Source organism: Ralstonia sp. GX3-BWBA (assembly GCF_003290055.1).
GTDB lineage: Bacteria > Pseudomonadota > Gammaproteobacteria > Burkholderiales > Burkholderiaceae > Ralstonia > Ralstonia holmesii.
Map to the genome: position 1 here is coordinate 111,396 of NZ_QMKS01000028.1, position 47,724 is coordinate 159,119.

General features: G+C 57.3%; 52 protein-coding genes and 2 pseudogenes (1 of these 54 cut by a window edge). 11 read left to right on the top strand and 43 right to left on the bottom strand.

All coding sequences use genetic code 11. The annotated features are described in order from the left end of the window. Positions 1 to 137, bottom strand: the beginning of a protein-coding gene (locus DOD19_RS26290) for a hypothetical protein (RefSeq protein ID WP_024979469.1). It extends 214 nt beyond the left edge of the window; the window shows 137 of its 351 coding nt (coding positions 1-137); the start codon lies at positions 135 to 137; the stop codon falls past the left edge of the window. Between the two features lie 307 nt (positions 138 to 444). On the opposite strand from DOD19_RS26290, the gene DOD19_RS26295 reads away from it, so the two are divergent. From DOD19_RS26295 to DOD19_RS26325, 5 genes are all read left to right on the top strand, one after another. Beyond that, positions 445 to 648: a hypothetical protein gene (locus tag DOD19_RS26295; RefSeq protein ID WP_024979468.1), complete on the top strand. Its 204-nt coding sequence runs from the start codon at positions 445 to 447 to the stop codon at positions 646 to 648. Positions 649 to 672: 24 nt separating this feature from the next. After that, positions 673 to 1,062: a hypothetical protein gene (locus tag DOD19_RS26300; protein ID WP_024979467.1), complete on the top strand. Its 390-nt coding sequence runs from the start codon at positions 673 to 675 to the stop codon at positions 1,060 to 1,062. 260 nt (positions 1,063 to 1,322) lie between these two features. Further along, positions 1,323 to 1,775, top strand: coding sequence for a DUF6283 family protein (locus DOD19_RS26310; RefSeq protein WP_231973527.1), 453 nt, complete (start codon positions 1,323 to 1,325; stop codon positions 1,773 to 1,775). A gap of 543 nt (positions 1,776 to 2,318) precedes the next feature. Then, positions 2,319 to 2,699: a helix-turn-helix transcriptional regulator gene (locus DOD19_RS26320; protein ID WP_024979464.1), complete on the top strand. Its 381-nt coding sequence runs from the start codon at positions 2,319 to 2,321 to the stop codon at positions 2,697 to 2,699. Further along, positions 2,699 to 4,060 (top strand): type II toxin-antitoxin system HipA family toxin, encoded by a 1,362-nt coding sequence (locus DOD19_RS26325; protein WP_024979463.1) that lies wholly within the window; start codon positions 2,699 to 2,701, stop codon positions 4,058 to 4,060. The genes DOD19_RS26320 and DOD19_RS26325 overlap by 1 nt, the downstream gene beginning before the upstream one ends. A 69-nt stretch (positions 4,061 to 4,129) precedes the next feature. Here DOD19_RS26325 and DOD19_RS26330 read toward each other — a convergent pair whose 3' ends face one another. The 14 genes from DOD19_RS26330 to DOD19_RS26400 form a co-directional block, all read right to left on the bottom strand. Further along, the gene (locus tag DOD19_RS26330; protein ID WP_024979462.1) at positions 4,130 to 5,023 is read right to left on the bottom strand and encodes a hypothetical protein; all 894 of its coding nucleotides are present in this window, start codon (positions 5,021 to 5,023) and stop codon (positions 4,130 to 4,132) included. 495 nt (positions 5,024 to 5,518) lie between these two features. Beyond that, a complete protein-coding gene (locus DOD19_RS26340; RefSeq protein ID WP_024979460.1) occupies positions 5,519 to 5,743 on the bottom strand; it encodes a hypothetical protein in 225 nt (74 codons plus the stop codon). A gap of 212 nt (positions 5,744 to 5,955) precedes the next feature. After that, entirely contained in the window at positions 5,956 to 6,213 is a 258-nt protein-coding gene (locus tag DOD19_RS26345; RefSeq protein WP_024979459.1) for a hypothetical protein, read from the bottom strand. 41 nt (positions 6,214 to 6,254) lie between these two features. Continuing rightward, positions 6,255 to 6,641 carry a hypothetical protein gene (locus DOD19_RS26350; protein WP_024979458.1) on the bottom strand — a complete coding sequence of 129 codons (387 nt, stop codon included), beginning with the start codon at positions 6,639 to 6,641 and terminating at the stop codon, positions 6,255 to 6,257. A gap of 16 nt (positions 6,642 to 6,657) precedes the next feature. After that, positions 6,658 to 7,089, bottom strand: coding sequence for a hypothetical protein (locus DOD19_RS26355; RefSeq protein ID WP_024979457.1), 432 nt, complete (start codon positions 7,087 to 7,089; stop codon positions 6,658 to 6,660). Between the two features lie 64 nt (positions 7,090 to 7,153). Continuing rightward, positions 7,154 to 7,501 (bottom strand): hypothetical protein, encoded by a 348-nt coding sequence (locus DOD19_RS26360; protein WP_024979456.1) that lies wholly within the window; start codon positions 7,499 to 7,501, stop codon positions 7,154 to 7,156. 18 nt (positions 7,502 to 7,519) lie between these two features. Beyond that, positions 7,520 to 7,771 carry a hypothetical protein gene (locus tag DOD19_RS26365; protein ID WP_024979455.1) on the bottom strand — a complete coding sequence of 84 codons (252 nt, stop codon included), beginning with the start codon at positions 7,769 to 7,771 and terminating at the stop codon, positions 7,520 to 7,522. A gap of 14 nt (positions 7,772 to 7,785) precedes the next feature. Beyond that, positions 7,786 to 8,205 carry a hypothetical protein gene (locus DOD19_RS26370; protein WP_024979454.1) on the bottom strand — a complete coding sequence of 140 codons (420 nt, stop codon included), beginning with the start codon at positions 8,203 to 8,205 and terminating at the stop codon, positions 7,786 to 7,788. A 348-nt stretch (positions 8,206 to 8,553) separates the two neighbouring features. Then, entirely contained in the window at positions 8,554 to 8,784 is a 231-nt protein-coding gene (locus DOD19_RS26380; RefSeq protein ID WP_024979453.1) for a hypothetical protein, read from the bottom strand. Between the two features lie 107 nt (positions 8,785 to 8,891). Continuing rightward, entirely contained in the window at positions 8,892 to 9,386 is a 495-nt protein-coding gene (locus DOD19_RS26385) for a hypothetical protein (protein WP_024979452.1), read from the bottom strand. A 27-nt stretch (positions 9,387 to 9,413) separates the two neighbouring features. Then, positions 9,414 to 9,755 carry a hypothetical protein gene (locus tag DOD19_RS26390; RefSeq protein ID WP_231973550.1) on the bottom strand — a complete coding sequence of 114 codons (342 nt, stop codon included), beginning with the start codon at positions 9,753 to 9,755 and terminating at the stop codon, positions 9,414 to 9,416. Positions 9,756 to 9,887: 132 nt separating this feature from the next. Next, the gene (locus tag DOD19_RS26395) at positions 9,888 to 10,133 is read right to left on the bottom strand and encodes a hypothetical protein (RefSeq protein ID WP_231973551.1); all 246 of its coding nucleotides are present in this window, start codon (positions 10,131 to 10,133) and stop codon (positions 9,888 to 9,890) included. Between the two features lie 18 nt (positions 10,134 to 10,151). Then, positions 10,152 to 10,310 (bottom strand): hypothetical protein, encoded by a 159-nt coding sequence (locus DOD19_RS27800; RefSeq protein ID WP_197495080.1) that lies wholly within the window; start codon positions 10,308 to 10,310, stop codon positions 10,152 to 10,154. Positions 10,311 to 10,320: 10 nt separating this feature from the next. After that, entirely contained in the window at positions 10,321 to 10,689 is a 369-nt protein-coding gene (locus DOD19_RS26400) for a hypothetical protein (protein ID WP_231973553.1), read from the bottom strand. Here DOD19_RS26400 and DOD19_RS27635 point away from each other — a divergent pair. Continuing rightward, on the top strand, positions 10,688 to 10,930 hold the full coding sequence (locus tag DOD19_RS27635) for a hypothetical protein (RefSeq protein WP_152959368.1): 243 nt from the start codon (positions 10,688 to 10,690) through the stop codon (positions 10,928 to 10,930). The two genes, DOD19_RS26400 and DOD19_RS27635, sit on opposite strands and share 2 nt — an antisense overlap. Before the next feature lie 364 nt (positions 10,931 to 11,294). Here the strand turns inward: DOD19_RS27635 and DOD19_RS26410 are convergent, their stop codons facing one another. The 8 genes from DOD19_RS26410 to DOD19_RS26450 form a co-directional block, all read right to left on the bottom strand. After that, entirely contained in the window at positions 11,295 to 11,681 is a 387-nt protein-coding gene (locus DOD19_RS26410) for a hypothetical protein (RefSeq protein WP_024979447.1), read from the bottom strand. 10 nt (positions 11,682 to 11,691) lie between these two features. Then, positions 11,692 to 12,084 carry a hypothetical protein gene (locus DOD19_RS26415; RefSeq protein ID WP_024979446.1) on the bottom strand — a complete coding sequence of 131 codons (393 nt, stop codon included), beginning with the start codon at positions 12,082 to 12,084 and terminating at the stop codon, positions 11,692 to 11,694. 547 nt (positions 12,085 to 12,631) lie between these two features. After that, complete coding sequence (locus tag DOD19_RS26425) at positions 12,632 to 12,904, bottom strand: hypothetical protein (RefSeq protein WP_024979445.1); 273 nt, start codon at positions 12,902 to 12,904, stop codon at positions 12,632 to 12,634. Between the two features lie 84 nt (positions 12,905 to 12,988). Next, positions 12,989 to 13,201, bottom strand: a complete 213-nt coding sequence (locus DOD19_RS26430) for a hypothetical protein (RefSeq protein ID WP_024979444.1) — start codon at positions 13,199 to 13,201, stop codon at positions 12,989 to 12,991. 81 nt (positions 13,202 to 13,282) lie between these two features. Then, positions 13,283 to 13,903: a hypothetical protein gene (locus DOD19_RS26435; RefSeq protein WP_152959367.1), complete on the bottom strand. Its 621-nt coding sequence runs from the start codon at positions 13,901 to 13,903 to the stop codon at positions 13,283 to 13,285. Then, positions 13,884 to 14,420, bottom strand: a complete 537-nt coding sequence (locus DOD19_RS26440) for a hypothetical protein (protein ID WP_024979442.1) — start codon at positions 14,418 to 14,420, stop codon at positions 13,884 to 13,886. Before DOD19_RS26440 ends, DOD19_RS26435 begins: the two co-directional genes overlap by 20 nt. A 272-nt stretch (positions 14,421 to 14,692) precedes the next feature. Beyond that, positions 14,693 to 16,195 (bottom strand): LPD1 domain-containing protein, encoded by a 1,503-nt coding sequence (locus tag DOD19_RS26445; RefSeq protein WP_024979441.1) that lies wholly within the window; start codon positions 16,193 to 16,195, stop codon positions 14,693 to 14,695. A 310-nt stretch (positions 16,196 to 16,505) separates the two neighbouring features. Then, positions 16,506 to 17,909, bottom strand: coding sequence for a phage integrase N-terminal domain-containing protein (locus DOD19_RS26450; RefSeq protein WP_231973555.1), 1,404 nt, complete (start codon positions 17,907 to 17,909; stop codon positions 16,506 to 16,508). A gap of 1,644 nt (positions 17,910 to 19,553) precedes the next feature. On the opposite strand from DOD19_RS26450, the gene DOD19_RS26455 reads away from it, so the two are divergent. After that, positions 19,554 to 20,234 (top strand): hypothetical protein, encoded by a 681-nt coding sequence (locus DOD19_RS26455; RefSeq protein ID WP_239498110.1) that lies wholly within the window; start codon positions 19,554 to 19,556, stop codon positions 20,232 to 20,234. Here DOD19_RS26455 and DOD19_RS26460 read toward each other — a convergent pair. The 4 genes from DOD19_RS26460 to DOD19_RS26475 form a co-directional block, all read right to left on the bottom strand. Further along, entirely contained in the window at positions 20,205 to 21,002 is a 798-nt protein-coding gene (locus DOD19_RS26460) for a TraI domain-containing protein (RefSeq protein WP_239498111.1), read from the bottom strand. The two genes, DOD19_RS26455 and DOD19_RS26460, sit on opposite strands and share 30 nt — an antisense overlap. Before the next feature lie 159 nt (positions 21,003 to 21,161). Then, on the bottom strand, positions 21,162 to 22,034 hold the full coding sequence (locus DOD19_RS26465) for a hypothetical protein (protein WP_024979418.1): 873 nt from the start codon (positions 22,032 to 22,034) through the stop codon (positions 21,162 to 21,164). An 80-nt stretch (positions 22,035 to 22,114) separates the two neighbouring features. Beyond that, positions 22,115 to 22,672, bottom strand: coding sequence for a FlhC family transcriptional regulator (locus tag DOD19_RS26470; protein ID WP_024979417.1), 558 nt, complete (start codon positions 22,670 to 22,672; stop codon positions 22,115 to 22,117). Positions 22,673 to 22,674: 2 nt separating this feature from the next. Next, complete coding sequence (locus DOD19_RS26475; protein WP_024979416.1) at positions 22,675 to 22,869, bottom strand: hypothetical protein; 195 nt, start codon at positions 22,867 to 22,869, stop codon at positions 22,675 to 22,677. 480 nt (positions 22,870 to 23,349) lie between these two features. Here DOD19_RS26475 and DOD19_RS26480 point away from each other — a divergent pair, with 480 nt between their 5' ends. After that, a complete protein-coding gene (locus DOD19_RS26480) occupies positions 23,350 to 24,030 on the top strand; it encodes a helix-turn-helix transcriptional regulator (protein ID WP_024979415.1) in 681 nt (226 codons plus the stop codon). Here the strand turns inward: DOD19_RS26480 and DOD19_RS26485 are convergent. The 8 genes from DOD19_RS26485 to DOD19_RS26520 all read right to left on the bottom strand — a co-directional run bounded on the left by DOD19_RS26485 (position 23,978) and on the right by DOD19_RS26520 (position 37,102). Beyond that, positions 23,978 to 24,682 (bottom strand): hypothetical protein, encoded by a 705-nt coding sequence (locus DOD19_RS26485; protein WP_024979414.1) that lies wholly within the window; start codon positions 24,680 to 24,682, stop codon positions 23,978 to 23,980. The two genes, DOD19_RS26480 and DOD19_RS26485, sit on opposite strands and share 53 nt — an antisense overlap. Before the next feature lie 140 nt (positions 24,683 to 24,822). Continuing rightward, positions 24,823 to 25,899: a primase-helicase zinc-binding domain-containing protein gene (locus DOD19_RS26490; protein ID WP_239498112.1), complete on the bottom strand. Its 1,077-nt coding sequence runs from the start codon at positions 25,897 to 25,899 to the stop codon at positions 24,823 to 24,825. Between the two features lie 47 nt (positions 25,900 to 25,946). Further along, complete coding sequence (locus tag DOD19_RS26495; RefSeq protein ID WP_024979412.1) at positions 25,947 to 27,995, bottom strand: hypothetical protein; 2,049 nt, start codon at positions 27,993 to 27,995, stop codon at positions 25,947 to 25,949. Between the two features lie 56 nt (positions 27,996 to 28,051). Beyond that, positions 28,052 to 29,155, bottom strand: coding sequence for a DUF3150 domain-containing protein (locus tag DOD19_RS26500; protein WP_024979411.1), 1,104 nt, complete (start codon positions 29,153 to 29,155; stop codon positions 28,052 to 28,054). A 218-nt stretch (positions 29,156 to 29,373) separates the two neighbouring features. Continuing rightward, positions 29,374 to 30,702 carry a hypothetical protein gene (locus DOD19_RS26505; RefSeq protein WP_024979410.1) on the bottom strand — a complete coding sequence of 443 codons (1,329 nt, stop codon included), beginning with the start codon at positions 30,700 to 30,702 and terminating at the stop codon, positions 29,374 to 29,376. 1,376 nt (positions 30,703 to 32,078) lie between these two features. Further along, the gene (locus tag DOD19_RS26510; RefSeq protein WP_112188995.1) at positions 32,079 to 33,464 is read right to left on the bottom strand and encodes a hypothetical protein; all 1,386 of its coding nucleotides are present in this window, start codon (positions 33,462 to 33,464) and stop codon (positions 32,079 to 32,081) included. Positions 33,465 to 33,524: 60 nt separating this feature from the next. Beyond that, positions 33,525 to 36,065: a S8 family peptidase gene (locus DOD19_RS26515; protein ID WP_112188997.1), complete on the bottom strand. Its 2,541-nt coding sequence runs from the start codon at positions 36,063 to 36,065 to the stop codon at positions 33,525 to 33,527. 56 nt (positions 36,066 to 36,121) lie between these two features. Then, entirely contained in the window at positions 36,122 to 37,102 is a 981-nt protein-coding gene (locus tag DOD19_RS26520; protein WP_112188999.1) for an AAA family ATPase, read from the bottom strand. A gap of 136 nt (positions 37,103 to 37,238) precedes the next feature. Between DOD19_RS26520 and DOD19_RS28080 the strand changes: the two genes are divergently transcribed. Further along, the gene (locus tag DOD19_RS28080) at positions 37,239 to 37,466 is read left to right on the top strand and encodes a transcriptional regulator (RefSeq protein ID WP_239498113.1); all 228 of its coding nucleotides are present in this window, start codon (positions 37,239 to 37,241) and stop codon (positions 37,464 to 37,466) included. 456 nt (positions 37,467 to 37,922) lie between these two features. On the opposite strand, the gene DOD19_RS26525 is transcribed toward DOD19_RS28080, so the two are convergent. From DOD19_RS26525 to DOD19_RS26540, 5 genes and pseudogenes are all read right to left on the bottom strand, one after another. Next, a complete protein-coding gene (locus DOD19_RS26525; protein WP_239498116.1) occupies positions 37,923 to 39,455 on the bottom strand; it encodes a hypothetical protein in 1,533 nt (510 codons plus the stop codon). 141 nt (positions 39,456 to 39,596) lie between these two features. Continuing rightward, a pseudogene (locus DOD19_RS28085) lies at positions 39,597 to 40,001 on the bottom strand (TniQ family protein); the annotation flags it as partial. A 3-nt stretch (positions 40,002 to 40,004) separates the two neighbouring features. Further along, positions 40,005 to 40,988, bottom strand: coding sequence for a TniB family NTP-binding protein (locus DOD19_RS26530; protein WP_112189003.1), 984 nt, complete (start codon positions 40,986 to 40,988; stop codon positions 40,005 to 40,007). Positions 40,989 to 40,999: 11 nt separating this feature from the next. Beyond that, a complete protein-coding gene (locus tag DOD19_RS26535; RefSeq protein ID WP_239498114.1) occupies positions 41,000 to 43,006 on the bottom strand; it encodes a transposase in 2,007 nt (668 codons plus the stop codon). Between the two features lie 168 nt (positions 43,007 to 43,174). Then, complete coding sequence (locus tag DOD19_RS26540; RefSeq protein WP_239498115.1) at positions 43,175 to 43,981, bottom strand: hypothetical protein; 807 nt, start codon at positions 43,979 to 43,981, stop codon at positions 43,175 to 43,177. 1,200 nt (positions 43,982 to 45,181) lie between these two features. Between DOD19_RS26540 and DOD19_RS26545 the strand changes: the two genes are divergently transcribed. Beyond that, entirely contained in the window at positions 45,182 to 45,526 is a 345-nt protein-coding gene (locus tag DOD19_RS26545; protein WP_112189005.1) for a hypothetical protein, read from the top strand. A gap of 73 nt (positions 45,527 to 45,599) precedes the next feature. On the opposite strand, the gene DOD19_RS26550 is transcribed toward DOD19_RS26545, so the two are convergent. The 3 genes from DOD19_RS26550 to DOD19_RS26560 form a co-directional block, all read right to left on the bottom strand. Continuing rightward, complete coding sequence (locus DOD19_RS26550; protein ID WP_112189007.1) at positions 45,600 to 45,884, bottom strand: H-NS histone family protein; 285 nt, start codon at positions 45,882 to 45,884, stop codon at positions 45,600 to 45,602. Between the two features lie 44 nt (positions 45,885 to 45,928). After that, on the bottom strand, positions 45,929 to 46,522 hold the full coding sequence (locus DOD19_RS26555) for a hypothetical protein (protein WP_112189009.1): 594 nt from the start codon (positions 46,520 to 46,522) through the stop codon (positions 45,929 to 45,931). Between the two features lie 61 nt (positions 46,523 to 46,583). Then, positions 46,584 to 47,294, bottom strand: coding sequence for a hypothetical protein (locus DOD19_RS26560; RefSeq protein WP_112189011.1), 711 nt, complete (start codon positions 47,292 to 47,294; stop codon positions 46,584 to 46,586). Positions 47,295 to 47,423: 129 nt separating this feature from the next. Here DOD19_RS26560 and DOD19_RS26565 point away from each other — a divergent pair. Beyond that, positions 47,424 to 47,724 (top strand): annotated as a pseudogene (locus tag DOD19_RS26565) (transposase); the annotation flags it as partial.

Genomic DNA, 47,724 nt, shown 5'->3' on the forward strand with positions numbered 1-47,724 from the left:
GGCAGCGGCAGCTCGAGGAGGTGAGCCATGACCGCTTCGGACTGGTACAGCACTGCAGCGTTGCGAATCACCAGCACCAGCGACAGAAGGCCTCCAGTTACCTGGACATCATGCGGGTGAAGCTTATTGATCGACATTTCCTGCTCCGAAAAGGAATCAGCGAAGCAGGCGCCCCATGGGGTCACTAGCCCCGCATGGGTTGAAGAGATCCACCTGGCGGTGAATAGAACCGCAGCCGGTTGGCAGCGGCAGGCTGGCATTCGGCCCAGCTACCGTTGGAATTCGTTGGAAGGATAGCACGACAATTCCCAACAGGAATCTGTTTGTTTCTCCACCTTCAAACCGTTCTTGGGCAGGCTTGAACGCCGAACATTGTTCGGTATCGTTTGATCTGTGATCGGCGCCACGGCGCAATGCCCGCGCAAACCATCTTGAGAGTGAAGAATGCGTACCGAACAGGAAGTGATTGACCAAACCAATGCCCTTGCGCGAAAGCTCTACGAGATCCGCGGGTACACGGCACCCGAGGGCTACCGATTCGATCGTGCGACCCATCCGCACGAAGCGGAGGCATGGCAAGGGGCCTGCGCCGCACAGGTCATGTTGACCGACACCGACCCCGAAGACGCTTTGTCCAATCTCGAATAACGAAGTGAGAGCCAGAAGACGAACATGGCAAACCCCACTATTGACCGCATTCTCGAAACGAAGGGCATCAATGAGGCCTACAGTGCTGCGTGCCAGCTCATTCGCGACCAGCAGGCCGAAATGAACGCCTTGTATGCCTCTCGATTTTTCGAGGTGCGCGTGCTCGACGACGGTAAGAAGAAGCTGTGGCCAACCACAGAAGCTGCGATCAGCCGGGCATTCGACCTGCAGGACTGCTTTGACGGGCCGCTCCCGGACTTTTTCTACTGCGATCAGGATGGTCAGTTGCATGCAGTGTCAGTGGGCGCACAGAGGCCCATGAATACGGATGAAGAGTGCCCGTTTCACTATGCTTCGTCGGCCCTGCTGGCCAACGGCCAGGTCGTCGGCCACGTCATCTACACGGATCACTGATGCCGTTTCGCACTGAACGCCGGCAGGACGCACCCCGCCCTCCCGGCAATCCTCCGCCGGCCGATATCAAAGCTGCCCGGTTACGCGCTGGCATTTCCCAGGCTGCAGCTGCGCGGCTCATCTACAAGACGACTCGTGCATGGGAATTGTGGGAAGGCGGCGCACGACGCATGGACCCTGCATTCTGGGAACTGTTTCTCATCCGGATTTCGGGTAATGCTGCGTAATGGGCATTGCTCGACGCTCGTCACGATCGCACCATGATCTGGGTTACCAAAGAGGGAATGTCGATGTCTCGATCAGCACCAGAAATCACGCGCACACGACCAGCGGGCCCTGATCACCAGGTGGTGACATCCGAGGGCGGGAAAGGAAGCTATCGACGTCGCCCGTGCGACAAGTGCCCATGGCGCGTCGACGCCGTTGGGGAGTTTCCGGCCGAGGCGTTTCGTCATTCGGCGGAGACGGCGTACGACATGAGTTCCCATACTTTTGCCTGCCACGATTCCGGCACGAGCAATCCTGCGATGTGCGCCGGCTTCCTACTTCGGGGTGCGGCACACAACCTCGCGGTCCGACTCAAGATGGTTAGAGGCGACAGTTTCAGCGACGTGGTCGATGGCGGCCACGAGCTTCACGAGAACTATCGTGCGATGGCGATCGCAAATGGCGTGGCGCCGGACGATCCAGTTTTGGGTGCCTGCCGGGACTGATTTCGACCACGGGACTCAACAACACTGGCTATGCCAGCTGCAACCACTGCGGCGCAGAGTTTCGGTTGTTCACCATTTTCAACCGCGACATGCAGGGGCTATGCAAGGTGTGGAAGCGCCGCCACGAGCGCGTCTGCTCGAAGAGAACACCGAAGGAGCGTCGTCAGTGGGCACGACCTTACACCGGCACAGACCGATTTGAGAGCGCAATTACCGTCGATCTATCCCACGTTGGTTTCATCGACGCGCCGCCGTGCAAACCACGAGTGGAGTGAGGGTAGACGTCGGCACTCACGCTTGGGAAGACCCCGTCTGGAGCGCACCATAGCGCCTGGTGACGCACATGGGCGAGCACCCGGCTCCGCTCAGGTACTAAAGTATCATTTGCTTGTGAAATTGCACTTTGGTGCAAGTCAGAAGTGATACTAAAGTATCATCCTCGCGCCGGTTGATACTTTACTACTACTTCTACACACCCCTTGGAAAGTTTGGAAGATGGTACTAAAGTATAATTTCGATCAGCAATGACACTTTAGTACCACCATGATCACTTTGGGCGAAGTTTCGAAGGCGCTCGCCGAGCGCGCGAGCAAGCGTCGGTACGGCAAGATGCAGCTCGCCGCCGACGCAGGAGTCACATACAGGACACTCAGCCACGTGCTGAGCGGCGACCAAGACTTCAAAGTGTCCACGCTCATGGCGGTGGCCGACCGGCTTGGCTTGGAGTTGGTGTTGGTACCCAAAGAGGCGCGTGCAATGTTTCCGTCCGGGAATAGTGCCCGTTCGACCGTTGAGCGCCCACAACTCCGCATTGATGGTCTGAAGGCCTCACTCCGAGGTAGCGAATCCGGAAAGGAACGGACTTCGGGAATCCAAAGCAAAGTCCAAGCGCGACTGGCACGTGTGCGCAAGGGAGGCGCGTGATGCTGTTTCGCGCCCTGGCAATCAACATCGGCACGCTGCGTGTCGGCACCCTGTTCAAGTACGGGACGGATGACCCGATCATTCGCTTCGTCGCGAGCGACGACTACATCGACCTGCCGCAACCGCCGACGCTCTCCCTCTCTATGCAGGCGGCAGACCCTGCTCAGCAGCGCGCGTTCTGGGCAGATGTCACCCAGCCGGTATTCAACGGCAGCTACTCGGCCAAAAAGGACGCCTTCCTCCTCCCGGCATTCTTTCAGGGATTGCTGCCGGAGGGCGTGTTCCGCGACCACATCGCAGCGGAACGCAAGTGCGAACCGGATGATCACTTTGAAATGCTCGCTGCCACGGGGCGAGACCTGCCTGGTAACGTCTCCGCGCGTCCCGTTGAGCTCGACTTCCAGGAGGTCGCTCACCTGGTCACACAGGACGCTGATTCGCTCGAAATGAGCGTAGTCGCTGAGCCGATGGAGGACGGCATGTCGGTATCAGGCATGCAAGCCAAGCTGGGCGTCTTGAAGGAAGGCGACCGCTACGTGGCGCGTACCAAATTGCAGGACACGCACATCATCGCCAAGCTGCCGGTGGTTGGTTACGCCCTCCTCCCGGAACTTGAAGACCTTTCCCTGCGCCTTGCAGCCGCAGCCGGCGTCACGGTATGCGAGGTCACGCTCGAGCCGTTGGAAAAGCTCGCCGTTGAGCACAATTACGACTTGGGGGATGAAACGACCGGCAAGACAAACTTTCTGGCCGTCACGCGATTTGATCGGTCCCCTGGTGGCCGTATCCACGCGGAAGACTTCGGGCAGATTCTGGAGATTCAGCCCGAGAACAAATACCGCTCGAGCTACTTCGACATTGCCGCCGTCATGTTGGACGAACCCACACTTGGCGAACCGGCGATCCATGAGTTGCTGCGCCGGATCACCGTGAACGAGTTGCTGGGAAACCCCGACATGCACATCAAGAACATCGGTGTGCTCTACCTGGACGGTGTAAGCCCAACGCTTTCGCCAGCGTACGATATCGTGGCCTACAGCGCCTACAACAACCGCCAAGGGCACGGGCTCTACATCATCCCGCCAGAACTCTTGCCGCCGCCGCCAAAGGATAAGCCTGCACCGAAGCAGCGCTTGAGTCCGACAATCCTACGCAGATTCAGCGAGAACCTAGGCTTGCCCGAGAAACCTTTGGCCACAGTCGTTATGCAAACCGTGCAAAACGCGGTCAAGGCGTGGCCGCAGATGATTGAAGAGTCGAAACTCACTGCCCGGCAGAAGGAAAACTTGTTGGCCTTCTTCAACAGCCAACCCATGGTGGCGTCCGCCCGTGCACGTCTGGAGCGCCACGCAGCAGCATAGCTCACGGCCAACCGAGAATAGCGGCAGTCGGCCGCCGACGCGAGCACATGCCCTCGGCGGAGCCGCTGCCTACCTGAAGGCCATGATCGCCAACGCGATCGCAATGCAAGGGCCTACCCACTTCACGATGCCGTGAATTTTGTCCAGGCTCGCGATGAGATGATCGATGGCCGTCGCCACAGGATCATTCCCCGCGCCGGCGGCCGGGGCAACGTCCTCATTCAAAAGGCTGTCATCTGCGCTCTGCAGCGCGGCCGTGGGGCCCGCTTCTGCCTGATTCGCATCGGCCTTACGCAGATCTCTGCTAGACGATGCAAAGTGAATCGATTGCACTGAGCCGGTGGCCAGCTCCGGGAGATCAATCGTGTTATCCCGCTTGTTGGGTCGGATGAACAGATGGCCTCGCGACGACACCGGCGCCATGGTGTGCTCGGTTGTATAGAGCCCACGCAATGAGAGACTCAACTGCATATCGTGGATCTCGCCGTTACGGACTTCCGCGACAAGGTTCTCAATGAATGGCTTCGGCAAGTAGCATTCGACCCACCATTCGTCGCTGTTCCCGATCTCCCAATCGCCTCTGTTAAAGCCCAGCATCGCGCGACCCAACTGGCCAAACTCGAACCCGTCGGGCCCGGGTTCGGGCGCCTCACGAGTTGCGCGCGGTTCCTCGGCTCCAAGAACAATGGACAGTTTTCGGACTTTCGAGGTGGGGTCGCCGACCACCGAGATCGAATAGTCCTCGAGCACCGCGGTACCTCGGACGCGCGTTACCAGCTGCGGCAGATCACCCTGTTCCTGAGGCTCCCTCAGGAAAGTCAGCAGTTCGAGCGTCTGCGCTTCCAACCAGATGCGGCGGTTCGGATAGTAAGTGTGCGACTTCCCTTCCGTGTCGGTGTACTGAAGCTCACCACCGCCGATGTCCTTCACGTCCACAACGACTTTCGGTTGCCCACGTGCCATGCCGCCTCCCCAAGGTTGAACCCGATTCTTCTATGCCAAATGATACAGCCGCGATTGATGGCCTGACGCGCGGTCCGTGGCGCCGTTTCCCCCTCTAGCAATGTGGTAAGTCACCAGGTCTATGCGCATGGCAAACCCGATCGCATGGGGCGCGCAGGCTTTGCCGGCAAAGGTGGCTTTGAAGGACATGTTGGCCGGATATTCGCCAGCGTTCGGCGGACCCGATCGCGCGCGGAAGCACGCTTCAAGATGGACGGGCGTGTCCATTTCGGGCGTGCCCGGAACGGAATGGAATCACTGCGCTGATCCGGATCGCGCGCAGGCCGCTCCCAGGAGATGGCCGCTGCTCGGTTAGCGGCTTTGCCTCAGTGGTCGGATGAATTCCTCGCGTTCCCCAGCAGCTGAATGCCCCAAGGGGTGACAGCGTGATCTTCCGCGCGCTTCACGCTTCTTTCCAGGCGGGCCTGCCGGCGACGGCTTGCCCGCAGATCCGTCCTAATGGTGTGGATAGCGAGATCGCAGAATGGTCATGGCTAGCCGCGATAGCACTACATACAGAGCGCCAACAAAACAGTACAGGAACGATGGGAAAAGGAAGAAGCCGAGCATCTCATCTTGGCCGAAAAAGACCAACCAGCCAGTGATGACCGCACTGAGAAAGATGAGGACTTCAGCAGCGTTTGCCGCACGCTCGAGGATTCGGCGTTTACGCTCGTTCATGGCCATGCCCCCTACGGCGATGCCAAAACAACACTCGGCGCGCAAGAAACCAAATCGCGGGCACAGTCAAAGCGCCCAGGGCCGACCATGGACCAATCGCCGCCCTGCCCACCGTCACGTACACGAAGTGCATGGCCATCAGCCAGATCGCAAGCGACGCGCAGGCAAACAGCCAAGTTCTGCAGCCGATTACTTTTTCCATAGTGGATTCCTTAGCGGCTCTCGCCGTGGATTTGGTGACCAAAGGATCCATCTACCGCACCGTCGGCTTTGTCGCTATTGGCATCTTTCGTGCCGACAAAGACGCTTCCAAGGAAGGTGCAGAAGTTCATCATGAAGAGATACGCGACGACGCCAGCTGCCGCCTGCATGGCCACGGCCGTCAATCCATTACCTGGGATCTTCAGCGTACACAAGACAAGAATCACCAGGAGCCCGAAGGTGAGTGCCGCATTTTTCTTAGCTGCCATGTTGTGTTCCTAAGAGGTTGTTCGTTTGGCGTTCCGCAGGCCTATGCCGAGCCGACCAGGTTCCAGGCTAGAACGAAGATTGCGACGAGGACCTGGCCGCCTACGTACCCGCCGAAAATGCCCAGCGCTATTGCGCTTGCTTGCGATCGTCGCGTTTCGCCATTCATCCGCGAGGTGAGCGACAAGTAAACGGCGCACGGAAGCGCAACCCCGAGTGGACTCGCGAACGTGACGATGCTCCTGCTATAGCCGAGGTAAAGCACCACGTAGAAGCACGCGAGCATGAACAGCACGCCGGCCGTAACGGCAAATGCGACCACACGCGAATCCCGATCGAACTTGGCGCCCGCCATCGGCTGCGAAGGCACTGGCGTTGTGGCATCGGTCGAAGATTCAAAGACAGATTTGATCGGGAAGCGTGTACTCATGGACTTTTCCGAGGCGTCACATCTGTGCATTGCGAACGCGTACCCAAGCGCCAACGCTCGGGTTCTCGATGTACTGGGCCGCCTTCCCCTCGAAGTTGGTCTTGGCGTTGCAATCGATTGCCATCATGTACAGCCGGTCACCTTTCTCGCTCACGAGGTCGAAACTCCGAACACCGTTCTTGCCGTCGCCATCGAATTTCACGGTCGCATGCTCTTCCGTCAGTAGGCGAAGATCCTTGTCGGAAACGCTTGCCAAGCGATGGCTCGCTTCAAATGTACGCAGCACAGCCTTATCGTTCTTGATGCTGATGTGTTCCTGCTTGACCTCGTTATCAAGGTAGCGCGCGAAATCCCCCTCCGGGCTGCACGTTGACGCGGCATGAGCAGCACCTGCCAACGCGACCAAAACGGCTAACACAAGACTCGACTTCAACATTTGTTCTTCCATTTTAGTGTCTGCCGGCGTCCGGCCGGGTGCGGGGCGCAGTTCTCGCCAAGTTGGGTTTTCCTATTTACATGACTTGACGAGGATTCCTGCGCCAGTGCAACCAGCCGTAGGAAATGCTCGCCCCCACACCAATGACTCCTAGCATCATGGCGAGCCAAGACAAAAGTGTTAGCAGCCCAGTCGTCACCAGGTGAAGGGTTGTTCCGGTCTCTGGCAGTACCTGGCTCCACCAGCTCCAGACGATAGCCGGAATTTCGGGCTTCACCATCCCGGCAAAGAGCCATGCAAATAGCATGAGCGTGATACCCCTTTCAGAGGGCTTAGGCGAGCCATAAGCCTGGTCTAGCCAGATATAGGCAGCGCAGCCAATGGCGAAGATGACAAGGACGACGAACGAAAGCAGATGCAACACAGGAATCTCCGATCTTTCCTAGGCCTTCCGGGAGTAGTGGATGCAGCCAAACTGCGGGCCGGTTATCACCATCCCACCGATCACGTAGTCATGCCGCCCAGGATCGGCCGGCTTCGCAATCTCATCCGGAGCCAATTCGTGCGGGCTCAGTTGGAATCGCCCGCAGGCGCCTCGCTCGATGGTGCCCTTCTCTATGTGCTCAAAGGGCTCAAGCCTGCGCCAGCTCGTGCAGTTTTCGCAGGTCTTGGTGCTGCCGTATTCGCCGATCATTGCCAAAACTCTACCTAGTTCTTGGTGACCAAGGACGCATGAAATGCCGCCAGCGATGACACGACGTCAATGCCAACGATATGTAGCACTACACCGGCTACGACCACCATCGCCACCGCAGAAAACAAAGCCTTTCTGAACCACGGCAACCGTTCGTCGAACTCCCGTTGCCGCATTCGCATAAGGTGTGGTCCATAGAGACTATCGTGCAGCCCTTCGTCCACCTCCTTGCGGACGACAACGTTTCGGATGTGAAAAATGCCGATAGCAATCAAAAACCACGCCAAGCTGGCTGAAACAGCAGAGCGGGCAAAGTAGATCGAAAGCACGAGCGCAAAGGTTGGGGCGAAGAGCCACAGCCCGTAGAAGCATCGGTTGGACCAAGTGGCAAGGGGAATCTCGTAGCCACGCACAAAGAGCGATTTCGGGGTCATGCTTTTCCCTTGGAAGAGGTTTCCTTTCGGGATTCTCCAGGCATCACACCTTTCCTTTCTTACCGCACAGTGAGCACACTGCACCGCCTTGAAGCCGCACGCTTCCGTCGCACCTTTCCTTCTCTTGTGTGACGTAGCAACGCTTCTTCTCATTATCAAGATTTCGCTCAAGGCGCCCTTTCAGGAGGCCCTTCTTAAGAGGCTCTGACTCATCCGGTGGGATGGGAGGATTAAGCGGTGGTTTCGACATGGGGTTCCTCGATTGATCGAAGTTTGAGCCAATAAGCTCGGCTCACCTTATGCTCTGGAACGTCCGCGTTTACGCAACATCAGCGGCCGCGGACCCCGTCATTCATCCCGGCGATGCCCGAGAATCAGTGGCGACCAAATCTCGACGAGCAGGGTCACACCGAACGCCGCGACAAACCCGAAGGCTGTCAGCTCGAGTAACAGCACGATTTGCCCCATGGTTGGCACCGCAAACAGCGGTGTACCCCAACCAACGACCAGTCCACTGAGTACGGTCCAGGCGACGAAGAACCACCACCCGATACGTTTCGACTTGCTACGCTGATTCATTTCTCGATTCCTTATGGCCCCGTTCTGACCGCTCTCCCGTGGCATCGACATGGCTTTCGTCGAACTCACAGACGCCGTATAGGCACAGCCCGCAGGCGACCTAACTGTCACCAGCCCATTGGGGCCAGTGCGCAGTGCTTATACGAGCTCATCGTTTCGTACTCGATCACCGTGATTGTCTTTGCCTTCTCGTCAAAGCAGGCAACGAGGTGGGGCATCCGATAGAGCCCCATTTCCACCGACTTGACCAACGTGTTCTGTACCGCGCCCGCGAAATCCCGCGTTCCGTAAAGGACGCCGGCGGCGTTGAATACGTTCGGGTCCACGACGTGGTCGACCTTCGTGTTCCAGACAACCTTATAGGAGCACATGCCGGCATAGTGTTCGACTAGTCCCCGCAGCGTTTTCGCATCGCTCGGCGCCTTGTAGTCGCCATCGACACACGGCGCACCTCGGGACGTCGTTTCCTGCAGGAGCTTGTGATAGTTGGTCGCCACTCCAACCAGACACACCGCGGCCACGATTCCACAAAGAATCCAGCCGAGTTTTCCCCATAGCGTCGAGCGTGCTGTCTGATAAACGGTCACGTTTGCATTGCGCATATTGACTCCTCCCCAGTGTGCAGTTGTCTACTTTTGAATGCGGGCGAGGTCGACGCCGCCAACCTGGTCGATATCGCAGGTGCCTTTCACCCACACCCCGGTCGGCACTTTGTCGAACGGAATGGGGTCTGTCGTCTTGTACTGCGCGAACGAGTAGGCTGTGCCCCCGGGCGTATAGAACCGGCATCCGATGCCCGCGTCACGAAGCGCTTTCGCGTATTCGCTGTGACCGAACTTGTAATACACCTGGCGAACGCCGGTCGCGTCTTTGAGCGTGGTTAGGACAACCGTCGAATCATCCACGGCCTTTCCAGTCAGGAGCGCTTCCTCGCGTTCCCGGATCTTGTTGCTCGACACCCAGTCGGACAAGGCGCTCAGCCTGTCGGCGATACCCCATATGACAAGGCCCAGCACAAGAAGCGATAGCAGAATCGCCCCTGGGGATGTAGCTCGGCTTCGAGCAGTGTTTGCGCTGGAATTGTTCACCGTACCCCCCTTGAATCAGCGCACGCTGCGCTGCTTCAGATTAGCCCAGCCCTTCACCTTTCCCGTCTCGGCGCGATGCACGATTCGTTCCGGTCGCTCAGGAATGGCGAGGTTGTAGTACGTAATGACCTGGCCAAGCTCGTCGTCGCGATGCAACGCGGCTTCGACCACAGTGTCGTCCCACAGCCAGAACAAGTACTGCCCATGATCATCAGGCAGGCCGGCAGTGAAGGTGATGTTCATCGTCGATGACATGGTCATGTGTTCCGCGTCCTCAGCTCATTTGGGGACGCAAGTTGTCTTCAGTACACCGTCTTTCGCAAGCTGCTTTGCCGCTGCCTCGCAGGTGGGCTTGCCGGAAAACTCGGTGGAATGGATTGCTTCGACCTGGCCAGTCATGGAGCTGATGGCGATCATGATGAGAATGTAGGTTTGCATTTGTCAGCAGTCAGTCGAGTAAGCCGTGCTCGCGGAACAGCGTCACATCGTCAGATTCGGCTTTGGTTGGATCACCGCCCGCCGCAAACAGGGTCCGCACCGCCGGCGTAACGCCACCCTCCAGCCGGAGCAGCGCGGCGACGGCACTGAAATATCCCCGCGCCCGCTCGATAGCGGCATCCGGAAGCGTCGTGACAGTCATGCCTTTGCCATTCCCGCGCATTTCGATCCGGACGGAACCGGTTTGGTCGCCTTTGACAACCTGACCGACTTGCCCCTGGATGACAACAACGTTGCCCGCGGCGTCTGTGATGATCCGTGGCATCAACGCGTCACTCCCAAGGCCAATTTGGGCGGGTTTTCCGAGGCGAATCGACATGCAACGTGCCGGGTCCGCCGATACAAACGTAGAAGGTTGCGACGAGCACGAGGAAGACGATGAGATAACGGACCCAGTCTGGAGCCCCGGCGATGTTCACGGCATTTCCGATGGCAAGCACCAATGCGACGGCGCAAATCGTCCAAGCAAGCTTATTCCAGCCCCCCAGGACAAGTCCTGCAAGGACGGTCATAACGGCAAAGAAAGCACTCGTTATCGCAATGATTTTCAGCATATGTGAATCTCTAATATTGGCGCCCTGACGGCACCGCCGCGAAGCAACAGACTCCGCGCCTTCAACAACGCTATATCGGCAAACGTTCTGGATACTTAACCAATGGGGCATTCCAGCCGGTCCAGAGCCCTGGAGACCCACGAATAGCGATACCGCTGGGCTAACTCCCGAGCACGCACCCCTCTTTTACACTTGGGCACGCGGATTTCAAGAGTGGCCTGCGTTTCGGCCTAGACCGGCTTCCGAGACGAGTTCGGATCGAGGTGCGTCCGATTACCGGGTACTCCGGTACCGCGTTCCAATCCGGATTTCCGAATCAGCCGACAGCCGCCGGCGGAAATCAGTTGGGCCGTGCGGGCAGCAAAAGAGGTCAGGGCTTTTCGATGAAACGAGCTCGTTGGCAGCCCCGATTCCCGTTCGGATCCGGCGTATTGCAAAGCGCTCCTAGATCCTTGGATGTCTGCTTTGCGACTACGCCAGGCACGTAGGCGTATCCGATGAGTTTCCTTGGAACCCGATATTCCCAGGTTCCATCTGAGATTTGCTTGAAATAGACGACATCAAGCAAATGCCCCTTCGCCCATTTGTCTGGGACCAGCCCAAGCTGTGCAGCCCGGTACATGAGGAATGAACCGTCTGCGCCTATCTGGAATAGGTAACTCGTACCAAGGAGATACGCAGCTGCAGCAAAAATCACCCCCATCACGATGAGGGCAACATCTTGGCCTTCGACTTTTCGGCGGTTGGGCATCTTCATTCCGTTCGGTTCAGTTCAAGAACCAGTTTAGTGGCGCCGGCGTGCCGCGCGCGGCAGTCGCCTGGACCTGATGTACCTGGTCCGACAGCGCTTTCCCCAATTCGCCAGGAGCGACCTGCTCGATGCATCCCGCCAAGCTGACCGCCGGCCCGGCAAGCTGACACTGCCGAAAGTCCGCAACGGCTTGGGCCTTGTGTGGATCGCCTGAAGCCCACGCGTTTAGCCTTCCCTCCACGAACTCAGAAGACATTGCCGATGCCGCGGTGAACTGCCCTACCACGAACGCGGCCGAGATCGCGATGAGCGTGATGGTGGCATTGCGAGCGATTCGCTCGACGTTGGCCCAGCGCTTGACGTCTTTCATACGGTCCTTCCAGCTCACACCCTGTTCAATTCGATTCATGACCATCTCCTAGATTGGGCACGCTGCCCATACCTAGAAATGGCACCCAGTCGGCAAAACCGGCAACGCAAGTTACACATTTCAACTATTTGGAGAGTCGTGTGGAATCGGGCATGCCGTCGGAACTATCGACTGTGACTGCTCCGCACTCGATTCGGCCGATCTGGATGTCCAGCGGGAAGAGGGTTAGGCCATAGCAAACTGCCTCACTAGTGGCATTGCAGATGTTCCAGGCCTCCTCTGCGGACGTAGCCCCGCACGTGGCGCAACGCCTCGCTTCGGCGCTCGCAATGCTGGGGCTCTGAGGGGTGTTCATGAATGCCTCCACACGTTATTCCGGATCACTCACATTTCCTCTGGATGGGCGGGGATGTCGGGCCGGTACCGGGATCGCCTCCCATCGTCGCTGCGTGTCTCCGGCCAGATCCACCTAACCACTTGGCGACATCCGTGGGCGCCTGCGTGGTGCAGGTCACGACCACTGCCCGGGTAAGGCCCGGTTGATGGAGACTCCGGTTGCCCGCCGCATCCTCACGCCTCAATTTCCTTAACGGATTTCGCAGGAACGCTTGGATCCGCTGCGACTCTTCGCTTGGCGCCGATCCCATTGTGCCGACGCAAAGTTCACGGTGCTCAGGACAAACACCGGAAGCGCGAAGATGAGGAACGCAAAAACGCTCACGGCGAACGCGAGGATATTGCCGTCCAGCAAGAATGTAACGCCCGCGGTGCCGGCGAGGAGCAAGCCAAGGATGCTCGCAAAGAGGAGGAGCGCCGCCGTCCTTTCGGTTCTCCAGAAGAGGCGGATGTCTTCAAGCATTTCGTGCACTTCATTCTCCTTCCGTTCGGGATTGAATCCACAGCGGTTGCTGCGGGACTTCGTTGCTATGGACAGAACCGGTGTTCAGTGAAGCGTGTCGCCATTCAGCACACGCACCGCCTGAACGGCCGCAGCCTCGTCTTCGGCGCTGCCGACGGCGTTGTCCTTGGCATCGTGCAGACGCCACTTGCCGATCGCGCGGCTTGGCACGAACTCGTACGCAAATGGGCCGGTGGCGTACGACAGCTGCTCCTCATTGATCCGGAATCGGCCATTGGTGCTGTGACGGTTTGTCAAAGGTTGCTCCCTGGATAAATGGAATTCGTACGGATGACCGCTGCGGCCACAAACGCCCCGCCATCTGGGGTCGACACGTGGCTACGCGGCCGGATCACTTTGACCGAACACATTGTTGAGCTTGCACCGGCCCAGATTGTCTTTCTCCAACATGCCCGCTCTCAGCATCGCGTCGATGGTCCGCTGGTCGACCTGGGAAGTCTTGCCTATGCTGTGCATCACAAAACGCCCGCTCTTCGAGTCGAAGACCACGGATTCGCCGGCGTTGACCCGATTGATGATCTTTTGCTGCGCGGCGCTCGGCTTTGGCACGGTCGCTTTGCCCCCTTTACTGCAGTAGCTGAGCGGAATGTGGGTACCCAACTTTAGGAGGATGTCCGCATGCGCATGCCGGTTTGCCTCCTCTGGCCGCATGTCGAAGGCCAGGTAGGCCGGCGTTCCACTTGAGATCACCCGCGCCGCCTGCTGGCCGATCAACCCCGATATCTCCGATGTGGCGTCCTTGAGCGCCTGGGCCCGCATCTCCCATGGCAATTCGCCAATCTCACGTGCGGCGCGCGTGTACTCACCGCCCTCGCCAAACGCCTCGTATGGAATGTGCTCGTACTGCATGTTCATCTCCCTTCTCAGGCGCGTGCCCGTATTGCCGCTGATCGGCTTTCGTCCAACGCAGTCGGTCGTGTCAGACGAGATCAGGCTCATCGCGAACCAAGAGCTTCCCTTCCGAGAAGGTGAATTCCTTTTCCTCATAGGAATGGCGCGAGGTCTCAAGCCGCAGGAAGCCCCAGATGGACCCATCCTCCACTAGGCGGGCAGAACTGACGCTGACCACTCGGGCCTGAATCAACCCGCCACGCCGCGTGGCCAGCAACTGTGGCTCACCGGAAATCGAAATCCCTGCCGCACTGAGCATCGCATTCAACTGTGCACCGGCTGCATCGCGTCCTGCCCTCACCCGTTCCTTCATCTTGTCGGTCAAAGCGGACCGTGCCGCCTGATAGTTGTGAATGAGCTCATCGGCGCCGTCGCCCAGAGCCCGCTTGATGTGTTCCAGGCTGCGGCCGGAGACATCTCGTTCGTCAAGCAGCAGATTGAAGATCACGGACGCGCCAAAGCGGTCGTTTGCAGTGTTCACGGCTTCCACGATGGCCGCCGGATCGAAGTGCGCCGCAGGACCGGCATCAGGCTGGGTTGCTGATTCACAGATGGCTTCAGGCATAGATCCTCTCGTTCATGTCAGCCGTACGTGCTCGAGCTACCCAATATATCGACGGCGCGCAGCAGATCCAGTTCCGCTGATGAGTCACAACCATGCGCTCGACGCCCACGGTGCTGCCGCAACCGCCCTGCACTCCCGATAGGAATTTGCCGTTGCGTCTCCGACAGTCGTTCCGCCGTTCCCAGTAAACCTGGTTACCTTGCGCGTCCTGTTCCATAAAGGAATCTGTCAAGCGCTCCGAATGGCAAGGCGCGGTGCAGATGACGCCTTACTCAAGCGCCGCCAGCTGGAGCAATACCTCGAAGCGCCGCAAAGATCGCGTCGAAATACCCATTGAGTGCAAGCCGCTCCTCACCCACTGGGTACGCCCGAAGGTCCGCATCCTCTTCAGCCATTTCCTGTTGGGATGTGCCCAATACTAGGTAGGGGCTGATTTGGCCTCGTGCGGCCAAGCCATCCTGGACATACGCCTCGAACGCCCGGGCAATCATCTCGTGGCGCTGATACCAGTACTCACCCTGGCGTGGCATTCCCGCAATCTTCCAAGCGTCTCGGAGGAACTCGGACGCCTGCCCTGTCCTTCCGGTGAAGCTCAAGATCTCTCGCAACGCTGGGAGCAACTTAGGCGCCGATGGGTGTGATGCGGCTGGGAAGGCCCAATCGTGCAATGACAGGTAACCATCTGCAAGCCTGAAGTAGGAAGGGTTGACCCACTGGACGAGATAGGCATCTAAGGCATGCCACCATTCGTGCGCCACCGAGCCGGCACCGCGCTTGCGGGTGTAATTGAAGCAACGCAGCCCGGGCTCGTAATGGGCAAGCGCCCGCCCGACGCCGCGCGCCCCTACGGCCAGCGCCAGCCCCTTGAGCCCGATCCAACGTGGCTTCAAGCCGAGAAAGGCGGCCAGATCGTGCAAAGCGTCATAGAGCTCGTTGACCCACAGTTGCCGCTCGGCCTGTCCCAAGGATTCCCCAAACTGGATGCCGCGGAAGCCAAACACGCCCATCAACTCTTCTGGCGTGACGTCTCGCCCTTTCCGGTGGTCTGCGCCAACCCGTTCAATCTCCCGCGCTCGAGCGGCCCTGCCGGCACCGACCGCGCTTGTGCCTTTCGCAATGTGTTGACGGGCTGACTCCAATGCCTCTGCTCTGGTCAGGATTTTCTCGGCGAGCAATGTGTAGCGGTTCCCCTCCACCCGCCCGACGGCCCAGGTGCCGTCTGTGAGTTTCACGGGGACGATGGCCGAATCGAAGGCGTGGGCGTTTTCAGGCCATCCGAGATCCGGCAGCCAGGTTGCGAGAGCCAATTGGCGCAACGTCAGGTTGAATGGCCCGCGCAATCGCCGCGATCCCCGGCCCAGCGCAAGGAATACCTGGACGCCCCGATCACGCAAGGAGAGGTTAGGCAGGTTGGGAAGTTCGAATCCTGCCGCGCAGGCGAGATCATTCGGCATGCGTTCCACGTCTGCAACAGTCCGAGCACGCTCGAAGAGATCTCGGATGAGGGGAGCAGCCCGCTCGAAGGCAATCTGCCAGTCGCGAGCACTGCACTCTTTCATGCCCGATTTAGGGCGGCTGGCAAATCCTGAATAGAGGACCGCCAGTTTGGCCACGACCTCGCACGGTCGCCCTTCATCGATCCACAGCTTCCAATCAGGCTCTGGCCAGAAGTCAGCCAGGCAGACCGCCTTCCCCTCATTCACCTCGGCATCATTGGAGCGGTGCTTGTGGGCGTAGGGAATCGTCTCGCCGGCATCGTCAATCTCAGATCTCATGGCAGTCTCCTCCCGACAGGAAACCGCTGGCGATGCCGGTTAAAGGTTGCCATATTCACGCCCTCCACCAGCAGCAAGCCTGCATCCCACAGCTTCCAAACGGGAATTTGCACTGCGCTCACCTCTTAGGCGACACCGACTGGTCGGTTGGCAGACCTGATTGCCGTTGAAGACCCAGGCTCGGCAGGTCCGCCAGCCGCGCGTGACGGCCGATTCATTCGCCCACGGACGCGCGCCCGCCAGTTGGCACCACCACTCTCCGCTGGGATCCTGCGCGCGAATGCACTGCCGCCGCGTAGCTGTACGGCCTTCATGCGACATCAAGCTCACCCTCTGCATCTTCCTTGCCGGAACCGGGCGAACCACCGTCAATCACCACGAGCATGTTGTCCAGGTAGGTGGCACTCGTCTCCAACGGCGTATCGGCCATCACGCGAACGTGCACCCGCGACTTGAGGATCGCCTCCAGATCCGCCTGAAGCGGCGGCGTCGGCTGGCCCATCTCCCCGAATGTCACAAACTCGTACGGAACGGTCGTGTCCTGCGGACGCCGCCTGCCCATCGCCCTGGTGCCGACCATGTACAGACTGATGAAGCCGTGTTGATCAAGCGCCGCCGACATCGCCTCGATGTGAGGCTGCAGGGCGTCCAACTCAGCGACCGCGCGATTCTTGTGAACCTCGCCCATATTCACCACCGTTCCGCAATACGCGCTGATGATGTTGACCCGTGAGTGGCCAAGTAGCCGGGCCACCAGCTGGGCAGCAACCCGGGTCTCCCCACGCAAAGGACTGTTGCCGCCTCGGATCGCACTCTTTACGCCAGAAAGGTGCTCGAACTCGTTGTTGGCCACCTCGTGGCGCAGTCCATGAAGCGTGACGCCGAGGTCCGCCTTGGTCAGACCGAACTTCCGAGCCAGGTACGACAGGTGATTGGCATTGGCCTGCAGGGATTTCCCCGGCCAGCCGAGGTGACCATCACGGTCGCGGACCACCGACTGGAGTTCCTTGAGCACGGCCAGCTTCTCAGGCGTATCCAGGGGAAGCACGCGATACCGCCCGCCCTTCGTACCCTTCTTGATCGGAAGGCCAGTGCCACTCGCCGCGATGGCCGCCTTCAATTCGTCCCGAGTCACGTTGACATCGCTGAATGCGAGGATGTTCGTCACGCCGCCCTGATCGATCGTGGCGTACGGACGAATACACACCATCTCGAGCCGACGCAGACCCCAGGTTCGTCCCGCCAGGAGCATGAGCCCCGCGCGTTCGTCGGCCGCCCGGATCTGAGCGAGCTTTCCGTCGATGTCCACGCCGTTGCCGGACCAGCTCTTGTCCACCTGCGCAGAGAGCGTGCGCTTGGCAGCATCCGGGTCATCCTTCACGAAATCCTCGGTGGGCCCAATCATGTCGGCCTTGCCAATCCAGGAAGCGAAAATACGGAATGCCGTCAGACGGTTCTGAATGGTTGATGCGGACTTCCCCTCATCCAACCATTTCTTCACGAGCGCCTGCATGTGCTTCTTCCGGAAGCTGTGGATAGTCTCAAAGCGGAATCCGAGCAGCTTCAGTTCCTCGAAACCCAGAAAGAGAATCTTCGAACGTGCTTCCTGGGTACGATCCGATGCGCGCCGATCTCCCCGGACAGTCCGGAGGTTCTCTGGCTTCTTGATCAGATCGGTAAGCTGCTTCTTCCAGTTCCACGAGGTCGAGTACATGCCTTCCGTCCCCTTCCGGCTTGGATTTCGCCCCGTCCCAGTCCCTTCGAAAAAATCATCCATCGCTTGGCTCCGTGGTAGCACTGACCACGCTTTGTGTTTCTTTCAACCGTCCAGGCTCCATAGCCCAGATGCCATCGAATTCCACTCCCCGGTCTCATCCCCGCAGGAATCGACGCTTTGACGCATCAATCCCTCCGAGCATGAGGCCGGCTGTCTATTGCTTGCACCGCGTTCCTACAGGAATTGCTTGGTCGCTTCCGTAGCGACAGGGGTTGGCAGGGCCGTACGTTAGAAACTCTCGGAACTACATAACCAATCCCTTGGCTATGCAATTGCGCTGGTGCGCCATCCTCTCTTGTGTCAAAGAGAGGAGCCTAAGTCGCGTTTGTTGGAGGTGGCGACACCCTCGGATTGTCATTTGGCGCACTCCAGCGCCTCCTGAACGAATCTCTCTCCTCCCATTCCATCCCTTGCGGCCACCGAACCGTGACGGGTTCGAGCAAGTTGCCAGATACCAGACCCGCCCACGACACGCCTCAATGGGCGCTCGCAAACGGGTAGGTCGACTTCCATGCGGTTAGCACGAAGCCGCGTCCAGCGGAATGAGAGTCATCGGAAACAAGAAGCACATCGCGCGCTTCGCGCCAGTAGCCCCCCCGTGTAGGACGGGAGGCTGGCGGCTGGCTCCCTATAGGAGCGCTCACACAGCTTTTTCATCGGTGGTGTGCACCGATTTCATATTGCGAAACCCAACCGACTAGACCTTCCTAGCGGAAGCACCTATTCGCGGGTTGTGGGGTGCCTTGGAAATTTCTATGCGTGTACGAATGCCGAACCCGCGCTCTAAGCGCGAAGCATGCCGGACCAACCCGGCAGCTGTCGCTGCAGGAGGTCATCGCGGATTTGGATCGTCACGTATTGAAATGCCGTTGGCGGGCGTTGCCACGTCTACGCCGATTTGGCGAGCCGCACGAATCCCTGAGGGATCCACTTCATACCTTTTGCCCGGTCGATCCTCATCGGATTCCGGGCGGAGCGGTCTGCGCTCCAATCTTCCACAAGTTCGAACGCATTGCGCGTCCTGATCCGAAGCCAGCCTTCTGGCAGGCGTTCGGGGGCTAGATGCGGCCCAGCTGCCGATCACCGCGCCGAGGCGCAGTAGATGGCGTGCAGATTATGGCGCCGCGCATTTCTTGTCAAGAATGAATTTTCCCTTCAGCCCCGCTCTACTGTTTGTAAATTCCTCCGATTCCTTTCTACCTACGGTGTTTCCTGCCGCATGCAGGGACACTCTCTTTGTAACACCGTTCATAAAAACCAGAGCGCCTGTCCTCGCCGCGTTCCTCTAATAGCGGGGCAATCCCCGAACAGAGACGAGATTGAGTGGAGATCCAACCAAGTCTCGACAGCGCGTGGCCGAACTTGTCCTCCACTTGGCCTCTGGACGGACCAAGCGTGGCCCCATATGCCTGCCAACACTGGAAAGCAGCGAGCATAACGGCCCCAAATTGGCCTTGAGCAGCTCATTACTGGCTCATCTTGGCCATTGTGTGGCCTCGAATTGGCCACAATTCGCAAGAACTTCTTGCCAGGAAGTTACAGGAACCATATCCTTGCCGTACTTCTTGCGGAGAACCTTAAATGTCAAAGTCCACCCCTGCGATCGTTCGCGCTATCGATGTTGGCTACGGCAACACCAAGCACACCCTTTCCCAACTCGACATCGACATGGATGTCAAAGTCGGGCTTTTCCCCTCACTCGCACCTCGGGCTACGCAATCGGACTTCACTGGTGGGTTGATGGCAAAGGTGGACCGAATTGTTGTTCAGGTTGATGGCGAGAACTATTCGGTCGGTGCAGACGCTCTTGCCGAATCCAAAGGTATCTATAAGCGTGAGGTGGCGAGTGCATATTCGACTTCGCGCGCATATCGCGCACTCTTTCTCGGAGCACTCCAGAAGATGCGGCTGAACGCCATCGACTACATGGTCGTTGGCCTACCTCTGACGACCTATGACCGGTACTCGAAGGAGCTCACGGAGCTACTGACGGGAACGCATGAAGTGCCAAATCCTGTGGCACACGACCAAGTCCTCAAAGTCGACGTCCGCCGGGTGAAGGTGTTTCCCCAACCGAGCGGTGCCTTCTACAACTACGCCGTTCCGCGCAAGCTGCTCCAGTCGATGTCGCAGCAGACCAATCTGGTTCTTGACCCTGGCTATGGCACGCTTGACTGGTTCGTCACCGAGGGCGCAAAGCCGCTCACCGGCCGATGCAGCGCGACTCCAAAGTCAGTTTGGGCAGTTAGGTTGGTGATTTGATACTGCACGGAGTCGTTCGCGATGTTCAAGGTGCCCGGCGTAACGGTAACCAGCCTCCAGGTACTGAAGGCATTTGTCGGGGACGATCTTACTGATCATCGCGGACACCTCGGCTTTTACCCCGGCCCACTCCGCCCTTGGCTCTGGCTGCCACGAGATGTAGTAGTTCTCGAACCCATGATCGGTACACCACTTATGAAGTGGCGAAAGATACTTTGGCCATTGCACTCCACCCGGGCCACTCACAATGAGTGAAGCCAGCGGGCGATGCAACTCGCAGCACAGACCAGCGAGGAAAGCCGCATAGCGCCATCGAGGTTCGAGTTTGTGACGGCGTTCGACGCCTTCAGTCGGGGTGAAGATCACGCCTTCAGAAGCCTGCAGGCTGTAAAACCCCATTTCGAGCGACAAACGAAAGAGGCCACCCGCGCCGGTGTGTGTCTCTAGTCTTGATGCCGGAAGGAGGTGCACGTACGCCGCCAAGTTGCTGATGACGGACATGTACATCTCGTTGAACTCATCGTCAGCACCGCCAGCGACTGTACGGATACGTCCCATCAACTGGGATTGACTATCAATAAGTTGCTCCACCGCTAACACGTCGATCCCCGGATCTATTGGGGGATAAACAGGGACGCGAACGGCTACAGTGTCGACTCGCGCGGCTGGCGTACCGAGCCGCGCTGCGATGACAGGCGAAACCGCAGGGATAGCGGCGGCCTCTTCTTCAGTTCGACCTAACAGCCGATGGAGGAATCGTTTGAGCATAGGGAAAGTCTATGCCCGGCCTCCAGAGCAAGAAAGCGCAAAACGTGCTGCATACCGACGGTGTTTCAAGGCATTTGAGGCGACTGAAAGACCGAACCGAGTCGAGCACGGCAACCCTATATAGGAGTTGATCAACTGGAGGTAATCAATCCTCGTCACTCACAGTGATGGTGCGGCGGACCGCAGAACTCTCCAGTCTCCGTTTGCACAGTAGACGGCATATTCGTCCACGAGCTGAGCAATCTGCTGCGCAAGGACCTCGTCAGCATCCCCTCCCGAAGGTGCGAAGAAAGCCGAAACTTGCTCCTGCGCTTGTCGACACGCTGGTCGCAATGCTTTCACAAGGCGCAATGCGTGGGCGTAAGGCATGCGATGGAACAAGTACTGGCGGACGTGCGCCGAAACGTCCAGCGCGTCGTTCAGGATCGAGGTATCACTGAAGACAAAGCTGTGCCCGCCGCCGCGAAGCTTCGCCGGCAAGCTGCCCAGACCGAGCGCGCGTCCCTCAAATGCACCCACAATCTGGTTGAACACAATCAGCGTTGGGGACACTTTCCCCAGGCCCTTCAGTTCACATGAACCCAGGGTGCGGAGGATGTTTCCGAGACGCATGCGCGTGTATTTGTCTTTTGGCATTCCCGATGGAATGTCATTCCCCGGAACACAGTGGCCAATCCCTCCCAGCGCCATCAAATTTGCGATCGCCGCCTGATCACCGCGGGAAAATTCGTTTGACGCGGCATAGTTCACCAAATGCCTGTCCGCCAGCTTCTGCAGTGCCCTGGCAACGCGGGGATGGTTGCCACTATCGATCCACAGGACCGCACCGCCGCCTGCGAGCATCTGCTCTGCCAAGCCCATGATTGCCATAGACCTGCCGGAGCCAGTTTCACCAAGGCTGCGCAGGAACAGTGGACGACGGGCCGAGATGGAGACCACTCCCTCGCGCCCGAGCACAAGTTCCCGGCATGATTGGTGTTCTACATTGGCGCGTTTGGTCGCCAACCCGCTGGGGCTCAGTCCGACTTGCATAGCAACTCGTGCCCGCCAGAAATCGCGCTGTCTACTTCCTGTAGAAACACGAACCCGGTTGAGGATGCAGGCAGCACCGATCAGCCTGCCTGCTGGTATGTCGCAACGACACGCGATTTGTGCCGCTTGCGCGAGCCGCCGAAGTTGCCGTTATTGCACACAGGGCACATCACCGGTTCGTTACGCTCATGAACGTGGTTGGAGGAGCAACAGTCGCACTCTGAAAGCCGTAGTTCGCCACTGTCAAATGCCCGAGCGAGCATGAGCGCGCGCTCAAAAGAGAATTCCATGCTCTTTTCCGCGGGCGCGCTCTCCCGAAAAAAGGCGTACGCCTCAATCAGCGCATCAACATGGTGAGCACCAAGATTGCAGAGCTTATTGTATGAGTGGAGTATGAGGCTGCACTCGAATCGACGATTCGGTTTTTGGAAGAAGCTTCCGAAATCCGGAGACGGTGACATGCCCGGCTTTGGCGTTCGCCCCGTCAACTGAGTAAAAATTTCTCGGAAGGTGGCGATATGTACCCCCCCGTGAGGGGTAAGGAGCGCCTGCATCGTTTTGGGTCTGGCGCCAAATTCACATAGCCGCTTCAGTCTGCGTTCGTGCTCAATGTAGAAGCGAAGCTGGGTATTTTTCATGTTTACCCACGCAACGCGATGACATTCTTGATCGCCGACGGTGACGCGGTCGCAATCGCAGCAACCTTGAGGAGATCCTCAAACTGGTTGTCGACGAAAATTGCCTGGTTGGCTTCTTTCGTCTTCTCAACAAGAACTTCAAGAGGGGTCTGGAGAAGCATGTCCACAGCTTCCTGGCTGAGCTTGTAGACCATCATGGCCCGACTCCTATCAAGTCGCACCGCGTTCCAGCGATTCTCCAAAGCCCTTGTATTCTCGCGCGCCGCGAGCTCAAGTATTGGACACATCATGTAGACCCCCCAATGTTTGCCGTCAGCCGATTCCCGTGTTTGGATCTAAGCCTGGGAATTACAACTTCTTGGCAAGAACTAACCCTGAGCGGAATCTACACAAAGGACAGCCCGTTAGCAAGCTGGAGGACACCCCTCGGAAGGGTTGATAGATGTTTCGAGGCAACAGGTCTAAAGTTCCACGAAAACAAGCCGTTACAGCTAGACCGCGTTGACTTCCTAGCGCCAACCGCGTCACCTTGCCCTAGATGAGGGTCACCTTACGCGGCCGGACGAATGTGATTTATTATTCTCATTTTCTTGGCTGCGGACGTGATTTTCCCAGTCGCCCGTGTCGACCTGCGGCATAATACGCCGCTAAAAACTCACTTTCTTTGGGTAAGCCACATGGAACAGAGCGGCATTGACGCCGTCCGTCAGACGTTTGGCCAACGCCTCCACTTGGTCCTGGATGCGAGAGGGTTGCCGACTACTGGATTTGCTCGGAGCAGGTTCATCGCCGAGTTGATCAAAGTCACATCGCCGACTGCATACAAGTATCTGTCCGGCGTGTTCGTGCCCAACTACGACATATTGATGGAGCTCGCGCGCCGACTCAACGTGACGCCAGACTTCTTGATCGGCGCAGAGGGCACGAACAGCTATCTTCTCTACGATCCGCGCGGGAAGGACCCGATTTCAATGTCCTTGCCTCAGCGCATTAAGGAGTTTGCGACCATCGGGTGGGCTGGCTTGTTCTTTTACTGGCAAGTGGCGCCTGAAGAGGCATTCTCACTCGTCCAGGCCGGCGACATTGTTGTCTATACGGCGCAAAACGTGGTCCTTGAGGATGGCCAGCACTACATCGTTCGCTATAACAACTTGATGTACGTGGCCAGGATCAGATCTCTGCCGGAAAACCCACAAGGGGCGCCGCGCTGGGAGTTCGCTTTTGAAGACAACACGGTCATCGATATTGCCCAATCCGACATTGGCATTGGCTATACGACCCATCAGCAACGCGATAGCCTCTACGTTATCGGAGCGCCCGTGTATCGGTTTCCTGCTGGACATGCTTTCCCGCGTTGAGGTCTGAGTAGGCGGTAATCAGATTGCCGTCCTCCCCCACAATGAACGCCCAGTGACTTTCTGCATGGAAGAGCTTTCGGCTTCCTCGATGGTACTCACGCGTTGAGACCATTCCCACCTTCGCGATTCGCTGCATCTCCTTCCAAGCATCAACTGCACCGACGTTGTTCAGCCGAGTTCGGAACTGATCGAACCCATGCTTTGTGACGCCGATCGTTCCGTGCCCTTTTACGTCCAGTAGAACTCGCATAGGCTCCGTCACCACCAGGTGCTTGACGCGGGTGCCCGCGCCCTCGCCTACCCAAGAGTCGTCCCTACTCACACTCGTTGGAACATCGAGGAATTTTGTAGTGAGAAGCGCCGCAAATGGGACCAGGTGGGATCTTTGGCTTTTGCCCGTTTTGATGTCTGCAATGAGCGACGACGAAACAGTGAGCGCGAGATTAGCGCCACTCCGATTATCGCCAAGCAATTGGACGTCTTCCACGAGATAGTGAATTGCGCTCAATTCAGCAACGACGGCCTTTTCTGGCACGTCCACCTCAACGCTGACGAAAACCATCCCCTGCTTCCGGCCTACCTTCCAAACGCATACAAACTTGTCACCGTCCTCCCGCGTGTGCACGGTGAGTTGATCCATCGCTGCAGTCATCAAAACTCCTCTATCTACTGCCTAGAGGATACGGAATGTGCCCTGGGTTTCAAGCCACTTTCCTCTCACGACAGCGCAAAAAAAACGCGCCGGGATATCCCCGGCGCGCTCATCATACACAGACCGTTTCCGGCCTGCCATCACGCCCTTTTGGGAAGCGATCGGACAAAATCATCCATGTCCATCCCTGCCTTTCCAGGTGCGTACTTGATTGCACGCTTGCCCATCGCTTTCGCACGCTGAGCAAGCTTTTCTCCCGCCTCGAAACCACGTCGACGACCCCGTTGATCCGGTAGGTCGTTGTCCTGATAGATGCGGATAAGGTCTACCTCATCTGGAATGGCGATTTCCTCCATCCCCTGGGCGTCAACGGCTGACCAACAACTCTCGCCGCGATATCGAATCACTGCGAGTGATGTCTCAATGCCTTCCGCAACGCTCATCTCCCGGCCGACCAATGGGAGCAGCCGGATGGCTCCCCCCTTCACTCCGATGGAGAGTTCCTTCTTACGAGCACTCGGTACCGGCGCCTTCTCTCCTTCCTCGGTCAGGAAAGTTCGATGGATGTTGCAACAGACGCCATCTGGGCCCTGAATTGCGGCCAGCATTCCCGGAAAATTGCCGACATGAACCCACTTCTCGTTGTCGTCTTTCTCCCAGTACTCCAAGGCAGGATGAAACCGCAATACTCGAGGCACTTCAGATTCCTCCAGCCCGGGCAGCCTTCGCTCCAAGTGCTTCCATACCGGGTCTCCTTGAGTCACCCGAAAACCGGCGTCCCAAAGCTTTTTGTATCGCCCTTTCCTCCGCTCTACTTCAGCGGGAGTAAGTTCGTCGCTGGACTTCAGGACAGGCCTCGGAGCAAGCGCTGAACCGCTTAGGTCGGGCACGCTTCCCCCCGACCATTGGATCGCCCACTCGATAGCTTCCATGAAGCTCACGCCGCCCAGGGCGAACTGCAGCAACTTCAGGCCATCGCCTGGGCCACATCCGCGACAGAAGTAGTTCCCATCTCCCCACTTGTCGGTGAAGCTGTAGCGATCATGGCCACCACAGAAGGGGCAGGGAACACCCTTTTTCAACCAAGTTTTGTCAAGGCCAGCTGACTCGAGCAGGCCGCGCCATTTGCCGGCCGCACGGTACTTGGCATCCTTGATCATCGCGTCGCGCGCCGCACGGCGAGCATTGTCATCTCTAATCATGGTTCCAATCCCCATGCTTACAGCTGTTAAAGAAACCAGGCGCAATCATCGCGCCTGGGCCCCTACGCCGCTTGCTTCAGTACAAGACGATTCGTCATCATCTCGAACATTCGCTGCGGCAACTCCTCGACCTTGTCAATTCTGATGCTGTCGGGTATCTGACTGGAGATATCAAGGCCAATTCCCACTCCCATCACCTCGACACCCCAACGAGCGCATGAAGCGACAACTTCGGCAACTGCAGACCGGCTATCCGGTTCTCCATCGGTGATGGGAAGAAGGATTCGCCGAGTCGCCTTAGTCGAAAGCAGCGAGTACTGGCCAAACAACATCGCGTCGGCTAGCGGGGTGTTTGCCCCGTCCGCCCGAACTGCCGCGATTCGACCTGCACGCCTGCTCACCGACTCACTGAACCCGTTCAAGACGAGCACGTTGCGATCGCAGTTGATTTCACCCGCCGGGAAAGCAGCAGTTGCAATCTGCACGCCATCAATCTGACCGAGCGCTAGACCCAATGCAGTGCATGCGTCAATTGCCAATGCGATACGCTCTTCCTCCTGCATGCTGCCCGAACGATCCAGCAGCAATTGGATAGCGACGTCGACGTTTGTCCGTCGTGTTTCCCGCTCGAAGATGTTCAAGTCCCCCATAGGCAACCTGAGAGCTCCGAGATTGGAAAGACGTTCACCTGCATACCCTTCCCAACACTGGCTCAACGTCTGTGATTCCAATGCCGTCGTCAACTTCCGACGCAGTGCGATCGTTTCGCGCTTCACGCGCTGAACGATTTCACCGTTGTCTTCAATTTCCGACAAGAACGGCACGGCTTCGGACAGTACTGGCGGGTCCTCCGTGGTGGACGCAATGCTGGTCAGCATCGCTTGCAGCGCTTCACCTAAGTCCTCGCTTGGGTTGTACGCCGCTCCAAGCGCTGCCTGAAGGGCGGCGCTTGTGACGGGATCTGCCAGGCAGAACGACGGTTCCGCTTGCCCGCCGGTATCGACTTCAGTTGCGTCGGTACCATTGGCTGTCGCGTCGTGACCATCTTGTCCACCCGCCAACGATTCGCTGTCGGCGATATCGCTGCATTCTGATGAAGAAGAGTTACCTTCCCCAACTGCTCCGGGTTCGCCGGCATGCGATGACTCAGTGTCTCCGCCGGCGGTGTCCTTCTCGCCGTTGACGTGACTTTCACCGCCGCTCTCAGCAGGGACTTGCGTCCCAGCCTCGATACCTTCTGGACCAGATTCAGCCTGCTGCGGTTGCCCACTTTCGGCTGTATCTTGCTCTCCACTAGGGCTGGTCGCTGACGACTGAGTGCTGTCGCCAGCAGCCGCGTCCGAGTCATTGGTTCCCGTCGGGGACGCGTCAGACTCATCACCTTGCGGATCATCTTCGGACTGTTGGCCAGGAACGCTGGAGGCGTCTGCAGACTCGTTCTCGCTGCCGCTTTCATCCGGCTGAGAAGTTGACTCTGCAAGGTCGTCCACGAACTGTTGGAGCAGCGCAGCTGCCTCTAGGGCAATGTGCGCGGCTTCAACTGACGAGCACGAAGTCTTAAGCTTTCCAACGATCGCGAGGTAAGAGTCGGCAAAGGCAATGCCGAACCCGTTGCGCAACCACTCAACAGCAGTTGCCTCGCTTTCCTTGTAGAACTCGCGCTTCAGCACTCGCCACTGCAGTATTTGCAGCGTGCCGATTACCAGTGCCCCGGACAATGAATCCACGTTTGAGATATCTGCCAGGCGGCCTTGCTCTTGAAGCAGCTTTCGCATCGCCATAAAGACCCGATGCGCGCCCGGATACCGACGCTCCACTCGCCCCTCAATGCGCACGTCTTCCAGTGCATTGAAGAGTCGGAATACGAACGGCGGCAGATTCAAGGCTTGAACCCCCTCGAAGTCGGTTTCGACCACATGTCCAGCGCCTTCGTGGAGGATAAATCCAAGACCCAAGATGCGCGCTGTTTCGACTTCAATCGGCAAATTCGGCAGGGTAATCTCTCTGCCGTTGGTGCAAGCCTGGCCGCCAAACCGCACGACAAGGCCACACTTCTGTGCCAACAGCCTTGCTGCGATTGGCAGAGCCCCTTTCAAGGTATTGATGTTCATGCGATTCCTCAGAATGAGAATCGCCCCCGAAGGGGCGACAAATTGCCCCTACGGGATTAAATACCGAGACTGATGACAGTTCCCGACTGCGTCGGCAACGGCAGCGGCAGGGACGGAAGCTGGCGCGAAGAGCGCACAGTTGTTACTGCCGAAGCACCGACTGTGACCGAGTGCTGAACCGGTGCCTGAGGTACCTGTACAGGCGCGAGTTCGGTTTCGTCGTCGACCGCACTTTCGTTCGTGCCGACAGCAAATCCGAACGTCGCGGCAACATCACCGGAGTCCAGACATTGCTGACCGAACGCGCGCATCCGATCTGGACGTTTCAAGATGCCTGTCAGGCCCCAGAGAGTCGTCAGATGGATCCCCTCGATCTTGCCCTTCGACGGTAGCAAGTTGATGCTGTAGTCGATGGTCTCGATGATGGGACGCACGCACGGGTCGAGGAACGCCAGACCCTCCATCTTCTCGCGAATGGCTTCCAGTGCGTTCTTGCATCGCTGGGTGACATACTCACGAGCATGGCGACCTTTGTTAGCGTCACCAAAGCAGAGGGTGCGCTCCTCAAAAGCTGCGGCCTCTTGGGCGATTTCCCGAAAGAGAGTGCCCGCAAGCCCCTGCTCCGCCTGCTTCAGACCTCGCGACAGTTGCTCTGCTGCTTCCTCCGATTCGTCGACCGAACGGACCTTGCAGGCCTGCCAATTGAAACCCAACGCACTCTCAACGTACGCCTTCCCAGGCGCTTCGTCTTTGATGATGTGGGCCCACTCCTTGTTGTTCGGAGCGTTTTGCCATTCCTGGATGAAGCGGTCGTAGTTTGCAACGAGGTGGGCGCGAGCTTGCTCGTATTCCACTGCGATGGCTTCCAGCTCGTCGGCGACGAGTTTGGCCTTGTTGTACGGAATAGCATAGCCGCCAAGAAAGCGTACGCCGCGGCTTTCGCAAGCCTTCTGCGCGCGCTTCTTGAGCTTATCGAACGGTTTCAGGTGCTCGCTATCGATGACCTTTTTGCTTCCTAGCGACGCGAGGTCGCTGTTCGGCAGCTCATCGATCTCACCGATATCAGTCGTACGCAGCTTGCGCCGGCCCGACCAGATATGGATTTCGAGACTGAAACAAAGGACCCGTTCAATGGTCCGGATTTCGTTTTGATTCGACATGGAGATCTCCTTACTGCGAAAACCCGAAGACACCATGCCCCCTACCGGGCATGGAATCCCCGGCTGGGTTAACAAACGAATGGCTGACTTGGTTAGGTGTGTCAGCTACCCTCTCTGCGCACTGCGCAAAAAACATCTCTGGAAACGGCTCGCTTTCCGGAGATGTCTTCAAACATATGGGCCGGCCAAGGCCCTTCAGCACGGATACCCGCGCCTAATTACCGCACCGTGATTCCCCAGAGGTAAGCGCGATTGCTAAGAGCTGTCAGTTTCGCCGACTGCTCCAAGCTCCAGCTGTCCGGGATCAGCACCTCTGCGAGATACTGGGTCCCAAAGCCCTGAGAGATCACTTCGTGCCAAGCAATTTGTTGGCCGACCCCCTCTGCAGTTCTCACTGCATCAACTGCCCAATCGGAAGTTACTCCGACAGACATCGCAAACGCCGGCCGATCCGCCATAAGCGCCCAACCGAAGATCTGCGCATTCCTGAGCCCATACGTACGGATACGCTCCACCAATGAAGGCGGTAACTGATCCGCGACGGGTCCGGTGTGGAAATCAACGCTGTCAAACCATGGCGACGCACCAAACTCCTCTGCGAGATCGCAGGAAGCTCGATAAGCCTCGTCACGAATGATCCTGGTTACCTGCGCAAGCGCCGCTCTGGCTTTATCCGCGTTCCCTGCAACTCCAAGCTGCTGAAGTGCGAACGCGACGCCCGAGATCCCGATTCCGATCCGCCGGCCAAATCCAGGTTGCCCCGGACATCCCAGCGTCTCCTTGACGTCGTGCATCGAGTCAAGCTCGCGAACCGCCAGCCGGATTTGCTCCTCGAGCCGCTTGCTGTCGAACCAATCATTTCCGCGTTGAGTATCAGCAAGATAGTCGCAGAGGTTGATCACCGATCCTGCCACCATCTCGCTTGCGTCGACGAACTCGGAGCTCGTACCGAACACGCCGCCGCAACCATCCCGAACCACTGAACCCGCACCAAAAATCATTCCGCTGACTTCCGTTCCCAGCAATTCGGGAACGCGTTGCGGATGAGCGAGTAACTCGCAATCGACGTGTTGGCTTGACCCAACACGCACATACTTTTCCACATTCCCGAGACGAGCAGCATCTGCGAGATCGCCTTCGCTGATCACGATCATCGGAGGGGCCCCATCAACTGCGTTGCCTCGCGCCGACGCTGCGTACAGCCTTTCGATTGCTTGCAAGGTCGCAGCCCTGTTGGGCTCATGGGGATTAGATTCATCGATGAGTTGAGTCGCACTCGCCAGATCAACGAGAAGCGGCATACCCACCCGCCCGGCAACAGCTACTTCTGCCAGGACGTCGTATGTTGAACGGCTGCTTGATAGCGCCAAACTGACCGCCAGCACGCGGCTAGTGTCAGTCGATGTGGTGTACTCGGAGACGAGAACACCACGGTCACTCACAGGATCGGCAAGCCAACTGGTGCCTTGATCGGTGCCATTGCTTGCCCCGAACACACCTGACTGCGCAATGAGCTGACGCTCAAAAACCTGGGGTTGGACGTTCATTTCTATCTCCTTGCGAATTTGAACCCCAGAATCGAGGCCCCCCAGAGCGTTCTGGATCGCTCTGGGGGGCCCCGAAACTGAAGAAATTCGCAGGGAGAAGCACTACCAGCCCATTGCTGGACTTGGTGAAGACGAGAGGGGAAAGCTCCCTAAGGCTTGGCTAGTCACATTCGAAGAATGCAAGACGGGCATACCAAGCAGCCCTTCCGTGCCGTGGCACAAGAAAACGTCAGAAGCATTCCAGTGGGGCATGCTTATGACGTCTCGGAAGAACAGAATGCCGCGGGCGCGGCTAAGGCTAGTGTAGACCCCCAGCTAGGTTCCGGTGATTATAGTACGGGCGATTCCTAACGGGAACGGTCAATTTAGTTGTTGTTGCGTGGACGAGGCCCCGCGCTTACGCGCGGGGGCTGCCCACGGCCACCTAACAGATAGGTAACCACTTTTACAGGGGTTTCCTGATACGAAGCAAGCAACACCGCTTCGTCGTGTCTCCATACCGGAGTCGCCTTCCGAGGCGGAGACTGACACATTGGACAAGATTGCAAACACCTAACGAACGTGCCGATTAGGGCACAAAATCTCAACTTATGTGTCCGAAATCTCAACTTATGTGTCCGTGAGCAGGCGACGTTCAGTGACACATAACTTGAGATTCCGCCCTCAAGAAAAACAAGGGCTTAGAAAAATCTCAGACAACTCGTGGGGGCTGATCATGACAGAAGCTCTGAGATTCCTCGACGCCTGTGACACATGGAGTGAGATTCTGCACAGATGCCGCATCCACAGGGAGTCTCATCTCTTCTGTCACGAGCTCTCACCCGACACGACTCACGCTGCAGACGTATACATATAGAGCAGCGCTCTTTTTGAAATGGCTGGTGCAGGTTCTACACTCGTATCGAGTCGCCCACAACGGGAGAGATCATCTGCGAAGTTCGGACCACGAAGGTCAAGGCGGCTACCGCACATGAGAACTTGCGATGCAGCAGTCAAGGCAGTGGCGGCCTGCGTCGGCGCGGGGCATATCAACGTTACCCCGATCCGCATCTTGAGCAAGCACCACTTCGCTGTGCTTAGGCGCATTAGGGCCCGCTCACTGGAAGCGGTGACCGACCACGGTGAACCGTTCATCATTCTCGGGATGGACCAGATTCTCGCATTGGTCTCCGATCAGAACGCAGGCCAGATCACGGCAAGAATACTCGCCGGACGACTTCCCAACTCGGCATTGCCACCAATATCACGGCACAGATTCGTGCGAACTCGGAGCCGCCCGCTTGCCGCGATTGAACGCTGGAGGAGGTTAGGTCCGCTCACAAATCCACCTTCGAATTCACCGGTGTTTTAGCCGGCGACATGGCGCACTCGAGTAACTAGACTGGGACACGACCGCTAAGCTCGCCGCCGCCCCAAACGCGAAGGTGTTCTTGAATCCTCGCGACTCTATTTTCAACCCGCCAATTGCTGTCTTCAAGAAGGCGAGCGGCGTGGTTCGACAACTGATAGCGATCGAGCAGCAGCCGGACCAGTTCGTTGTGCCCGAAAAAGTTGAGGGCATCCAGCACCCCCTGCATGACAGGGAGCTTCTCCATGAAGTTCATCACGGAGTCGCCATAGTTGGCCTCACCAACCTGGAGCTTTCGTGTGAGATGCCCCGTGATCGCGACCCGTTCTCTGTCAAATTCCTCCCCATACATATTGGAGGTCTTGTAGAAGGTGTACAGCGCCTCAATTTCTCCAATAGCTTCAAGCGAGAGGTTCTTTGACACGCTCGCCCAGGCTTCCGCGCGAGCCTTGGCGTCACCCTCGATGCTGGCAAGCAGATCCTGAGTCTCCGTCTCAGGGGACCGGCTCATGTCGTTCGGATCCTTGGTAAGCCACCCGAACACTTCCTCACGATCATTCAGGCCAAACCAGGCGTCAAAAAACGCAAAAAACTGCTCCGAATCGCAATGGTCGAGAGGAATTGGGGAGGCGATCAGGGTTGCCATCTCTCGGTTGCCCTTCACAAGACACACAGCCCTCGAGAATTCATTGCTGCTGATGGCAAAGAGATTCCTTATCCGTGCCTTCGCTTCGTCGAATGCCGCGGTCCCCCACTCAGCTCGCGGTGGCAACATGCCAGCGATGCAGAACACGTCAAGCCTCGATAGATGCGCCGTGTACGTACCGAGGCTGTACTCATACGCCAACTCAGCGCTCAGTCTGCCAAGCTCACTTAGCTTCGCCCGGATCTCAGCGAACCGTTCTTTCAGGAGCCGGCAGTTGATTACCTCAATCTCCTCCAGATGCTTGTTGTTTTCGCGTCCGAACGGATAGCGAAACACCTGACCGTTGGGGTCCACCGCGGCGATATCGCCAATGCTGTCGTCCAACCCGTCAACGACACTTTGGTAGCGCCGGTCAATAGACGGCGCGTGATCTCTGAAGTAAGCCCAGATGCGACCAATATCGTGGGATCCGTCCATGTCGAAAGGCGGCAGCCCTCGCGACCGCCCTCCGAGAGAATGCAGCAACTGAATGGCAGCCTTGAGGTACAGCTCGGCTGCATGCCGCATGTTGAAGCAGATGGGATAAATGAAGGTGTCAGTGCTGTAGCTAAAGCGATGCGCTAGAACTTGGTCTAGCAGCACCATCGCTGCGTCGGCGAACCCTTCCGCGTAATCGATGATGCCAGGGGACCCGTTGTTGCCAACACACGCGTTCGCCCACGCCGGCTCGTCACCTCGGAAAATACGATTCTGGAGCCTATCTTCCATGCACTGCGTTTAAGCAAGGGGTTCCTGGCAGCTTTCGATCTGCGCAACAGCAGTCATCTTTCACTCCTCCTCTGCCCCATCATCTACTTCGATTTGCTGGGCGACCGTCGCGGCGTCGATCTGCGTTTTGATCGGTGTATAGAAGTCCGCATCCAGTTGCTCGGCCACCTCTAGGGATAGAACCAACGAGTAGCGCACCTCGGTGTCCCATTGACCGGCCTCCTTCCAATCCTTCCACCACCCGCCGACCGGGAAGACCGCAATCTGTCCTTTCGAAGCCAATTCAGCTGCCGTGCCCGTCCAAACATCCAGATGAACAGACCCTTTGGTACGAAGCTTCGGTCCGAACGTCCAGCCTTGAAGGTCGGGATCCCCATGAGCGCGTTCGTCGTCGTCATCCCGCTCTAGCGCGTTGACGCGCTCAACAAACTCCTGATCTGTCTCGGTTGCCCCCTTCAGTGCAAATCTAAGACCAAAAGAGCCGTAGCGAAACTTACTTTGCCAACCTCGCCGACTCGGGTTCGGCTCGATGAAATACGACAGCGTCACTCGCAAGGAAACCTCAGTCTCTGCGAGGTCTTGCAATTCTTCTCCAGGCCAGGGCAATTCATGGAGCAGCATTTGGCCAAGCCTTGCGCTACCATTGACTTCTCGATACGGCGTGATGGTCTCCTGAAGAACCACCGTGGACCGATAGGCTTCAGAAAACGCGGACACATCCGGCTGAATCAAACCAAATCCATAGGTGCGCAGCAGGGTGTATTTGTCCTGCGTCGTAGGCTGCACACGTAGCGAGCTACGCATCGCTGGCGTATAGCGAGCCCCATGCACGACAAGGGCACGTATGGTTTCCGGCCAAAAGTCGGGGTACTTGTGAGAAAGCTGCGCGCACAAACGAGCCACTTCAGCCGTGGCCGCGCTTGTATCTCCGGTTTCTGCTAGGAGCGTACGAGCTATATTGTTTGACGTTGTGAGCATGCGGAGAGACTCGGGGCCAACCGTGACGTTGGCCGCGGCATCTAGCGAACCATTGCCGCCTTCAGCGACCACGTCAGGTTTGTGGGGCCACTCCTTCTTCCACAACATGGCTGTCCGCGAAGCAGGAGCCAATGCCCCTCTACGCGCAATTGCACGCTGCCCCGGGTACTCCGCAGCATCAATCTCAGTAAGATTCGTGGTCGCCCCAACAGCCAACGCATTCCATGCTTGACTGGGGTTCTCCGCTGGCGCCAACGCATTGATCGCCGGATAGCTAGCCCAATCCGGCCAAGCAACATTTCCGGCGGCTAAAACGTACAACCTCGGCGTTGCTTCTCCTCGATCGTCCTGATCATCGACACCGATCTCCAATGTCGGCAAGCCATAGGCAAGCTGATCAATTGTTGCCGACCATTCGGAAGGCTCTCCATTGATACCGCCTTCGGCCGTCGTCATCATTGCAAAGACGCGACGCGCCTGCGGAGCCGTCGCTTCGACACGATATGCCGACTCCGCGGTAATGGCTCCATAAATACGAGGCGGATTCTCTCCGTCCGGCGGCAGAATCTTGACGGATTCCAGTCGATGCGTCAGGTTGACGGGCTCGTTGCCAGCAAGGGGCGAAGTTAGATTCCCATACAACAGAAGGCCAGCCATTTCGCTGCCATGGCCGTCGTGATCTGCTGCTCCCCAAGTCGGGTCGTACGCATGCATATCATCCTCGGCCAGGCCTGCCGCGAGTAGCGGATGGCCATTGTTCACGCCGGTATCCAACAGCGTGATGCGATTTCTCCTCGAACTTCGCGCATAGACTGAGCGCTCGACAAGCGAGCCTACCCAGTCGTTCTGTTCGTACGGCCTCAACTCCGACAGGAAAAACTTTGCTGTATCGGCAACCCCACGAATCTCCGCAACCATGTCGAGTAATTCAACTGCTTGTTGAATTGCCTGTCGTGTTGCACGCACAGCAACAACGACTCGCCCGGGGAAGGTGACAAATCCCCTCTGGACTTCGAGCCCGAGACGCTCACCTAGCTCCTCGAATGCATGGCGAACCACGTCGCCTCTTTTGCCATCCGCCCGCAGCCAAACCTGGAACCAACTTTCATCCAGATCCTCAGGCGGAGGGTCTTCATCTGTCCAAAAATCATCGAACGCCGCTCGTCGGATATTTTCTATCGCGTTGACCAACGCGAGATTTTGCGGCTTCCCCGATTTTGCGTTCTTCTCCAGATAGGCCTGGATACGTCTTTCGAGAGCGCCGATGTGACCATCGGGAACGTGAAGTACGACAATCTCCGAATCTGGGTGCTCTATAACGGAGAGAACTTCGATGCGGTCTTTCTTCCACTCGATCCCCTGGAAATCGAGGGCACCTTTCGGTTTGATTTCAAGTGCGACCGCAATGCCTGCGTGCGCTGGCAGGTCATGATCCTCTCGAAGCGACACTATATCTGGCAACTCTCTAACGAGTCGTCGGAGCTGCCGAAGGAGCTTCGTGCCGTGGGCCACGCGCGCCCGAGGAATACTCGGCCGGCGACCCCCACCATTATTTGGCGACTGATACGGCGCCTCCCAGGTAAATCCGCTAACTAGGAGGTGCGGCAGCTTCTGTTCTGGCATATCAAGACTCCCCAAGTGACCTGCCGCAGAACTCTACCGCCTTTCAATTACTCCGTTTACCCCCTATTAGCACGGGCCCGTTCTTCCAAATGCTGAATAACGGCTTCAGAACTCACCTGACCGACGCCATCCATAACCGCATCCTTAATAGCATCAATGCAGGCACGTGATATCTCAGCATGGGACTGACCCTGCGCAGATCTCACCAAACTGTCATACCGAAAGCCCTTCGGCACGAAAGTACTCAATCTATTTTTGAGCAAAATCTTCACTTGCTCCAACCCTGGAGCATCGTAGCGAATTACGTCGTCGAATCGACGAAACAGGGCGACATCCAAATCCTTGGCATGATTGGTGGCAGCCACAATCAAACTGTCCGAATGATCTTGATCAAGCAGTTGCAAGAACATGTTCAACGTTCTGCGCATTTCTGCCACGTCATGCTGACTCCCGCGCTGCAATCCCAGGGAGTCGAATTCATCGAAGAAATAGACGCCGCGATTACTTTTCAGTGCGTCAAAAACAAGTCGGAGCTTCGACGAGCTTTCGCCCATAAATTTCGTGATGAGGCTGTCAAAGCGCACCGTAAAGAGCGGTAGCTTGAGTTCCCCGGCGAGGACTGCGGCCGTCATTGTTTTGCCGGTGCCAGGCGGTCCAACGAGAAGCAATTTGCGCCGAGGCGACAAGTCATGCGCACGCAGTCGATCCGCCTGACGCTGCTCCCGCAACACGCGGCCGAGCTTGGCTTCAACTTCGCCGGACAACACCATTTCTGCCAAGTGCTCATCCGGATAGCGAACGGTAAGCAGATCGCTCAGCTCACCTTTTGGCTGCATCAGTGGCACGGGCTTGGCATGCCGAGCCCGATTCGCCTCGACCTTCGTCGAATCGATTAAGTCACGTAGTTCGGCGGCCAGCTTGGCGTGACCTTGGCGCGCCTCATCCGCCGCCAGCTGCATAGCTACGGCATAAAAGTGCTCGGCATCTTGGTTCGCATGAGCTCGCAACAACGCTTTGAGTCGATCAGATCTGGCCATGATTTTTCCATCCAGTCGCAATAGTAGTGGCGCCTTGACCAACCGCCAAAAATATAATGCTATTATAGCATTACATTGCTATTAATACATCAAAAGCATGGCCCGCTTCCCGCGCTCTCAGGGCGAGTTACTTAGAATGGCCCGCGGCGACCTAAGTCAGAGAGCGTTCGCTGAACTGCTTCGTGTTGATAAGAGCTGCCTGTCTAGATATGAAGGCGGGAAGCTTGGTGCGCCGGTCTCAGTGATCAGTCGATGCTTAACGATCGTCGCTGATGCTCAGGCCTCAGAAGGGGCGCTCGATATCGGGAAGGCGCTAGAACACGTAAAGACGGCAGCGGACCTTCTAGAAGGAAAGTCTCGGTAGCCCTAAGGGAGGGGCGCTGTTCACAGGCACTCACGGCGCCAGTAAGAGCGCGAGCGTTTCAGTCTCGCCTCCCACTACCCCAAGAGATCCGCGCGCAAAATGGGGGAAACTTACTCAGCGGTGCTGACTGTTTGCGAGCACCGACTCTTCGCACCTATTCGCGACCAGTGGCGGGCACCGTCACGCTTGCTCCAAATACAGTCGGCCAGCACGCAGATGGGTTTCAAAGCGTGCCCTAAAGGAAATATCAGACTCAGCCCCAACGTCAACAGGCAACGCCTGCAAGCCATGGTCTCGCAACCAAGCAAACCGGTGCCGCCCGTCGGTAAACTCTACTTTGTCATGCGTGAATGTACGGTCGGCAATAATATTCGAATCTTGCCGATGTACTGGCGCAGGAAGCTAGGCCGTATTCGGCCTCAGTCTCCCCATGCCCCTTTTAAGGCATCCGATCAACTACCGTACCGCCTTCGCAGCACACCTCTGCAGCCGGCGAATGTCAGCGAGCGCATAGAATTTGACGCTACGGCTTTTCGCGAAAGAGATCGGGCTGATTTCGCCACGCGCCTCCAGGTTGGGAAGGTGGCTTCGATGGCCTCCGAGCAACTTACCCGCCTCATCAGCGGTAACGTAGTTCGCTCGCATTTCTTGCAAGCGTGCGATGTCCGCGCGGCGAACGCGTCGTGACACTGTTAAGTCCACCACCGGAAGGAGCCCAGACTGGACGTACGTCACCTCCAGAGCTCCACTACCCACGCCAAGGATTGCTGGGACGGCGTCTATGGGCACGAGCTCTGGGTCGCTCAGCATTTTCTTGAATCGCTGTACGGACCCCCTTGTCACCAGCACAGACCTGGATAGGCTCCCTACCCTTCGTAGATGATGCCCCGCCATCAGCCGCTTGGCGGTCTGGACGCTGACGCCAAGAAGCTCCGCCGCCTCTGCGAGGGGCATTTCGAAACCCGTCCTCTTTGTAGCATTGCCGGCTGGCTTACGTCCGGTAGCAGTCGGGTATCCCTTCATAGTCTGCAGCGATGCCAGATCAATGCGGTCAACAAGGTCGCGCTCGAACATGTATACGAGGCAGCCATCAATCTTTGGACCTGCAACGGCGGGCACGCCAAGCGCCATCAACCTTTCCGCGGTGCTCGTGGCGCCGATGTTGGCACGCTTCGCAATCTCGCCAGCGAAAACATACTTGCGCGCAAAGCACTCCACCATCTCCCGACCCGTCACAAGTCGCTTCCGATTAATGTGGTCTCTGTCCCGACATTCAAGCCATCCCACCCGCGCAAGGAAGCGAACGACCTCGGGATACGTGCCCAGAATTTTGGCAACCTCTTCGACGCCAACTTCGTCAGGCCTTTCCGACTCTGGATTCGGGGATATTGAGCAGGCCGATCGAATACTGCTGATGCCTAAGGTCGGGTCATATCCCGCCGTCACCTCTCGTCCTTCGGCAATCGCCTTTACCACCGATGCAACGCTGCGCGTGACGACCCGTGGGGAGCGAACCACCTCCGTCTCACCCACCATTAGGTCATATAGCATCTCGCTCACCGACCGCGCACTGAACCAACCATCACCTGCGTCTAGCCGATACGTGGCTGGAACGCCCTCTCTCAGCAGGTTGTTCATTTGAAAAGCACTCACCCCCAGAGCAAGCTCGGCCTGCCTGCGCGTTAGCCTGCGCTCGGGCAAGTCGGTCTTTAGCGACCTCTTCCCCGGTGTCAAACGAAGTATCTCCTGCGCAAGCGCTTGCACCGTGGCCGACGCTGATTGGAGCAGAGGAAGAAGGGCGACACGAGGATGCGACTGCGAGCCGCTGACCAAGGACCGAAGCTCCGCTGAAACCACTCTCTGCTCGATCCACTGCTGTGCGCCGCTCAGCAGCTCTAAAGAAGCGTCGGAATTGCCGACCGCAAAAAGAGCGGCCAAGCAAGCCGAAGCATCGCTGCCCCGCTGCCCGCCGACATCCATCTCGTTCATCCACCAGTCAACCGGCGCACTGTCTGCCGCAATCTGTGGTCCGCTCGCAAGATCCGCCCCACATTTGCATGTGCAAAGGGAACCGCGAAGGGGCGAAAACTTCTCCTTACACGCGTAGCAATCTTGCAGCAGGCGAACTGAATGCGTCTGGCATACCAAGTACGGCCTGAGCGACCAGTGCTTGCGAAAATAGCGCCGCTCAGCAAGGCAGATAGGACAGTATGCTCGACAGTCCTCGGAGAAGAATTGCTCTTCATAGGAGATACCGTCAATCATTCGCGGGGAATCAGCGGTCGGTCCGAATCGGAGAAAACTCAGGCGGAACGCGTTCGGGCTATTGACGCCAAGCAGCTGTAGGATCTCCGCGTAACGCTCTGCTCGTGTATATGCAGCGGTGATCCAGCCCCCGTCCGCCACGCTGATACACAGGCCGTCTACCATGGCAGTGACGCTCGGAAAACCGTTACCCTCCGCGACCCGGATCAAATAGCCTGCCGGCGATTCATCAGGAAACGGGATGGGACGAACCGGAAGTTTGCGTCCCATATTTCAGCCTCTGAACGCTGTGGCCAACGCACGCTCGGTCATGGTGAAGGGGTTGTGTACCGTGACCGACTGCGCCGAAAATATTCCTGTATCCCAGACACTTGCCAAGTCCGGCACGGTCATGACATCGCGTCCCGCGAGCAAGACATGGCGCGCAGCAACCTTTAATAAGGTGGAGGCGTAGTCGATATTTCCCTGCGTCGCCGCAAATACCCTAAGCGCCAAGTTGTAGCTTGTGAAATTGGGCGTAGCCTTAATTGACGTTCTTTTGACGATTTCTTTGGAAAGCGTGTGGAGAAAGCGCTGCAAGTTACCTGGCTCTTCGCTCGTTCCCGGCAGCAACGGCGCCAAGATGAACTTGCTCTTGTACCGCCGCGACATCTGTGTATCGTGATCGAAGATCGTCTTGCAGTCATTGGTTCCGACTAGGCAGATGACCGGACCCTCGGCGTTGAAAAGGTCCTTGAGCCAGTTGCTAACTCGTTGACCGGCCAGTTCATCCTTCTTGCGAATCAGCGACAAGTTGTGCAACTCATCGATAAAGACGATGGTGGTCTTGCAACGCTTGAGCAAGGTGTTGATCCGCTTCGACTGAGAGCCTGCTGTGCCAGCGGATGGATAGACGTCGTTCAGGCGAGTCAGCATCTCCTCGGTCAAACTACTCAACTTGCCTTCAGATGGCAGGCTCATGTAGAAGGCCGGCACGGTATCAATCTCACAATCGTTTTCTACGATCGTCGCTGACGGCATGTTATTCATGATCAACTGCGCGATGGTTGTCTTACCCATACCGCCATCACCAAGCAACATGCAGCACTCGGGACTGCGCGAGGCGACCGAAGCCTTGATGCAACGTTTGATTCCCAAAACAGCCTCCGACAGCGCTGGGTGTGCAACGACAATGCGGTCCAGTTCAGACACCTCTCTGTATGCATTCTGTTCCGCTTGTGATTCGAAGATTGAGTCTGAGGGGAGAAATGGAAGCATGAGCGTGATCCTTAGTCGAGAATGAACGTTCCTAGCGAGAGGTCACCAACAACCGGTTGGGTCTGCTCTAACCGAGTTGACTCATTCCGGTCAGCCTGGAGGACCTCGCCCGTATCCGGATCCACGTGCTCGACTGCAGGCGGGCCGCCAGCGATGGCATCGATGCGGGAGCTCAACACGACAGGCTCCATGGCAAAGGCTACCTCTGTGACCTTCTCCACCTGCTTGTCGAGCTCTTTCTTGCTTTCTCTCAGACGCTTCATCTGCTTAGTGGCAAAGGCCGAATCCTTTTGGATCCGCTGCATAAGCATGTAGAGACTATATAACGGGGCGTTTTCGCCGAGTTCGCGCCGATCACGCTGGCTAAGCTGGCTCAACATGCGCTTTGCTTCGCGATGGCCCCACTTGGTCAGACCGCGCGTGTATTCGGGTGTCGTGGACATGGCAGTGATGATTAGGCCCTGTTCCAATGGGTGTTCGATGTACACCTTATCCAGATCCAGTTCATCGATGAGAACAGCGACTGGTCCCTTGTACTGATGCTCCAATGTGCGAAGTGCGTGGCTGTACCAAGCCAGCCCATCATGGCGGACTCGTCCGCCGTTGGGTGTGGAGCGGACAACCGTCCGCGCGATGACGTTCACTTCCTCTTCCGTCATGGTCAAAGGTTTACATTTGCCAGGAGCGGTCTCCTCCTTCCACATCATGATTGGCGCCCTACCCGTACCCGAGTGAATTTGCTTGTGATAGATCTCCTCGATCCATTCGTCGACGTAGGAACGGACTTGTTCAAGGGTTAGGCAGGCACACCCGCTCGAATCGTACGAACCACGCTCCGCGGGGTTCGAAAACGTCGTTCCGGGCAACGTTTGAACGAGGCTTCTCGTAAGCGTCCGAAAAAAGGATTCCACATGAGGCTTGTGGTTAGGCTCCCGCACTGCTGCCGGTTCGATGATGACGTTGGCTTTCAATAGCAATCGCATGACGGCCGAGTTCTTGAATTCAGTGCCGTTGTCAGGAATGAGATGCACACAGATGCCACCAGGCAATCCGCGCAAAGGTCGCGTGAACATGTCTTTCACGACGGCAAGCGTAGCCACCGTTGACGGCGGATGCATGCTCAAATGCCAGCCAACGATGCAGCGGGTTCGTACGTCTATCGCGAGCACGAGCGTTGGCCGTCCCATCACTTCGCGAGTTGACTCGTCGACAACAAGCACATCCAACACGTGAGAATCAATCTGTACGAAGTACATCGGCATATGGACCTGATGCGATCTACCGCTCGCTTTTGCCGCGCGCTCTGCCGCAATCGGCCCATCTTTGACGCGCATGAGCAAGTACGGATCGATTTTGTTGATGCGCCGCCGAATGGTCCGCTGCGATGGGGTATTTGTTCCAGTCATGTTGTTTTCCAGCAGGTATCCATGCACATGCGCCAGGACATTCTTTGAGGAGCGTCTCTCGGCCCGCATGAAATCAGCGATTCCCTGCTGAATGCCTGCTTCCACTCCAACCGAGAAGCGCAAGAGGCTGTTCCCTTTACGCCTTGGCTTGTTGATGAAATGCGCCTCCCCAAAGTCGCGAAGCGCCTTGACCCAGCGAGCGACAGAACTGACACCCGGCATGTGCGGATCCGACAGCTTTTCGGCATAAAGTTTGATCCACTCAAAAAGCGCCGAATGTGAAGTGGGCTTTTCAAGCTCAGCGATCGCGCCTTGGGCATATCGGAGTTGCCGCGTGCGTTCCTGAAGATCTGCAGCACTGAGGGTCAGGTACGGAGACTCCTGAATTGCTTTGGATTCGGTAGTCAGGACGATCGCGCCGCTTCGCACTTCTTCTTGGAGCCGGGCGATCGGAAGCCGGTGACTTTGACCGCCAGCCACCGCGTTATAGCGAACCTCGCGATAGGCAACATGAGCGATCTCAAATTCGCTCCCGCGATAGCAAAACCGCATGCCGACCTGGGGACTAAATTCGGGCGGGACGCTCGGCAAGCCTCGTTCAAAATCGTTCATGTCTTACCCCCACTTGAATGGCACCACGACCACGCCCAAACTCGGCCTCGGCCGTGCGGATAGAAATCTTGGTAGCTGAGAAAATCAAACATCCACAGTTCGGTTCACGGCTTACGCTCCGGTCGCCTAGCCGAAGGAGATGGCGATATGGATTAGCGCCAAAGGCGTTCACTTGCATACCTGCGCCTCCATGTTGAAAAGATCCCAACGAACATCGAGTACGCCGACGAACACCAGGTGCTTCGCAACATCGCCCAAGGCCTCGACTAAGGCGTAGTAACTGCATGGCAGAAGGGATGGAATCAATTTGAGGGCGTGGTCGATTTCCATCCTTGTAGGAATGCGCCTGTAGCTGTGATGGACTGCCGTCAGATGCCGGAGCACTACGTCAGGTGGCAAGTCACAGCGATCGACCAGCGCATAGTCAACGCCGACGCGTGCCAGAAAGCCGGCGACCCAATCAACCTTCTGCCGATAGGCGTCGCTAAGGTGATCTCTGTTGTGCTTTACCTCTCGCACAAACACCCGTCCCACGTCGTCCCTGATCAGGAAGTCCGGCACATGAGAACGCCCCCCGGGGATATCAATGCAGATGGCTTGGGTACGATATGCAACGACGCTTGGATGACGCTCTAGGCATAAGGCGTATGCCTGCTCAAGCCGGCTCTCGACGGGTACATAGGCGGCGTAGTGTTCAGGCGGTGCATTCTTTTTGCTAGGAAAAAGCGACGAACGGGATTGACCGCGCTTTCCCAGCTGTACCTTGCGGACGCCGTGCAACCGCACAGCCAGATCTGGCTGTCGGGAGAATGCGTCCCGAACGCTTTTAAGGAAGGCCTCTCGAACGCCCCACTCTTCCGTTCCTCGGATACGGAATGCGGCGTCAATCCTTGCTACGGAATTTCTTGACGTGAAATCGAGCTCAATGGCTTGCATGATCTGAACTACAATTGAGTATTCTTTGGTCGAGCCCATTCATGGCTTGACCGCCAATTCGGCGCCTGCCCATCTGGCTCATCTTTTTGGAATGAGCGAAACCATCCAGCGTTTTCATGAACGCTGGCCCGGTGCCAGGTTTAGTGCAAATTCACAGGCAAAACCTCACCCCTCCCGGGTACTTTCGGGATTGCGTCGGTTTAAAGCCGCTCGTGCACTGGCCGGCCATTTAATTGCAGCAGCCGCTAGGCTTCTCACTTAACTCATTACTGCTCCTTCCCGCGCATAGCTCCAGCGCTTAGCGAATAGACTTAGTTTTCACGAGCACAATCAGTGATCATGACGGCATACCATCAACTGCGTGACGGTCGATGCCTGCGGAAGAACACACTACGCGATCTCTCCGGCGTTTCTAGCCCCCACGCAGATTGGTAGCTGATTTCCGTTTTTCCTTTGTACGACAGGAGAAAATCGAGAGCGAACGCTAACATCGCGCCCACGGCGGCAATTTTCACGGAAAAATATTTCTATTGAACGACGATGGCCGATAGCACTTCTGACAAAGACGTGACGCTGGCCACTCCAAAGGCCTCGCTCTGTCAGGGCGCAGCCAGACCCCACCTCCTTATGTCGGAGGGCTTGAACTTGGGGGCGGAATTATCGAGAAACGACCGATGCGAACGGCTTGTCGCATACAGGTCGATCGAAGACATCGGGTGCCGGCATAACCCTCCCAACGATGTAGGGCGCGGAGCCGGTATGGATGGCTTCTGAATTGATGTTTCAGGTGGAGCAAGTGGTGTGTATTTTTACGCTCCACCTATCGTCTTGTTATAGTCGCTCGTCGGCTCTGCGCAAGGATTTTCTGCACATACACGTCCAATCCAAATCTACTAGTATGTGTAAACACGCACCAAAGACGGTGTCATGGACAGTGCAACGAACGATGTGTGCACCAACGGACTGACATCACCTCACGAGCGCGAGTCACGCCTCTTCGAAAGCAAGGTCCTTTTCCCCTGAAGGGTTCTTGGGAAGGAAGCTTGCTCTGCCCGAAAGTTGCATACGAACTTCGGACAGCACAGCAACGGCGAAGTCATGGGCAGCGGGACTCAAAGTGAAAACGTGCGCCATAAGACTTATTTCTCGCCCCGGTTTGTTTTGCTGTACAGCAAAACTAGCGATATTCGCTAATCACTCTTGTAGAGCGGCGAAAGCCCCGCGGCATAGGAAGGGAGCATGTCGAACCGAACAATACCTACCGACTTCCCCCGCGAACCGCCATTGGGATCCGCGCCGGGTGCACAGCCAAAACTGCTGGTACGGCTTGTCGATGGCCGGTACGTCACCGGGCTCACCGAAGAAGAGTGGCTGGGCCGATATGACGGCTGTGAGGACCTGGCACAACAATTCGTCAGATACTGCGCACGCAAGCTTGCTGAAAATCCATCCTTGACTCACGAGATGTGCCTAGCTCGCGCACGTAAGGGATTCGCGCTGAAGGTGCAGCAAGGGGAGTGGGACTTCTCGCCGGCAGAACAAGATTGGGTGATGAAGCGGGCTCGACAGGTTCTCGGCTGGTGACCAGACCGAAACAACAACACCGAGGGCGCTGCTTACGGCGGCAACCAAGTGGTCGCCGCCCGACCGGCAATTGCTATTTGATCAGAAAGCGGTCGCGATTCTTACCGATCCAGGCGGGGGCTCTACCACGACCAGACCAAGTTGCCCCAGTCTTGGGATCCATGTACTTGGGTGCAACGGCCATGCCCTTGCGCTTCTTCGTCTTCGTCGCAAGTCCTAGGTCCTCCGCGGTCAAACCGTATTCTTGAACGATCTGACGAACTTGCTGAATGGCTGTCGCTAGTTCGACTTGCCGTGCCACTTCAAGCTGCTCTTCAAGCTTCGCCTTTTGTGCCAACAGATCTTTGTATGTCGCCATAACTTCTCCGAAGAATTATTACGCGACAAGAATAACTGACACCATCACTTGTCCACAACGATTCCATTTGTATCGAAAAATTTCTGCCATGCCGCTCGTTCTTTTCCATCTGTTTTTCGATACACCTTCTCCAGCATTTCGCCGTTCCTTCTTTCCCGCACATCCTCGTCTGAGGGTTTCATTATTTTGTACATGAGGGCGGCGGTACATGCGACCAACGCACACCCGAGCATGAGAGCAATCTTCCAGAAGGCCTTGTTGATATGCATAGCTCTGTCGAGATCCCGGGCTGCTTTGGTTGCCTCAATAACGGAATTCTTCAGCTGATCGGTTAGCTCCTCGACTGTCTCCTCAATGGCTTTCACGCTGGCTTTTGCAGCCGCTTTACCAACCGATTCCGCCAACTCCTCGGATCGCCGCCACGTATCGTTGAGCATCTTCGCGTGTTGTGCGAGAGCTTGGATGTCACCCCGTGCCAGCGCAATTCCCTCTGCAGCCGAGCGAACTTGCTTCTCGGACTTTGGAAGCTCATCGGTCAATCGATCAACCTCGTGAGCGAGAACACGCGAGACCTCACGCAAGTTGACAAAGAGTTGTGCAGAATCCAGCGGCTCTTTTTGGGAAGTAAGAGAAGTCATGTTGTTGGCAGCAGTCTGCTGCTTGAAAATGGGAGATAGCGAACTGGTGTGCAAAAAGGGACTAGCGCGTCATACCTCGATCGTTCGTATTTTCTTTCTCTGCGGCCCTCTTCCTCTCCTGTATGGCAGCTCGATCGATACCCTTCTCTTTCGTTAATCGAAACAGCTGCTCCACTCCCGTGAACTTGAACGGGGCCCAATTTGCTCGCCTGGTCTCCGATGGGGCGATGTAGACGTAGACTGTCCCTTGGAAGCCGGCCTTGCCATCCGCATCAGCATGGCCCGCAATCGCGTACAGCTCATCAACGTATTTTTCGAAACGCTCGGCATCTGCCCCCAACAGCTCGCTTGAGACAAACCTCTCAATGAATGCGTCGTCGGTCATCAAACCGAAGACAGTGGCGGCAGGCGTGAAGCCAAATAGTGGGCAGACCATTCCCGGGTAAGGAGCCAGAGACGCCCCGAGGGCGTACATAGTCTGCTCTGCGTAGCCTGGGGCATTCGTCTCTTCCTCTGTGCCCCAGCCCACAAAGTGAATGGCCTGGGCGCGAGCGAGCATCGCAGAGTTCTTTTGCATGGACTCGCAAAGTGCCCGCCGTAAGCTCTTGCGCTTCTCAGACGGCACGGAATCCTCATCGGCCTTGAATTCAACAAGGCAGTATCGTCCTATGCCGGCGAGAAGATAGTCAGCGAGTTCTACGTCCTGCCCGCCAAGAGGGGACGCCGCAAAATTTGGATGGCCCGCTACGGACTCGCCATAAAGCTCCAACATGCGCGCATGAACTTTCCTGGAAAACCGATCAACAACATCGTCCTCGCGCTTGCGATCAATTGTGGTGGTGACCTGCTCCCCGCGATTAGTACGCTGACGATGTAGAGTCCGTTCCGAAGAGGAGCGGTCATGAAAAAGCGATTCACCGAAGAACAGATTATTGGCGTGCTGAAGGAGGCCGAGGCCGGCCTGAAGCCAGCAGAGCTGTGCCGCAAGCACGGCATCTCGGAAGCGACCTACTACAACTGGAAGGCGAAGTTCGGCGGGATGACGGTCTCCGAAGCGCAGCGGCTGAAGGAGTTGGAGCAGGAGAACAACAAGCTCAAGCGCCTGCTGGCCGAATCGATGCTGGACAACGCGGCACTGAAGGACCTGCTGTCCCGAAAGTAGCAAGCCCGCAGGCCAAGCGCGAAGCGGTCCAGGTATTGAT

What these genes read in the sequence shown, in the direction of transcription:
- DOD19_RS26295 (WP_024979468.1), top strand. Translation starts at nt 445, where the DNA reads ATGCGTACCGAACAGGAAGTGATTGACCAAACCAATGCCCTTGCGCGA.
- DOD19_RS26355 (WP_024979457.1), bottom strand. Translation starts at nt 7,089, where the DNA reads ATGGAAGAACAAATGTTGAAGTCGAGTCTTGTGTTAGCCGTTTTGGTC.
- DOD19_RS26300 (WP_024979467.1), top strand. Translation starts at nt 673, where the DNA reads ATGGCAAACCCCACTATTGACCGCATTCTCGAAACGAAGGGCATCAAT.
- DOD19_RS26515 (WP_112188997.1), bottom strand. Translation starts at nt 36,065, where the DNA reads ATGCCAGAACAGAAGCTGCCGCACCTCCTAGTTAGCGGATTTACCTGG.
- DOD19_RS26435 (WP_152959367.1), bottom strand. Translation starts at nt 13,903, where the DNA reads ATGAGCCTGATCTCGTCTGACACGACCGACTGCGTTGGACGAAAGCCG.
- DOD19_RS26505 (WP_024979410.1), bottom strand. Translation starts at nt 30,702, where the DNA reads ATGAACGTCCAACCCCAGGTTTTTGAGCGTCAGCTCATTGCGCAGTCA.
- DOD19_RS26545 (WP_112189005.1), top strand. Translation starts at nt 45,182, where the DNA reads ATGTCGAACCGAACAATACCTACCGACTTCCCCCGCGAACCGCCATTG.
- DOD19_RS26415 (WP_024979446.1), bottom strand. Translation starts at nt 12,084, where the DNA reads ATGAATCGAATTGAACAGGGTGTGAGCTGGAAGGACCGTATGAAAGAC.
- DOD19_RS26510 (WP_112188995.1), bottom strand. Translation starts at nt 33,464, where the DNA reads ATGGAAGATAGGCTCCAGAATCGTATTTTCCGAGGTGACGAGCCGGCG.
- DOD19_RS26535 (WP_239498114.1), bottom strand. Translation starts at nt 43,006, where the DNA reads ATGAACGATTTTGAACGAGGCTTGCCGAGCGTCCCGCCCGAATTTAGT.
- DOD19_RS26370 (WP_024979454.1), bottom strand. Translation starts at nt 8,205, where the DNA reads ATGACCCCGAAATCGCTCTTTGTGCGTGGCTACGAGATTCCCCTTGCC.
- DOD19_RS26475 (WP_024979416.1), bottom strand. Translation starts at nt 22,869, where the DNA reads ATGATGGTCTACAAGCTCAGCCAGGAAGCTGTGGACATGCTTCTCCAG.
- DOD19_RS26395 (WP_231973551.1), bottom strand. Translation starts at nt 10,133, where the DNA reads ATGACCATGTCATCGACGATGAACATCACCTTCACTGCCGGCCTGCCT.
- DOD19_RS26380 (WP_024979453.1), bottom strand. Translation starts at nt 8,784, where the DNA reads ATGAATCAGCGTAGCAAGTCGAAACGTATCGGGTGGTGGTTCTTCGTC.
- DOD19_RS26480 (WP_024979415.1), top strand. Translation starts at nt 23,350, where the DNA reads ATGGAACAGAGCGGCATTGACGCCGTCCGTCAGACGTTTGGCCAACGC.
- DOD19_RS26540 (WP_239498115.1), bottom strand. Translation starts at nt 43,981, where the DNA reads ATGGGCTCGACCAAAGAATACTCAATTGTAGTTCAGATCATGCAAGCC.
- DOD19_RS26455 (WP_239498110.1), top strand. Translation starts at nt 19,554, where the DNA reads ATGTCAAAGTCCACCCCTGCGATCGTTCGCGCTATCGATGTTGGCTAC.
- DOD19_RS26330 (WP_024979462.1), bottom strand. Translation starts at nt 5,023, where the DNA reads ATGGCACGTGGGCAACCGAAAGTCGTTGTGGACGTGAAGGACATCGGC.
- DOD19_RS27800 (WP_197495080.1), bottom strand. Translation starts at nt 10,310, where the DNA reads ATGCAAACCTACATTCTCATCATGATCGCCATCAGCTCCATGACTGGC.
- DOD19_RS26470 (WP_024979417.1), bottom strand. Translation starts at nt 22,672, where the DNA reads ATGAAAAATACCCAGCTTCGCTTCTACATTGAGCACGAACGCAGACTG.
- DOD19_RS26320 (WP_024979464.1), top strand. Translation starts at nt 2,319, where the DNA reads ATGATCACTTTGGGCGAAGTTTCGAAGGCGCTCGCCGAGCGCGCGAGC.
- DOD19_RS26460 (WP_239498111.1), bottom strand. Translation starts at nt 21,002, where the DNA reads ATGCTCAAACGATTCCTCCATCGGCTGTTAGGTCGAACTGAAGAAGAG.
- DOD19_RS26500 (WP_024979411.1), bottom strand. Translation starts at nt 29,155, where the DNA reads ATGTCGAATCAAAACGAAATCCGGACCATTGAACGGGTCCTTTGTTTC.
- DOD19_RS26490 (WP_239498112.1), bottom strand. Translation starts at nt 25,899, where the DNA reads ATGGGGATTGGAACCATGATTAGAGATGACAATGCTCGCCGTGCGGCG.
- DOD19_RS28080 (WP_239498113.1), top strand. Translation starts at nt 37,239, where the DNA reads ATGGCCCGCGGCGACCTAAGTCAGAGAGCGTTCGCTGAACTGCTTCGT.
- DOD19_RS26495 (WP_024979412.1), bottom strand. Translation starts at nt 27,995, where the DNA reads ATGAACATCAATACCTTGAAAGGGGCTCTGCCAATCGCAGCAAGGCTG.
- DOD19_RS26440 (WP_024979442.1), bottom strand. Translation starts at nt 14,420, where the DNA reads ATGCCTGAAGCCATCTGTGAATCAGCAACCCAGCCTGATGCCGGTCCT.
- DOD19_RS26555 (WP_112189009.1), bottom strand. Translation starts at nt 46,522, where the DNA reads ATGACTTCTCTTACTTCCCAAAAAGAGCCGCTGGATTCTGCACAACTC.
- DOD19_RS26550 (WP_112189007.1), bottom strand. Translation starts at nt 45,884, where the DNA reads ATGGCGACATACAAAGATCTGTTGGCACAAAAGGCGAAGCTTGAAGAG.
- DOD19_RS26450 (WP_231973555.1), bottom strand. Translation starts at nt 17,909, where the DNA reads ATGTACTCGACCTCGTGGAACTGGAAGAAGCAGCTTACCGATCTGATC.
- DOD19_RS26325 (WP_024979463.1), top strand. Translation starts at nt 2,699, where the DNA reads ATGCTGTTTCGCGCCCTGGCAATCAACATCGGCACGCTGCGTGTCGGC.
- DOD19_RS26485 (WP_024979414.1), bottom strand. Translation starts at nt 24,682, where the DNA reads ATGACTGCAGCGATGGATCAACTCACCGTGCACACGCGGGAGGACGGT.
- DOD19_RS27635 (WP_152959368.1), top strand. Translation starts at nt 10,688, where the DNA reads ATGCAACGTGCCGGGTCCGCCGATACAAACGTAGAAGGTTGCGACGAG.
- DOD19_RS26345 (WP_024979459.1), bottom strand. Translation starts at nt 6,213, where the DNA reads ATGGCAGCTAAGAAAAATGCGGCACTCACCTTCGGGCTCCTGGTGATT.
- DOD19_RS26350 (WP_024979458.1), bottom strand. Translation starts at nt 6,641, where the DNA reads ATGAGTACACGCTTCCCGATCAAATCTGTCTTTGAATCTTCGACCGAT.
- DOD19_RS26525 (WP_239498116.1), bottom strand. Translation starts at nt 39,455, where the DNA reads ATGAACGAGATGGATGTCGGCGGGCAGCGGGGCAGCGATGCTTCGGCT.
- DOD19_RS26410 (WP_024979447.1), bottom strand. Translation starts at nt 11,681, where the DNA reads ATGAAGATGCCCAACCGCCGAAAAGTCGAAGGCCAAGATGTTGCCCTC.
- DOD19_RS26560 (WP_112189011.1), bottom strand. Translation starts at nt 47,294, where the DNA reads ATGTTGGAGCTTTATGGCGAGTCCGTAGCGGGCCATCCAAATTTTGCG.
- DOD19_RS26310 (WP_231973527.1), top strand. Translation starts at nt 1,323, where the DNA reads ATGATCTGGGTTACCAAAGAGGGAATGTCGATGTCTCGATCAGCACCA.
- DOD19_RS26340 (WP_024979460.1), bottom strand. Translation starts at nt 5,743, where the DNA reads ATGAACGAGCGTAAACGCCGAATCCTCGAGCGTGCGGCAAACGCTGCT.
- DOD19_RS26365 (WP_024979455.1), bottom strand. Translation starts at nt 7,771, where the DNA reads ATGATCGGCGAATACGGCAGCACCAAGACCTGCGAAAACTGCACGAGC.
- DOD19_RS26465 (WP_024979418.1), bottom strand. Translation starts at nt 22,034, where the DNA reads ATGCAAGTCGGACTGAGCCCCAGCGGGTTGGCGACCAAACGCGCCAAT.
- DOD19_RS26425 (WP_024979445.1), bottom strand. Translation starts at nt 12,904, where the DNA reads ATGCTTGAAGACATCCGCCTCTTCTGGAGAACCGAAAGGACGGCGGCG.
- DOD19_RS26445 (WP_024979441.1), bottom strand. Translation starts at nt 16,195, where the DNA reads ATGAGATCTGAGATTGACGATGCCGGCGAGACGATTCCCTACGCCCAC.
- DOD19_RS26400 (WP_231973553.1), bottom strand. Translation starts at nt 10,689, where the DNA reads ATGTCGATTCGCCTCGGAAAACCCGCCCAAATTGGCCTTGGGAGTGAC.
- DOD19_RS26385 (WP_024979452.1), bottom strand. Translation starts at nt 9,386, where the DNA reads ATGCGCAATGCAAACGTGACCGTTTATCAGACAGCACGCTCGACGCTA.
- DOD19_RS26530 (WP_112189003.1), bottom strand. Translation starts at nt 40,988, where the DNA reads ATGCTTCCATTTCTCCCCTCAGACTCAATCTTCGAATCACAAGCGGAA.
- DOD19_RS26520 (WP_112188999.1), bottom strand. Translation starts at nt 37,102, where the DNA reads ATGGCCAGATCTGATCGACTCAAAGCGTTGTTGCGAGCTCATGCGAAC.